42 protein-coding genes (2 of these 42 cut by a window edge) are annotated in these 57,671 nt (G+C 32.7%); 29 read left to right on the forward strand and 13 right to left on the reverse strand.

What is annotated here, in order from left to right; genetic code table 11:
- The 5 genes from NH26_RS01200 to NH26_RS01220 all read left to right on the forward strand — a co-directional run.
- Positions 1–17, forward strand: partial view of a SusC/RagA family TonB-linked outer membrane protein gene (locus NH26_RS01200; protein WP_052432190.1) — the final stretch only. It extends 2,980 nt beyond the left edge of the window; only the last 17 of its 2,997 coding nucleotides appear in the window; its start codon lies beyond the left edge, outside the window; it ends in the stop codon at positions 15–17.
- A 13-nt stretch (positions 18–30) separates the two neighbouring features.
- The gene (locus tag NH26_RS01205) at positions 31–1,662 is read left to right on the forward strand and encodes a RagB/SusD family nutrient uptake outer membrane protein (RefSeq protein ID WP_044226566.1); all 1,632 of its coding nucleotides are present in this window, start codon (positions 31–33) and stop codon (positions 1,660–1,662) included.
- Positions 1,663–1,689: 27 nt separating this feature from the next.
- A complete protein-coding gene (locus NH26_RS01210) occupies positions 1,690–2,850 on the forward strand; it encodes a SusE domain-containing protein (RefSeq protein WP_044226563.1) in 1,161 nt (386 codons plus the stop codon).
- Positions 2,851–3,048: 198 nt separating this feature from the next.
- A complete protein-coding gene (locus tag NH26_RS01215; RefSeq protein WP_052432180.1) occupies positions 3,049–6,495 on the forward strand; it encodes an alpha-amylase family glycosyl hydrolase in 3,447 nt (1,148 codons plus the stop codon).
- Positions 6,496–6,576: 81 nt separating this feature from the next.
- Entirely contained in the window at positions 6,577–8,385 is a 1,809-nt protein-coding gene (locus NH26_RS01220) for an alpha-amylase family glycosyl hydrolase (RefSeq protein ID WP_052432179.1), read from the forward strand.
- A gap of 36 nt (positions 8,386–8,421) precedes the next feature.
- Here the strand turns inward: NH26_RS01220 and rfaD are convergent, their stop codons facing one another.
- The gene (rfaD, locus tag NH26_RS01225) at positions 8,422–9,393 is read right to left on the reverse strand and encodes an ADP-glyceromanno-heptose 6-epimerase (RefSeq protein WP_044226558.1); all 972 of its coding nucleotides are present in this window, start codon (positions 9,391–9,393) and stop codon (positions 8,422–8,424) included.
- A gap of 182 nt (positions 9,394–9,575) precedes the next feature.
- Positions 9,576–11,555, reverse strand: a complete 1,980-nt coding sequence (locus tag NH26_RS01230) for an OmpA family protein (protein ID WP_044226555.1) — start codon at positions 11,553–11,555, stop codon at positions 9,576–9,578.
- Between the two features lie 257 nt (positions 11,556–11,812).
- Here NH26_RS01230 and NH26_RS25335 point away from each other — a divergent pair, with 257 nt between their 5' ends.
- Complete coding sequence (locus NH26_RS25335; RefSeq protein WP_158021858.1) at positions 11,813–11,962, forward strand: hypothetical protein; 150 nt, start codon at positions 11,813–11,815, stop codon at positions 11,960–11,962.
- Between the two features lie 121 nt (positions 11,963–12,083).
- Here the strand turns inward: NH26_RS25335 and NH26_RS01235 are convergent, their stop codons facing one another.
- Positions 12,084–19,994, reverse strand: coding sequence for a T9SS type A sorting domain-containing protein (locus NH26_RS01235; protein WP_044226552.1), 7,911 nt, complete (start codon positions 19,992–19,994; stop codon positions 12,084–12,086).
- A 204-nt stretch (positions 19,995–20,198) separates the two neighbouring features.
- On the opposite strand from NH26_RS01235, the gene NH26_RS01240 reads away from it, so the two are divergent.
- The 7 genes from NH26_RS01240 (at position 20,199) to NH26_RS01270 (ending at position 25,581) form a co-directional block, all read left to right on the forward strand.
- A complete protein-coding gene (locus tag NH26_RS01240) occupies positions 20,199–20,930 on the forward strand; it encodes a 5'-nucleotidase C-terminal domain-containing protein (RefSeq protein ID WP_071397049.1) in 732 nt (243 codons plus the stop codon).
- 4 nt (positions 20,931–20,934) lie between these two features.
- Positions 20,935–21,867 carry a bifunctional metallophosphatase/5'-nucleotidase gene (locus NH26_RS01245; protein ID WP_044226549.1) on the forward strand — a complete coding sequence of 311 codons (933 nt, stop codon included), beginning with the start codon at positions 20,935–20,937 and terminating at the stop codon, positions 21,865–21,867.
- Between the two features lie 47 nt (positions 21,868–21,914).
- Complete coding sequence (locus NH26_RS01250; protein WP_044226546.1) at positions 21,915–22,979, forward strand: ArsO family NAD(P)H-dependent flavin-containing monooxygenase; 1,065 nt, start codon at positions 21,915–21,917, stop codon at positions 22,977–22,979.
- Between the two features lie 117 nt (positions 22,980–23,096).
- Positions 23,097–23,921 carry a YHYH protein gene (locus NH26_RS01255; RefSeq protein ID WP_044226542.1) on the forward strand — a complete coding sequence of 275 codons (825 nt, stop codon included), beginning with the start codon at positions 23,097–23,099 and terminating at the stop codon, positions 23,919–23,921.
- Positions 23,922–23,931: 10 nt separating this feature from the next.
- Positions 23,932–24,489: a toxin-antitoxin system YwqK family antitoxin gene (locus tag NH26_RS01260; RefSeq protein ID WP_052432177.1), complete on the forward strand. Its 558-nt coding sequence runs from the start codon at positions 23,932–23,934 to the stop codon at positions 24,487–24,489.
- Positions 24,476–25,129: an SCO family protein gene (locus tag NH26_RS01265; RefSeq protein WP_242427289.1), complete on the forward strand. Its 654-nt coding sequence runs from the start codon at positions 24,476–24,478 to the stop codon at positions 25,127–25,129. Before NH26_RS01260 ends, NH26_RS01265 begins: the two co-directional genes overlap by 14 nt.
- 41 nt (positions 25,130–25,170) lie before the next feature.
- Complete coding sequence (locus NH26_RS01270; protein ID WP_044226537.1) at positions 25,171–25,581, forward strand: DUF1761 domain-containing protein; 411 nt, start codon at positions 25,171–25,173, stop codon at positions 25,579–25,581.
- Between the two features lie 45 nt (positions 25,582–25,626).
- On the opposite strand, the gene NH26_RS01275 is transcribed toward NH26_RS01270, so the two are convergent.
- Positions 25,627–26,031: a hypothetical protein gene (locus NH26_RS01275; RefSeq protein WP_139262783.1), complete on the reverse strand. Its 405-nt coding sequence runs from the start codon at positions 26,029–26,031 to the stop codon at positions 25,627–25,629.
- Positions 26,032–26,129: 98 nt separating this feature from the next.
- Here NH26_RS01275 and NH26_RS01280 point away from each other — a divergent pair, with 98 nt between their 5' ends.
- The 3 genes from NH26_RS01280 to NH26_RS01290 all read left to right on the forward strand — a co-directional run bounded on the left by NH26_RS01280 (position 26,130) and on the right by NH26_RS01290 (position 28,740).
- Positions 26,130–26,903 (forward strand): MOSC domain-containing protein, encoded by a 774-nt coding sequence (locus NH26_RS01280; protein WP_052432176.1) that lies wholly within the window; start codon positions 26,130–26,132, stop codon positions 26,901–26,903.
- A gap of 230 nt (positions 26,904–27,133) precedes the next feature.
- Complete coding sequence (locus NH26_RS01285; RefSeq protein WP_044226531.1) at positions 27,134–28,144, forward strand: 2-hydroxyacid dehydrogenase; 1,011 nt, start codon at positions 27,134–27,136, stop codon at positions 28,142–28,144.
- Between the two features lie 233 nt (positions 28,145–28,377).
- Positions 28,378–28,740: a hypothetical protein gene (locus NH26_RS01290; protein ID WP_044226528.1), complete on the forward strand. Its 363-nt coding sequence runs from the start codon at positions 28,378–28,380 to the stop codon at positions 28,738–28,740.
- Positions 28,741–28,810: 70 nt separating this feature from the next.
- On the opposite strand, the gene NH26_RS01295 is transcribed toward NH26_RS01290, so the two are convergent.
- Positions 28,811–29,425 carry a hypothetical protein gene (locus NH26_RS01295; protein WP_044226525.1) on the reverse strand — a complete coding sequence of 205 codons (615 nt, stop codon included), beginning with the start codon at positions 29,423–29,425 and terminating at the stop codon, positions 28,811–28,813.
- A gap of 284 nt (positions 29,426–29,709) precedes the next feature.
- Between NH26_RS01295 and NH26_RS01300 the strand changes: the two genes are divergently transcribed.
- Positions 29,710–32,019 (forward strand): outer membrane beta-barrel family protein, encoded by a 2,310-nt coding sequence (locus NH26_RS01300; protein ID WP_044226522.1) that lies wholly within the window; start codon positions 29,710–29,712, stop codon positions 32,017–32,019.
- Positions 32,020–32,143: 124 nt separating this feature from the next.
- On the opposite strand, the gene NH26_RS01305 is transcribed toward NH26_RS01300, so the two are convergent.
- The 3 genes from NH26_RS01305 to NH26_RS01315 all read right to left on the reverse strand — a co-directional run bounded on the left by NH26_RS01305 (position 32,144) and on the right by NH26_RS01315 (position 35,493).
- On the reverse strand, positions 32,144–33,898 hold the full coding sequence (locus NH26_RS01305) for an ABC transporter ATP-binding protein (protein WP_199880218.1): 1,755 nt from the start codon (positions 33,896–33,898) through the stop codon (positions 32,144–32,146).
- Positions 33,899–34,294: 396 nt separating this feature from the next.
- Positions 34,295–34,888 carry a DinB family protein gene (locus NH26_RS01310; protein WP_044226517.1) on the reverse strand — a complete coding sequence of 198 codons (594 nt, stop codon included), beginning with the start codon at positions 34,886–34,888 and terminating at the stop codon, positions 34,295–34,297.
- 74 nt (positions 34,889–34,962) lie between these two features.
- Entirely contained in the window at positions 34,963–35,493 is a 531-nt protein-coding gene (locus NH26_RS01315; RefSeq protein WP_052432175.1) for a Crp/Fnr family transcriptional regulator, read from the reverse strand.
- Positions 35,494–35,575: 82 nt separating this feature from the next.
- Here NH26_RS01315 and NH26_RS01320 point away from each other — a divergent pair, with 82 nt between their 5' ends.
- From NH26_RS01320 to NH26_RS01350, 7 genes are all read left to right on the forward strand, one after another.
- Positions 35,576–36,475 carry a hypothetical protein gene (locus NH26_RS01320; RefSeq protein WP_044226514.1) on the forward strand — a complete coding sequence of 300 codons (900 nt, stop codon included), beginning with the start codon at positions 35,576–35,578 and terminating at the stop codon, positions 36,473–36,475.
- 149 nt (positions 36,476–36,624) lie between these two features.
- The gene (locus NH26_RS01325; protein ID WP_044226511.1) at positions 36,625–36,951 is read left to right on the forward strand and encodes a hypothetical protein; all 327 of its coding nucleotides are present in this window, start codon (positions 36,625–36,627) and stop codon (positions 36,949–36,951) included.
- A 51-nt stretch (positions 36,952–37,002) separates the two neighbouring features.
- Positions 37,003–37,443, forward strand: coding sequence for a hypothetical protein (locus tag NH26_RS01330; protein WP_044226509.1), 441 nt, complete (start codon positions 37,003–37,005; stop codon positions 37,441–37,443).
- Between the two features lie 99 nt (positions 37,444–37,542).
- The gene (locus NH26_RS01335; protein ID WP_044226504.1) at positions 37,543–41,907 is read left to right on the forward strand and encodes a CusA/CzcA family heavy metal efflux RND transporter; all 4,365 of its coding nucleotides are present in this window, start codon (positions 37,543–37,545) and stop codon (positions 41,905–41,907) included.
- A 6-nt stretch (positions 41,908–41,913) separates the two neighbouring features.
- Positions 41,914–43,089 carry an efflux RND transporter periplasmic adaptor subunit gene (locus NH26_RS01340; RefSeq protein WP_044226502.1) on the forward strand — a complete coding sequence of 392 codons (1,176 nt, stop codon included), beginning with the start codon at positions 41,914–41,916 and terminating at the stop codon, positions 43,087–43,089.
- Positions 43,090–43,199: 110 nt separating this feature from the next.
- Positions 43,200–43,772 carry a sigma-70 family RNA polymerase sigma factor gene (locus NH26_RS01345; protein WP_044226499.1) on the forward strand — a complete coding sequence of 191 codons (573 nt, stop codon included), beginning with the start codon at positions 43,200–43,202 and terminating at the stop codon, positions 43,770–43,772.
- 7 nt (positions 43,773–43,779) lie between these two features.
- Positions 43,780–44,031 carry a hypothetical protein gene (locus tag NH26_RS01350; RefSeq protein ID WP_199880219.1) on the forward strand — a complete coding sequence of 84 codons (252 nt, stop codon included), beginning with the start codon at positions 43,780–43,782 and terminating at the stop codon, positions 44,029–44,031.
- Between the two features lie 374 nt (positions 44,032–44,405).
- Here the strand turns inward: NH26_RS01350 and tnpA are convergent, their stop codons facing one another.
- Both tnpA and NH26_RS01360 read right to left on the reverse strand, forming a co-directional pair.
- A complete protein-coding gene (gene tnpA, locus NH26_RS01355; RefSeq protein WP_052432174.1) occupies positions 44,406–44,828 on the reverse strand; it encodes an IS200/IS605 family transposase in 423 nt (140 codons plus the stop codon).
- A 741-nt stretch (positions 44,829–45,569) separates the two neighbouring features.
- Positions 45,570–46,364 (reverse strand): hypothetical protein, encoded by a 795-nt coding sequence (locus NH26_RS01360; RefSeq protein ID WP_044226495.1) that lies wholly within the window; start codon positions 46,362–46,364, stop codon positions 45,570–45,572.
- Between the two features lie 259 nt (positions 46,365–46,623).
- Here NH26_RS01360 and NH26_RS01365 point away from each other — a divergent pair, with 259 nt between their 5' ends.
- From NH26_RS01365 to NH26_RS01375, 3 genes are all read left to right on the forward strand, one after another.
- Complete coding sequence (locus NH26_RS01365; RefSeq protein WP_044226494.1) at positions 46,624–49,407, forward strand: TonB-dependent receptor; 2,784 nt, start codon at positions 46,624–46,626, stop codon at positions 49,405–49,407.
- Between the two features lie 93 nt (positions 49,408–49,500).
- Positions 49,501–50,868: a hypothetical protein gene (locus NH26_RS01370; RefSeq protein WP_044226492.1), complete on the forward strand. Its 1,368-nt coding sequence runs from the start codon at positions 49,501–49,503 to the stop codon at positions 50,866–50,868.
- Between the two features lie 75 nt (positions 50,869–50,943).
- On the forward strand, positions 50,944–52,053 hold the full coding sequence (locus NH26_RS01375) for a phospholipase D-like domain-containing protein (RefSeq protein ID WP_044226489.1): 1,110 nt from the start codon (positions 50,944–50,946) through the stop codon (positions 52,051–52,053).
- A gap of 113 nt (positions 52,054–52,166) precedes the next feature.
- On the opposite strand, the gene NH26_RS01380 is transcribed toward NH26_RS01375, so the two are convergent.
- Together NH26_RS01380 and NH26_RS01385 are read right to left on the reverse strand one after the other, a co-directional pair.
- Positions 52,167–52,508 carry a hypothetical protein gene (locus NH26_RS01380; RefSeq protein ID WP_044226487.1) on the reverse strand — a complete coding sequence of 114 codons (342 nt, stop codon included), beginning with the start codon at positions 52,506–52,508 and terminating at the stop codon, positions 52,167–52,169.
- A 7-nt stretch (positions 52,509–52,515) separates the two neighbouring features.
- Positions 52,516–53,133 (reverse strand): sulfatase-like hydrolase/transferase, encoded by a 618-nt coding sequence (locus tag NH26_RS01385; protein WP_084812029.1) that lies wholly within the window; start codon positions 53,131–53,133, stop codon positions 52,516–52,518.
- A gap of 311 nt (positions 53,134–53,444) precedes the next feature.
- On the opposite strand from NH26_RS01385, the gene NH26_RS01390 reads away from it, so the two are divergent.
- Positions 53,445–55,115 (forward strand): T9SS type A sorting domain-containing protein, encoded by a 1,671-nt coding sequence (locus NH26_RS01390; protein ID WP_052432173.1) that lies wholly within the window; start codon positions 53,445–53,447, stop codon positions 55,113–55,115.
- A 400-nt stretch (positions 55,116–55,515) separates the two neighbouring features.
- Entirely contained in the window at positions 55,516–57,189 is a 1,674-nt protein-coding gene (locus NH26_RS01395) for a T9SS type A sorting domain-containing protein (protein ID WP_052432172.1), read from the forward strand.
- A 236-nt stretch (positions 57,190–57,425) separates the two neighbouring features.
- Here the strand turns inward: NH26_RS01395 and NH26_RS01400 are convergent, their stop codons facing one another.
- Positions 57,426–57,671, reverse strand: partial view of a hypothetical protein gene (locus NH26_RS01400; RefSeq protein ID WP_139262786.1) — the 3' portion only. It continues 162 nt past the right edge of the window; 246 of the gene's 408 nt are visible here — the last part of the coding sequence; the start codon falls outside the window, past its right edge; the stop codon is at positions 57,426–57,428.

Here is a 57,671-nt window from a genome sequence, read left to right on the forward strand (position 1 = left end):
TTAATGTTGGATTCTAATTGAAGAAATAAAATGAAATTTAAAAATATATTTAGATTGAAATACATCGTTGCACTTGTTGCAGCAGTATCTTTCACATCTTGTGTGGGTGATTTAGATACCACACCTATTGACCCAAATACAATTTCTGGTGCTAATGTATTTGATGATCCTTCTAACTATACAAAAGCATTAGCTAAGTTATATGGTGGCTATGTTGTAACAGGTCAACAAGGTCCTGCAGGTCAAGGAGACATTGGAGGTATCGATGAAGGTGCATCTCAGTACATCAGACGTTATTGGGAGTTACAGCAATTACCAACTGATGAAACAATCAATGGTTGGGCTGATGGTAACTTACCTAAATTAAGTTACATGACTTGGGGATCTAATAACGAATTTATTTCTGCATTATATTCAAGAATTTTTTACCAGATCTCTATCTGTAATGAATTCATTAGAAATACAAATGGTGTGGATATCACTGTTGATGGAATTTCAACTCAAGAAATGAATCGTGAAGCGAGATTCTTGAGAGCTTATTCTTACTGGCATGCCTTAGATTTATTTGGTAATGGTATTCCTTTTACTACTGAAGCTGATGGTGTAGGTAAATTCTTACCTCAACCAGCAGGTACTTTAGGTGGATCAGAATTATTCAATTATATCTCTTCTGAGTTAAGAGCTATTGAAGGTGATTTAGTTGCTCCGGCTCCAGGTCAAGAATCAGGTAGAGCAAACAAAGCTGCTGCTTGGATGTTATTGTCTAGATTATATTTAAATGCTGAAGCTTATGGCTTATCAGCAAAATATGATTCTGCTTTGATTTATACTAATAAAGTACTTAATGAAGGTGGTTATTCTTTAGTGACTGATAATCAAGGTTCACAGTATACTGCTTACCAAACATTATTCTTAGCTGATAATCATACATCAGGTAGTGAAATTATTTGGTCTCATAATGAAAATGGTTTAAGATCTAAATCATTTGGTGGATGTACTTACTTAACTCACGCAGCTATTGGTGGTTCTATGAATGCCAGTGAATTTGGTGTGAATGGTGGATGGGGTGGTAACCGCTCTATGAAAACACTTACAGGAACTCTTCAGTTTAAAAGTGCTGATGATAGAAACTTAGTGTATACTGACGGTCAGCAAGAAGAAATTAATGACCCAACTCAGTTTACTGAAGGTTATGCTATTGCTAAGTTCAGAAACATGACTAGAGCAGGTGTTGCTGGTTCAGATCCTACTGGCGATGTTGTAGATATTGATTTTATTGTATTCCGTCTTGCTGAAGCTTACTTAAACTATGCAGAATTAGCTGCTAGACAAGTTCCTGGTGCTTCTGTATCTCAGTCTAGAATCTACATGGATGCGCTTTATGATAGAGCTAATGTTCCTGATGCTGATAAATTGTCTCCAACTGAATTAAACAGTGTTGAAAGTTTAATTAAGTACGAAAGATCGAGAGAGCTTTATTGGGAAGGTGTAAGAAGAACAGATTTAATTAGATTAGGTCAGTTTACTGGTGGACAATATGTTTGGCAATTTAAAGGTGGTGATAAAGACGGTGTGTCTACTCCATCAACTTATAATGTTTGTCCAATCCCATCTTCTGATTTAGGTGCAAACCCTAATCTTAAGCAAAACCCTGGTTACTAAAATCAGTTCTAATATAAAGATATAACAATGAAAAAATTTAATATATTACTTATTGGATTCACTCTGATTTTTGCAATGTTTGCATGCTCTGAGGATCCAAAAGAACCAAAATTAGGAGATTCGTCTTCTAATGTATCTGGAGAAATTTTACTGCCTGAAAATGGTAGTACAGTACAATTAGATACTGCTAATGGTGGTGCTGATTCTGTAGCAACTACATTTACATGGTCTGAGTCTAACTACAATGGTATTTCTTTAGCAAGAAACTATACAGTAGTAATCTCAGATACGGAAACTTTTGAAAATGTACAAGCTTTAGGGGATACTCCAAGTGGTGAGTTGCCTGTAAATACTAAAGCCTTAAACAATGCTTTAGTAGCTTTAGGTTTGTCTGTTGATACAGAACATACTGTTTACTCTAAAGTTATTACAATTGTAAATGCAAATGTTGATACGCTTTCTTCTGGAGAGCATACATTCAAAGTTACTCCTTACTTATCTGTAATTAATTACCCTAAGGTATTCTTACCAGGTGATTTTTCAGGTTGGAATAACAATGACGAAATGTATACTATAGCATCAGTTAATTTTGATAATAACTATGAGGGATATATGCCTCTTAAAACAAAATCTGATGGTACTGCTGCTTCTGGTCAATTTAAATTTGTAACAATTGGCGGAGATTGGGGATCACAATATGGTCTTCCTAATGGTACAGGTGTACCAGCTACAAGTCCAGCTTCGATTATTTCAAAATCTGGTAATGGTGGTAACGACCCAGACAACTGTGAAGTACCAACAGATGCAGGTGATGCTCCTCAATACAGAATCCAAGCAACATTTGGTGCTGATGACGGATCATACACAATTACTCCAACAGTTTGGAGAATCGTAGGTGATGCTACTCCAAATGGCTGGCCTGGTGATGCTCCAAATGATAAAAATGATACAGATATGACTTATGATCCTGCAACAAACGTATGGATGGTTACTGTAGATTTAACAGCTGGTGAACTGAAATTCAGAGCTAATTATGATTGGGGATTAAACTTTGGTCAAGGTGATAATGGAAGTAATTCATTAAGTTTAGGTGCAGGTAACATTCAAGTTGCTGAAGCTGGAAACTATACAGTGAAACTAGATCTTTCAGAAGCTCCTAACTGGAGATATGAATTGATTAAAAACTAGTTTTTAATATAATTGTATTTAAAGCAGCTCACTTCTTTATGAAGTGAGCTGCTTTTTTTATGAATATATTTCAACCGATTGCGCTACCGTTTGCGTTTAAATATCAGAAAATCAGTTAGTTAAAAAGTTGAAAAAAAGTAGTGTTATTCCTACCTTTATAGGGGAATATGAAAATACAAACTCTTTTTAGACTAAATTATGAAAAGACTTTTACTTAAGACTGCTTATTTATTTTTTGCTTTACTAATAACAAATGCAGTTCAGGCACAAGTAAGCACAACACCAGATAAAATAGATGTATTAACAGAAGAGGTAACAATTACTTTTGATGTCTCAGGTACTGATGTTGCTGGTGAATCTGATTTATATTTATGGGGATGGAGTACGGTAGGAGATTTTCTTACGAATGGTACTTGGGCAGCATCTTCAGAAGCAGCAAAATTAACAAAGAAAGAAGGTAACGTTTTTACGTTCACTTTTCCAATCACTAATGGTGATGCTACTTATAAAACTATTGCTGAAATTGTTGGGGCAGATAATCCAACTGCAATTAAGTCTGTAGGTGGTTTAGTCAAAACAAAAGATGGAGGAAAGAAAACAGGTGATTTGGTGATACCTATTGAAGAATTAGCTGTATCTGTAACTGTTGTTTCTCCTAAAGCTACAGATGTATTCTTAGAAGGTGATAAAATAGATATTCAAGCTACTTCTCCAACTACTTCAGAATTAACCATTAAAATTAATGGAAGTCAGGTGGCTACTGCAGAAGCAACAGAGATCTCTCATACAATCGCATCTGCAAGTGCAGGAGCTTTAAAAATTGAAATCTCAGCTAGTGCGGGTGGTTTAACTGATGTGAAAGTTCTAGAATTTGTTGTAGGTAACACTATTCAAAAAGAAAATAGACCTACTTATGCCACTTTATTGGGGCCCAACTATAATGGTAATGAAGTAACTCTAGTTCTTCAAGACCCTATTGGTAAAAAGGAATTTGTAAATGTTATAGGGAGTTTCAATAATTGGGAAGATAAGTCTGCTTATCCTATGAAACTGGAGGAAGATGGAGACACCAAATATTGGTGGTATACTTTCACAACTCTTGATCCTGATACAGAATATATATATCAATATTTGATTGACGGTACTCTTATTATCGCTGATCCATATACAGAGAAAGTATCCGATCCTGATGATAAATGGATTGATAATGAAAGATATCCAGGGTTAATTGCTTACCCAACAGATAAAACAACCTTTAGAGCATCTACCTTCAAAATTAATGAAGAAGATTACGTATGGAAAACAACTAATTTCACTCCAGTACCTTTAGAGGAAACCGTAGTTTATGAATTGTTATTTAGAGATTTTACGAAAGAGCAGACTTATGAAGCTGCTACTGCTAAATTAGATTACATCAAAGATTTAGGGGCAAATGTTATTCATGTAATGCCTGTAAATGAGTTTGAAGGTAATTCATCTTGGGGATACAACCCTAACTTTTATTTTGCTCCTGATAAATACTATGGACCTAAAAATAAATTTAAAGAATTTGTTGATGAGGCACACGCTCGTGGTATTGCTGTAATAATAGATTTAGTTTTAAACCATTCATTCCACTCTTCACCTATGGTAAGAATGTATAATGATGGAGATTATGGTGAACCAACCTCTGATAACCCTTGGTTTAATGAGAAATCTAACTTCACTAACCCTGGACTACAATGGGGAGCAGACTTTAATCATGAAAGTGAATTTACTCAAGCATTAGTGGATAGTGTTAATGCCCATTGGATGAAATACTATAAAGTTGATGGATATAGATTCGATTTCACAAAAGGTTTTAGTAATGAACTAAAAACAGGTGATGATGAGTGGGGTAGTAAATACGACCAGAAAAGGGTAGATATTCTGCAAAGAATGAATGCTGAAATCATCAAAAGAAATGGTGATGCGTATGTGATTTTTGAGCATTTAGCAGACCTTTCAGAGGAAAAAGTATTAGCAGAAGACGGAATCTCATTGTGGGGTAATATCAATCATGATTTTAGAGATATTGTAAAAGGCAATAATAAAGACATTAAATGGCAATCTCCAAAAGAAAGAGGAATGCCAACTCATGGAGTGATGTCTTATATGGAATCACACGATGAAGAACGCTTAATATATGATTCTGAAAATCATGGTTTAGTTTCTCAGACATATAATTTAAAAGAAATTGAAAATGGTATTGGAAGAGCAAAACTTGCTTCAGCTTTCTTTTTCATGGTTCCAGGACCTAAATTGATATGGCAATTCGGTGAAAGAGGTTACAATGTATCTATTAACCAAAAAGAATATCAAGGGGAAGTTAGTGATAGCCATAGAACCTCTGAAAAACCATTAATAGAAGACTTTGATACTCAAAATGATGATGTTCGTAATGAACTTTATAAAGTATACGCCGCTTTATTAAAACTAAGAAATGATTATAATCTTGGAGGCCTAGCAGATGATAAATTTGTGTATGACCTTACGAGTGATATGAAAACTATTTCTTTAAATGGAGCTGCTATTAAAGTAAAAGTAGTAGGTAACTTTAATCTAACTGAAAAAGATTATACCTATGACTTTAGCGGAGATGCTGATACGTGGTATAGTTATTTCAATAATGGTGAAGTTGTTCCTGCATCTGGTACTGTCACTTTAAACCCGTCTGAATTCCTTGTTCTTACCAATATACAAGTGACTACGCCTGAGGCTGGTTTAGTAAAAGGTTTTGAGAGAATTTTTGAAGTAAATCCATATGGTTTTACTGAAGATGATGAAGTGAAAGTTTATTTTAATGCTGAAGCAACTGGAAAAACTTTTGAAGGTGATGTTACTCTTGAAGCAGGCTTAGTGTTAGATGCTTATGGTTCTGGTAATATTTCAAATGAAAAAACAATCGTAATGTCTAAAGAAGGCAATAAATATGTTGCTTCTTTTACACCAAGAGAATTCTTTGAAATGAGCGATGAAGACTTTCCTTATCAAATGTCTTTAAAAGCTATTGCAGGAGATGTTTCTGAAAGCCCTCAATTTGTTTCTTTTGAGAACAATAATAAATCACTTTTTATTGTTGGAGATTTAATGAATGTTGCCTGGAACCCTTCAAACTCTATTGAGATGTCTCCTGATGGAGAGGGTGGTTTCGTAATTGAAGAAGTTACTGTTGTTAATGGGCAGGTATTTAAGTTGATTGACCAACAAGATTGGAATGGCGGTCAATGGGGATACGCCAGTGAAGGTAAGCTTAAAGAAGCTAAGGGTGAAGGTGGAGATATTCCATTTACGCGAAATGGTACTTGTACTATTAGAGCAAATATTAAGAATCTTACTTATGTGATTGATTATGATGTTACCAGCATTACAGATAAAATTTCTAATAGTGAAGTAGTTGCATCACCAAATCCTACTTCTTCTATTATTAACTTATCTAGTGTTCGCTTAAAAGGAAGCATAGAATGGATTGTTAGAGATCAAGCTGGAAGAGTAATTCAGTTAGGTACTCAACACCAAGTGAATGGACAATTTTCAACTGATTTATCAAAATTCTCTTCAGGTATTTATTTCATTGAACTATTTACATCAGAAGGAAGAATTGTGAAGAAAGTGATTAGAAGATAGTCTGTTTCTAAAAAATAAATTGAAGCCTACAGCATTTGTTGTAGGCTTTTTTTATTTTACAGATATATCAACTATTCTGAAATGATAAAAAAAGTAGAACCCCCATTTTGGTGGAATGCGTTTGCAAGGAAAGAATTACAAATTTTACTATATGGTACTAATATTAGTCGATATACTGTAAATATAGAGGATAATAATGTTGGTGTCGTTTTGAAAAACTGCATCAAAACGAATAACCCTAATTATCTTTTTTTAGAAATTCTATTGCCTAAGAATTGCCCTTCAGGTTCATTTTTTATTCATTTAAATGATGGAGCAAAATATGTTGAATATGAATATCATATTTATCAGAGTAAATTAAACCCCAAGTATCAAATAAAAGAAACAACAATTACCCAACAAGATGCTATTTATTTGATAATGCCTGATAGGTTTGCTAAAGGAGGTGATTTTACGTCAAAGAAACTATTTGAAAAAGAAAACAAGAAAGTGCCACATGCACGTCATGGAGGTGATCTTCAAGGTATCCTTAATAAGGTAGATTATATTAATAATTTAGGGTGTACAACGCTTTGGCTTACTCCAATAGAAGAAAATAATGCACAATCTTTTTCCTACCATGGATATGGTATTACTGATTTTTATTCTGTAGATGAACGTTTAGGAGATAACCACTTATATAAAAAGTTATCAGATAAAATACATAAAAAGGGAATGAAATTGATAAAAGATGTCGTTCTAAATCATATTGGAATTGAACATAATTGGCTCAAAGATCTTCCCGATACTTCTTGGTTAAATAATCAAACTTATATAGAAGGAGATAAAATGTCTTATCATGGAACGAACTACCATGTCAATACTGCTTTTGACCCTTATGTATCTGATGAAGATCTTAGAGCGACCCAAGAAGGATGGTTTACAGATCAAATGCCCGATTTAAATCAAGATCATCCATTATTGGCAACCTATTTAATTCAAAATACTTTATGGTGGATAGAATATGCTCAATTAGATGGTCTTAGAATTGATACTTTCGGTTATGTATTTCCTTCTTTTAATAATGACTGGGTAAAGGCTATAAAATTAGAATTTCCGGCACTATATATTGTTGCTGAGATTTTGGTAGGGGAGACTCCTTTTGCTGCTAAGTATGGGCATTATAACACTTACAATGTATCAGCAGTTACAGATCTACCGTTAGCATTTACAGCAGTGAAATCATTTCGTTCATCAGATCGATCGAATTTTTGGGAAAGTGAAATGCATCAATTGTATAATCAGTTATCTCAGGACTTTTTACATACGAATCCATACCTTTTGATGACTTGTTTGGATAATCATGATATAACCAGAGTTTTTTCAAAAATAAAATCCATAAAAAGATTAAAGTTGGCACTTGGGTTTCTTTTGACCACAAGAGGGATACCCCAACTTTATTATGGAACGGAGTTTTTATATGAAGGACTTGAGAATGATCATAGTTCTCTCAGGGAAGATGTAATGGGAGGTTGGAAAAAAGATAAGAAGAACTTATTTGAGAAAAAGGGGAGGACAAAAAAACAGAATAAAATATGGGATTATTTATCAAGGTTATTACAATGGAGGAAATCTTCAGATGCAATTGCCAAGGGGAAATTAGTACATTTTATACCTATTGATGAGGTCTATGTATATTTTAGAATAAGTGATTTGCAGACCATCGCTATTATCATCAATAATAATGATGATACAACACAGTTAATCAATTTTGAAAAATATAAGAGTGTTGTTGAAAATTTCCATGTGGGAATAAATATTCTGTCAGATAAGAAGGTTGATTTATCTATACCTTATACCATAAATCCACTAAAAATTCACATTTTAGAATTAAAAAAAAGAGGTAAATAGTGTTATTTACCTCTTTCCAATATGTTTTATTGATGATTAATATCTAGTAGAACTCATCAAATAATTTTTCACGTAATCTTCTACACCTTCCTCTAAAGAAGTAAAAGGTTTATCATAACCGATACTTCTCATTTTTTGCATTGTAGCTTCAGTGAAGTATTGGTATTTATCTCTAATATCTTCTGGAGTTGGAATATATGAAATATCCTCATCTTTACCCATCGCCTTAAATGTCGCTTTTGTTAAATCAAGAAATGTTCTTGCCTCTCCAGTGCCAACATTGTAAATACCTGAATCTTTAGATTGACGGTGATGCATTAAGAACATCATCATTTCTACCACATCTTTTACGTATACGAAATCACGTTGTTGTTCTCCGTCTTTATAATCAGGGTTATGCGATTGGAATAACTTCATCGCATCAGTTTTGCTAATTTGATTGAAAGCATGAAATATAACCGATGCCATTCTTTCTTTATGGTATTCATTAGGACCATAAACATTAAAGAATTTTAATCCAGCCCAAAACATTGGCTTTTTATCTTGAGATAAGGCCCATTTGTCAAACTCATTTTTTGATTCGCCATATGGATTTAAAGGCTTAAGATTAGGTATGATAGTTTCAGAATCTTCATAACCAAGTTCACCTAAACCATATGTTGCTGCAGAAGAGGCATAAACTAAAGGAATAGCATATTGAATTGTTGCATTCCACATTTTCTTCGTATACTCAGTATTTAAATGAGCTAAGATTTCTCTATTAAATTCTGCAGTACTTGTTCTTGCACCTAGATGGAAAATGAATTCTACTTCTAAATGATTTTTATCTAACCAATCAAAAAATTCCTCCCTTTCTACTTTCTCAAGAATGGTTTTCCCTTCTAAATTTTTGTTTTTTTCAGGAAAAGAGAAGTCATCAACAGCTATAATTTGATTAAAATTATCCTCATTTAATCTAGAAATCATGCAACTTCCTATAAAACCAGCTGCACCTGTAACTACGATCATAATTTCTTTCTTTTGATATTTGATTGGTAAAATTGCTAATTCTAATAATTAGCAGTGCGAAGATACAATAAAATGATCAAGAATTTTGCCTTGAATCTATTTGGCTATGAAATGTTATATAGATTTTTTCATCAACTTTAGTCAAATAGAGTTTCGAAACTTAAATCTACGAATGCTGTTATTTAATTGGTCTTGATGATTTTGAATTCAGTCCTTCTGTTTAGGGCTTTACCTTTCTCAGAGGTGTTATCAGCCACAGGTAGAGAAGAACCATAACCTTTTGATTGTAGTCTATATTCAGGAATTCCGCTTTGATTTAAATAGCGTAATATGGCATTAGCTCTCGTATTCGATAAATTGATATTGTAATCTTCATCCCCTACATTATCAGTATGCCCCTCAATAAGAATATTTACTTTGTCATTAATTAAAAGAAAATTAAGTAAGGCATTTAATTCTGACATGGAATTATCTTTTATTACACTTGAATTGTGGTCGAAAAAGACATTTTGAAGTGTTACTTTTTGGTCTACTGCTATAGGGTTAAGTTTAATAACAATAGAAGAGGTGTCATTTTTAATAGTGAAATTTCTAGAGTAAAACTCATAACCCTTTTTCAAAATATTGCCACCAAGTTCAACATTAGAAGGCAAATCAACTAAGACAATATCTCCATTCTGATCAGAGATTGTATTTCTTAATAAAATATTTTCTTCATTATTGTATAGTTGCAATCGTGTTCCTGGTATGGGTAATTTCGTTTCTGTATCTATGATGGTTAAAGCTACTTTTTTTACGTTAGTAGCAATAATTTCATCTAATACAGGGTCTTCTAATTGAGCAGTAATTAATTCTTTACTTATTTTATAGAGGTCATAATTTCCTACACCTCCAGGTCGATTAGATGCCACAAACAGTACATCACCATTAGTGTTAGAAGAATAAGAAATCTCATCGAATGGAGAGTTGACTACTGTTCCTAAATTTACCTTTTCAGACCATTTACTTCCATTTTTTATACTATAAAAAATATCATATCCTCCCATACTTGCTTTAGAATTTGAAGCATAAAATAATGTATCACCATTAGTAGAAAAATAGGGGTTTAAATGATTGGATTGATCATTAGGGAATATAGGTGATGCTTTCGTCCATTTTTTACCGCTTCTCTTTGCAACATAGATAGTGCTAAAGTCCTCTTTTTTTCGTTTGCCTGAAAAATAAAATTCCTTTCCATCTGGAGTAAAAGTACCACTACCTTGTTGATAGAAAAAACTATTAATTTGATTAGGTAATTTTGTTTTCCCTTTTGGTATTTTTTGATGATTGATCTCTTCAAATCGACTATAAGAAACCACTCCTTGTAATGCTCCCTGATACATCACCATAGTTTTTCCAGATTTGGATATACTTGTCACACTACTATTTCCTTCAGGGTTAATAATATGATCTCTAATGATCTCAACATGATTTGAATCAATATTGAAATTATAAATGTTGGTATAGTAATCTCCATTAATATCAGGAGAGACACTGTTTTCAGATTTTCTATCAGAACTGAAAAAAATCTGAGGTGAATTAGGATGTAAGTGTGCTTGGAAATCATTCGCTGCAGAATTGATTTCTTTTATGTTTTCAATGTGAAACTGATTGATAGTTGCTTTTTTTCCTGCATTCACCTGAGAGATTAAATCAGTGACTTTTGTTTTAGATGGTGAAGTCACACCATCATACAATTGATTATATTTTGTATATAATTCTAATGCTTTATCCCATTTTGATTGAAGGTGAGCAACCTTTCCAGCGAGGAAGAGAGTTTTTAAATTGTCTTTATCAATAGCCAAAGAATTACACAAACGAATATCGGCACTGTCTAATTCATCTTGTAAGTAAAAGGTAAGCCCAATTTTATACTGTAATAAAGCATTTTGATGATTAAACTTATCAACCTTATAATAATAGAGTAAAGCACTATCAAATTGATGGTAATTTTCTCTGAAATTATCTGCAATATTGAGATGTCTTAAAGCGACTTTTAATTCGTGTTTTTGATTGGGGAAATTCACTTTATCAAAAGCTTTATCACCTTGACTAAAAACGTTTTGTGATAATAAGCAAAGTATAAATGTGAGACACTGAATAATAGAAATGAATGGTTTCATTTTTAATGTACAAATGGAATAATATTAATTTACTCTAAGGTGAATAATCAAGATACCAATAAATTCTTTTAACCCCTTATATGCACCGTGATTTTATTTATAACTCTATCAATTATAAGAAATATGAATTTAAGAAAAACTGTTAATTGTATTATTTGATGAAAACTATTTCAATAATCAAATAAGATGTTAAAAAATGAAATATTTTGTGTCTAAGTCTCGTACATAAATGTATTGAATACAAACAATAACAATTTATGAAGACATTAATAAAAATATTTGCCTTATTATTCCTAATTGGATTATTTCTTATGATGAATAGAGTAAATCATACAGAAGAGGTAAATATTACTATTGATAAAACTTCACAAAGTATGAAGCCACAAGCAGCTTCTTTTGCTAGATAAGAATAAAAAATATTTTATATAAAAGAAAACCTCCAAGCGAATACTTGGAGGTTTTTTATTTTACATTAAAGTCTCAATCCCTTACACCAATTTTTTGTTTTGATATAAGCGGAATGGAATATTAATTTGAGATCATAATCTTTTGATGATACAATTGACCATCAGTTGTTTTAATATTAATGATGTATAAACCATTACTTAAATCAGATGTATTGATTCTCGTTTTATTCTGTTCTAAATTATATTGTAAAGAATGAAGTTGACCTGAAATATCATAAGCCCTTAATTCTTCAATAGGTTGAGATAAATTATCAATGAAAATATATTCATTAGCAGGTTGAGGATAAAGGTTCAGTTGAACTAAATCGTTCTCAACGCTAGTAACATCATCTTCTCCAACCGTATAATCAAACGATAAAGTAGAACAGCCATTTTCAGAAATTGCTTCTACAGAATAATTACCAAATGTAGAATAGAAAATTGAACTAAAGCCACTACTAATCAGTTCACCATCTAAATACCATGCATAGGTGTAAGAATCATATACATTAGAAACAAATAATGAATCACCATTTGCAATAATTTCAGGTGTTGAAATTACATCAGATTTTGTGACATGTATCGTATCTGACAATGCAATACAACCATTAGCATTTCTCACTCTTACAGAATAAGCTCCAACTTCATGTATAGTTAAAGAAGCTGAGTTTTGCAGTTGCATTGGAATTTCTCCATTGTACCAAGCATACGTAACGTCTTCTTCGTTTACAGTAGTTTTGATCGTAGCTAATACTTCTTCATTGAAACAAAAATCAGTAGCTGTTGTTGGCTCTACATCAACCGTTAGATTGTCTGAGCAATCGAAACCTACGCCAATTTCTGCAATTTTAATATTAAGATCAGACCAATAAGTATGTGAGATAAAACATGAGTAAATACCCACATCAAAAGCTGACATATTTTCTAGAGTGATACTGTTGTTTTTAAACGTTCCTTGAATGATACCATCTTTATACCATGTAAATACGTATTCTGGTTTTATTTCGATAGGAATACGTACAGAATAAGCACCTCCTTCTATAAGAGCTACATTTTCATAATAAATAGGGTAGTTCTGTGGTATGTATTTAGTAATTGTAGACTTGTCATACCCTTCGAAATCATCAAAGAATAAGTAGTTGTCTGCAATATCTAATTGTACATTGGTAGGTATCCCTTCAATAGTCTCTAAAAGGTTACTGTATAGTATAAGTTCTTCTAAAGATGATGGTAAAGCACTCGTCCACTCTGAAATCTTATTTCTAGAGAAATCAATTTTAGTCAAATTATTGAAAGATGAGAAATCAATATTAAGATCTTCTAGCTGATTACCTGCAAATGAAATGAAATTTAGGTTCACTAAACTAGACAAGCCGAAGTCTAAGTTACTAATGTCATTATCGTTGGCAATCAAATATAAAAGTTGAGAAAGATTTCCAAGATCAGGTAGGGTGTTGAAATTATTCTCGCTTAACCACAGTGTTCTTAGGTTAATTAAGTTACCTAGATTCGTAATATCTTCATCATCTAAATCATTATTTGATAAGTCAAGATAATTAAGATTAGGAAGGCTCCATAATTCACTTGGAAGACTAGAAATGTTACTTCCGTATAATTTTAATGATTCTAATTCATCAAAATGATTAATTAAGCTAGATAGTGTAGAAACACCTTCTAAATCATTCAAGTCTAATCCAATAATACTACCTGTTTCTGGATCAAAACTAAAATTAGGCCATTCAATAATTCTCTGTGTGTCATCAAAGTCTACATTCATTTCTGTAAATAATTGATGTAGAGCGATTGAATCCTGCTCTGAGATCAACGATTTGTAGATCAAATTAATAGTAGCAACTTGATATTCTAAACCAGCCCATTTAGGATCTGTTTCATTGACCATTAGAGTGTATTTACCTTCTTTATTTAAATTAAAGTTTTCAACACTTAGCTCAAAATCTCTAGCGTAAAACTCACCATTATAGTACCAATTGTAATCTAACTGACCATTATATTCTATATTGATCTGATCATAAGTGTAATTAGAATATTGAGTAACTTCTACTATTTCTACAGTTTCATTATAATTCTGAGGGATAAAATCAACGATATTAAGTAAAGTACCAAGGCTTTCTAAGTCATCATAGAATAAGATGTTATCCTTAAGATCAATAGAAATTAAATTAGTTAAATCAGATAAACCTGAAGGAGTTTCTGTCAAACCTAAACTAGATAGATCTAAATGTACTACATGTCCTGAAGAATCAATATCGGTATCATTTGATAGCCAGTTTCTGAATCCATCTGCAACTACATATTCAATATTATTATTATCTAGAATAGCTTGTAATTTAGTAATATCATTATCTCCTAGAAGGTGATTTACTGTTCCTTCATAAACTAAGAATTCAAACCCAGGATATACAGATGATGAATGGTAAAGCTTATAAATACCATCATGGTGTAATCTCATGTCAGCAATAGTAAATGTGTTACTATTAGACATTAAATCGTTATCATCTTTTTCCCATCTATAACTCAATACTTCATAAGATGTATTTGGCGAAAGTGTGATGCTTTTACCATGCTTTACATTAATAGTCTTTTTCTCAGTATCAAATTTTTGAGTTGTATTTGTAATCGAAGTTCCTTCTAAACTAGATAGATCGTCAAAATCATCAAAGTATAATTTGTTGTTATCAATATTTAGTTTTGATAATGAAATTTCATACATGAAGCTTGGAATATCTTCAATATTATTATTTGCCAATGATAGATCTTCTAAGTAGATCAGGTCTTGTACTTCAGAAGGAATTGAAGTTAATTCTAAATCATCTAAGTTTAAACTAACCACATATCCAAAGTCGTTAAAAAGAATATCATCTTTCCATTCTCTCATTGGTTTAGTATCATCGTAAACTACTCCAGCATTATCAAGAATAAGTTTTAAAATTTCCTTATCTGCATCACCAGGAGTTATATCTAAATTAAATTCGATATCTACAGTAAAACGGAAATCCGATTCTGCTTCTGTTAATTTAATAGTGTAATCACCTGCATGTATTAATGAATCAATTGCAAGGGTAGAATTATAGTTAGAAATATCCTTAAAAGTGCCATCTTCTTGTTTCTTTAACCAGGCATAATTACTAGCATAATAACCATTATCATTTAAGTTGTAAGTAACAAGACTAGTGATGACATAGCTTTTTTCAATTACATCAAACGGTGTGGCTGGATTATAATTGATTAAAGGAGATATACCAGGGATAAAATCGTAAAACTGATCAAAATACAGATAATTATTATCAGCATTGATTGTCACGTCTTGATACTCTCCAGGTAGTAACTCACCACCTTGTTCTAACTCAAGTGGACCAATAGGAAATTCTCCCTCACCTTCTCCTTCTCCTCGATCAAGGAATTCCAAGTTGCCATTTAATGTCATTAGGTCCCAAGCATCGATGTTTTTATCTTCAATATGAATAGCTTCTAATTCACCATATTCATTAAGATCTATAATATTCTCCATTCCTTCGAAATCAGCCATATCACCTGACCAAGAAGATAAATCTTCAGGAGACCAAGTTACTCCAAAATTGGATGTAAAATCTCCTGTTCTAAACTCAAGTGAAGATAAGAAATTGGTTAGAGGAGTAAGATCTTCTGAAACTATGAACCCTGTTGGTAAGTAATCATACACTGTTGTAACAGTTGGTGTAATAAGAGAAGTATACACTTCATGTTTAATATAGGTTTCAATAGTAAATCTTCCTGGTGTGCCTGAGATGACATCTGAGAATTCTGTCGTAGGGATTTTAACCAAAGTAAAATGAAGACTTGCCTCGGTTTGTGGATCTGTTATTGTCCTTTCTTCTATTTCAAAATTGGTAATTTCGGCTCCTAGGTATTTAACAACAGGTATTTCCTCTTTATCTAAATTTCTGAGATTACCAGTGATTGGATCAGTCACACTTAAAGATATTTCTACATACTCTGTGTCATCGTTAATTATATTTCTTTCAGTAATATAATTATCTATGTCAACTACAAGTTTAGCACTAGCATTATGGTCTTTAACAATGTGTTTAATTGCGCCACTGTTATTTCCTAAGTCATTACCATTAATTACATATAGTGTATCACCAATAGATGAAATAAGTCCGATGTCAGCACCAATTAAATATGGTCTTTTCTGAGTAGGGTTGTTTTTGATATTCAATTGAGAAGGGAACATCATTGGGCTAATCCCTAAAAATTCTCCTACTTCAAGTTCGAAAGGTCTCGCATCAGCTTTTACAGCACCGTCTAATTGTTCACCTAGAACTTCTAGAGTAACAAATTCTCCTAAGTAGATACCTGTGGTGTTTTTTGCAAATAGGCTATCTTTTATTGTTGCTGATGAAGCAAAAGTGAAATTTCCTGTCTCTTTAATTTTTAAACTAGTTAAATCATATGGAAATTCTCCACCAAAAGCCAATGTATAATCTCTTCGAAGACCATCAGATGTGTTGTCAAAGATTAAATTACCACCTTGTTGTATTGTACTTCCATTAGAAAGAGAGAAAGTGTTCGTAAAAGTGACTGTGTCTGAAGGATGTTCTACTTTAAAACTACCATTTGTAACTTTTACAGAAGGACTGATGATGACATTACGAGGTATATCGCCTTTAGCAATATTAAAACTAGAATAATCAATTGAAGCATTGACTTTATCATTTGTTGTAATGTGATCTCCTTTAAATGTTAGAACAGGTTCAGGCTGACCTACAGCCAAAGATTGAGTGTAATCACCTGACAAATTGTTATCAAGATGTAAATGATTATTGATAATTAGATTTACATAGTCAGTAACAAAGGTACTCGTTGAATTAGTAGTTAAACTATTTAATTCAAATACGGGTGGCGAAGCAGGGTAAGATTCTAGATTTGATGAAGTAATAAAGTTAGCAGCAGTTTCAATAGTCATTTCATTGAAAATATTATTACTAAAGTCATCGTGTGAAACATCATGTTTAACAAAAATAATGTCTTTTAAATTAGAAGGATGACCTGTAATATCCCAAATATTTTGTCCCAAATACCCGTCTTCTGTAGAGGTAAATACTTTACCGTAATTTGAAGTGATGACTTCTAAATCATAAGCTTCGGCAAGAACAGGCTCTAAAGCATTAAATGTTACATTGTCTAGTGTTCCTGAAGCATCTACTAAAAAATCTACTCCACCAATTATAGCTTTTGAATGTATTTTTAATTCATTACCATTAGAAAAATTAAAACCGGCTTTATCTGTGATTTTTGTACTGATTGAAGCACCGAAATCTTTTACATTTTCAGTTCCTTCAACAAACCAACTTTTACCAGGAATTCTTCCATAATCTGATCCTTCAATGTCTTTGATAGGTTCACTGTAAGCATCATAATTATTTAAATATAACACGATACCAGTTTCTCCTCCAGAGGAGTAGTTGATTTCATGGACATTTAATTTAAATGAGGCATCCACAAAAGGACCTGGGCCATCTTCCATAATTTGTCCTTCTATTGGATAATTAATACTAAATGGTGCAGCTACTTCAGTTTTTAGATCTACTTGAATATGTGAATCGTATCCTGCTACAATAGAAATAGGTTGGGAACCTCTGATAATATCTTCAGAACCTTGGTAAGCAAGTTTTAAATTAATGGCTTCAAGAGTTAATTTTTCGTAAAGTGTTAATTCATTAGTAATATTGATCACTGCCTCGTTATAATCTAAGTCTGTAATTGTAGTATTTGACTTAGTTAATAAATTATCAAAACTTAATTGACTGATATTACCTAAATTAATATAAGATTTTGCATCAGGTGCCCCATTACCCATAATTAAACTTGCATTAGAAGCATCTAGGACATTACCATACACTTTTAGTTCATTATTAATTTGGAGATTACCTATAAAGTAAACTATAGCAGAACTTTCGTTAACATCTTCTACTTCTACAAAAGATGAAATAGGACCAGAAACAGAGAAGTTTAAATTTTCATCAGGATAGATTTTAAAACCTTTGGTCTCATCTGGAAAATTAATATTTCCTTCACTATTAAAAGTATGGCTGATAATTATATCATCAAATGAATTGATAAATCCTTTATTATTCCCTCCAATCTCTAAATAAGTAGAAGAACTATTAATATTTAAATATCCAGTATTAATAATTGAGGGACAAATCAATGTTGTATTCGTACCGGTTATTGTTAAATTTTGTTTGTTGAGAATACTTTTTGAAATAATTGTGGTATTATCATAAAGGAAAATAAGACCTAAATTGTCTATTAAGTTTGATGTAATACCTCCGCTGCCTTCAATAGGTTCAACTAGATTTAATTGTCCATTTGCATCTATTGTTAATAGATCTAAGTTTACATTATAACCTAATTCAACAAGGTGGGAAATTAGTACTTCAGCATTTTCGTCTTCAAAAAGGGGAGGCATGCCATTCTTCCAAACGCTTGGGGTATCCCACTCTCCATTCTTTATTGTTGTATATGGAGCTCTAAATTGTTCAATAGTTTTAGTAGTTGGGTTAGAGAAGAGATAAGTCAGACCTTGAGAGTATACACCACTTCCCAAAGTAGTCCAATCACCAGTATGATTAATCTCTGTTTTACCATCAAGAGTAAATTCATAATTGTCGCCTAAACTAAAGAAGGAAACACTTTGGTCAGCTCTAGAAAAGATACTGTATTTTTCATTACCGATTTTGGCAATTTGTAATTGATTATTACCAGTATTGCCAAGGGTGTTTAATTGAAGAGTACCGCCTGTAACAAGCGAGAATGTTTGATGATCTAAAGATAAATATGTTTCGACAACCTCAACACCATTTTTTAGACCAGTAACGTAAATGTAAAATTCATCAAAATCTTCATAAATTTCTACATCAAAAATCTTATCATAATTTTCGGCTGTAATCAGTTTATTCTCAAAAATATCATCTCCAGCTTCAAAAGTGATTAAATATAAATTTTGCTTGCCTTCTGAATTAATTACATTTAAAGAAGAGGTAGAATTAAGGTTTTGATTGAAGAAATATGGATAAGTTGTTTCAGTGGTACTAATAAACGACTCTTTAGAACTATATCTAATATTTGTATCTGTGTAATCTTTTGTAGAGTAAATATAGTTATCGCCAAAAACTTGTAATGCCTTATTTGTTTGGTTATTAAAAAAAGAGAATTCTAAAAACTTACCAAAGTTGACAAAATAATTCAAATTTGAAGGAGTAATCGATTCGGTTTCTTTTTCTGTCCAAACTCCATTGTCAATTACATATTTAACTATACGACCTGTATGTGCGTCATATTGAGGGTCTCCTACATAAATTGTAAAATCATTTTCAAAAGTGATGTGTTGTCCGAATAAACTGATATCATCTTCTACCGCACTAGGGGTAAAAGAATGGTTTGTGTCATAGGGGTATCCTAATATAGTGCTAGAATCTAATAGCTTCTGATTTACCGTTATGATATCATTTTGAGATGAAACAGTAGCATAACTCCCATCAATTTGATTTACTTTGATGTAAACGAAAAATTGTCCACTTCCATTTTCTGCTACCCATATCTCGTCGACATTACTAGCTGTTTTTACAAAGTTAGTGTTGTTAGAGTCATTATTATTGATATCCACATAACCACTAACTGTAGAAGGGTAAAAGACATAATCATTGCCATCCACATTGATCGTTCTTTTAGTGTGCTTAATTTCTACATTTTTTTGATGTACAAGAGCATTGTCTTTGTACTCATAGAAATTTATTTCACCATTATCACCATGTGTAATGATTGTCTTTCCATCAGGCGAATAAGAAATCTTGTTCCCAAATACCCCAGCATTAGGAGATGAGAAATTAGTCAGTTGCTCAAAGTTTTGTCCATAAAGTATTGTACTTGAAAAAGCACAAAAAATACTAATAGTTAGAGCAGCAATAAACCTTTTGTATAGTTTATTCATGTTAGTTATTGAAGTTATAAATTAAAAATTAACTCAGTCCGTTTTTGTTAACGAATGTTATCGTACCAAAGTTGTGCAATTTAACTTTTATCTTGATAAAATACTATCAAAATTCATCTTGAATTAAAAAATCAAAAGAAATATCACATTCTGATTTAATTTTGATTAACTTTCTTGTGTTAATGCTAATACAATCAATCAAAAATGAAATTTATATATACGATTTGTCTATTTTTTGTTTGCTTATTTTTCAATTCATGTAAACAAGAAAGACTACCTCTCCAGAATATTTCTTATTCCCCTACATTAATCAATGAAAAAGTGAAGAGTAATAAGGAAATGGATCAACTTATTCAACCTTATAAGAAGCAATTAGATGCTGAAATGAATAAAGTGATCGCCTCAGTATCAGAAGATTTAGTGATAAGTAAACCAATTAATTTATTAGGAAACTTCTTATGTGATTTATCATTAGATCAAGCTAAGAAAAATGGTTTTGATGCAGATATAGTGTTAATGAATAATGGCGGTCTTAGAGCCTCAATATATGCTGGGGATATCACTCAAAGAAATGCATTTAAATTGATGCCTTTTGATAACATGTTGGTGGTCGTATCTATGAAAGGTGAGGCCATGAAAGAGATGTTTGATTATTTAGCCAAATTTGAAGAACCTACCAGTGGGTTAACAATGGGAATAAAGAATAAAAAACCTATTCAGCCAATGATCAATGGTAAAAAGTTTGATCCAAACAAAGTGTATACAGTTTTAACTTCGGATTATTTGTATCACGGCGGAGATCAAATGTTTTTCTTTCAAAAAGGTCTGAAAATGGAGAAAACGGGTTTATTAATGAGAGAAGCAATAATCCAATATTGTTTAGATAAAAAAGTCATTAATGTAGCTCATAATAAGAGGTTGTATCAAACAAAATAAATTTATGCAAAGTAGAAGACAATTTGTAAAAACATTATCGAAATCAACAGCTTTGGGTAGTTTAGGCTTGTTATTACCTTTGGAAGTACTTTCACTTCCCACCACTCCCACGAAGATCACAATTTTACATACAAACGATACCCACAGTCAAATCGACCCATTTCCTTCAAACCATAAAAAGTACCCAAACATGGCGGGGATCTCTAGAAGAATGGCTTTTGTAGACGAAATAAGAAAAACTGAAAAAAATGTTTTACTCTTAGATGCTGGAGATATTTTTCAAGGCACTCCCTACTTCAATTTCTTTAAGGGAGAAATAGAGTTCAAGTCTATGAGTACTTTGAAATATGATGCGGCAACCCTTGGTAATCATGATTTTGACAATAAAGTAGATGGCTTTTCTAAAGTATTACCACATGCTAATTTTGATTTTCTGATTACAAATTATAATTTCAAAAACACTTCCTTAGATGGTAAAACAAAGCCATATAAAATCTTTAACAAAGGAGATGTTAAGGTAGGTGTTTTTGGTATTGGTATAAAATTGGAAGGGTTAGTTTCAAAATCTTGTTATCAAGAGACTGAATGGGTGAGCGGAATTGAAATGGCTCAACAATATAGTCGTCAATTAAAACAGGAAGAAAAGTGCGACTTAGTTATCTGCCTCTCTCACTTAGGGTATAAAGCTTATAGAGAAGGTGACGAATCTGATTTAATGCTTGCTGAAAAAACAAAAGACATAGATGTGATTATCGGTGGACATTCTCATACTTTTTTAGATGAACCTAAGGTGAAAAAGAATGCGGAAGGAAAGGGTGTTTTGATTACACAAGTCGGCTATGCAGGGATTAAAGTTGGACGTTTAGATTTTTATTTTGATAAAGGTAAAAAGATTGCTTATTCGTCCGATAACTATGATAGTTATGCAGTTATATAAAAGGGAAACCTTTATATTTTGAATTTTATAGTGCAATTGTGAAAGAAATGAATAGGAGTTTTGATGTGATAATAATAGGAGGAGGACAATCTGGACTATCTGTTGCATATTATCTTCAGCTTTTAGGAATCGATTATTTGATTATCGATGAAAATGACAAAGCTGGAGGTTCTTGGAATAGAGGTTGGGACTCTTTGCTATTATTTTCTCCTGGTATTTATTCTTCTCTTTCCGGTTGGATGATTCCGCCTCCTAAAAATATTCAATACCCTAGTAAAGACGAATTCGTCGATTATTTAGAGGCGTATGAGAAAAGATATGATATGCCTATTGAAAGAGGTATTACTGTACAAAAAGTAGAGAACTATTCTAAAGGTTATCATGTTTTCACAGGAAGAGGAGTGATTAATGCCAAAGTAGTCGTTGCTTGTACAGGGGCAACGAGTACGCCTTATATGCCTCAATATGATGGGATAAGAGATTTTAAAGGTCAGATTTTTCATTCTTATTTCTATAAAAATCCCAGTCAAATAGAAGGGGAGAAAATATTAATAGTTGGAGGAGGAAACAGTGCTGCTCAAATAGTTGCAGAATTGTCTAAAACAAAAAAGGTACAATGGGCCACAAGAAGACCTCCAAAGTTTTTACCTAATGATGTTGATGGTCGTTATTTATTTGATCAGGCAAATAATACCTCTGAAAATGAGAAAATAGAACAAAAGAAATTACTTGGAGATATTGTCATGTTAGATGATGTGATAGAGGCTAAAAAGAATGGTTTTTTAAATGCTAAGCCCTCTAATTTCACATTTTACGAACAAGGTATAGTTTGGGAAAACAACGAAAAAGAAAATTTTGATGCTGTTATTTGGTGTACTGGATTTAAACCAAATTTTTCTTTTTTTAAATCCTTAAATATTGTTCAAGACCATAAAATTGAAACAGAAGGCACCAAAATAATTGGTTACGATGGTCTTTGGGCTGTTGGTTATGGTGATTGGACAGGATATGCCTCAGCAACAATTTATGGAGTTGGTAAAACAGCCAAAAAAACTGTTGAAGAAATATCAGAATACCTTTTAAACTTTGAAGATTTTGATATTAATTTTTAAAATAATTTTTATTTTTTGAGTACAATCTATTTTATAATCTCTTTACTGTATGAGTGAAGAATGCAATAAGACTACTTTTCACATTTTTATAACTCTAATTCTTATTTAACTTTTACTATGAAATTTATTAAAAATTTATTCTATTTACTTTTATCTATAAGTATTTTAACTAGCTGTGGCTCTTCTGAAAATGAAGATAATATGGATCCAACAACACTGCCATCTACTGATGATAATGATGATGATGATACGACCTCAGGAGATGGAGACGGTAGTGCAACAACTGTTATTCCTGATGTTTATAAAAAAATATATGGAGCTACAGATATGTATATTGATGGTGATATGATAGTGATTGAAATGGAAGGAATTCCAGATCACAATAGTCCATATTATGAAAATACTTCATGGGCATCTGAAAGGTATGAAGCTTACAATAGTCAGGATTTTAGAAAAAACCCTAATGTGATTGCTTCTGTTGATCGAACAGTTAGAATGCCTTTGAACCCTGAAGAAGCAAGTAATCATCAAGAAACTCAATTAGGAACAATGGGTATTGCGTTAAATGGCGTAGCTTTTTATAATCAATATGCAGGACCGAATAATCAGGCTTTAACAGATGAAATCTTCTCTTTTGATCAATACAATGGTCATCCTCAAAATGTTGGAGTTTACCATTACCATTTAGAACCGACTTATCTTACATCACAAGATACAGTAGGTAGAGATGGTTTATTAGGATTCTTACTAGATGGTTTCCCTGTTTACGGACCAATGGAAAATGGATCAGCTGTGAGTAATAATGATTTGGATGATTATCATGGACACTCACATGTTACGTCGGATTATCCTGACGGAATTTATCACTATCATATCACTTCAGAAGATCCTTACATAAATGGAAATGGATACTATGGTACGCCAGGTACAAGTACTGAGTAGTACGTTGCTGATGATATCTTTATTCACTTCTTGCTCTCCCCAGCAAGAAGTGAATGATAACAAGCAAGATTACAGTCAGATAATATTTAATGCTGAGGATATTGCTTTTAAGCAAAATCAAGGCATAGTATATGTTGATGGTGATGAATTTAATGGGTCTTTGTATTGGTTATACCCCAACTCATTAGATACGCTAAAGGTGAGAAGCTATTCTAAAGGATTAAAAAATGGGGAATGGAGGAAATACTACCCTACAGGAGTTCTAAAAGAAAAACGGTACTTCAAGATGGGGAAAAAGGAAGGAGAACATATCGGTTATTTCATGAACGGTGATACCCAATTTATTTATCATTTAAAAAATGACGTTTATGAAGGGAACAGTAAAGCATGGACTCAAAATGGCACTTTAATTAGAGATCAAAATTATAAAAATGGTTTTGAAGAAGGTGCTCAAAAAGTTTGGTATGATAACGGAAAAATAAAGGCCAATTATATCAAAAAAAATGGACGCAGATACGGATTATTAGGAACAAAAAATTGTGTAAACGTATATGATGAGACTATTTAAGGTTATTTTTATCATTGCTTTGATCACTTCTTGTCAACAGCAAAAGAATATTGAGCTACCCTTCTATAATACACCAGATTTTACCCCCATTTTTATAGATCAGGAAAAAGAAGTGAGTGAGATCGTTACCCATCAAATAGGGAGTTTTTCCATGTCAGACCAAAATAATCATAAGGTTACTGAAGCAGATATAAAGGGGAAAATTCATGTAGCAAATTTTATTTTTACTAGTTGTGGAAGTATTTGCCCTATCATGACAGAGAATATGAAAATTATTGATGCTGGTTTTAGTGGTGATCCACAGGTAGAAATATTATCATTTTCAGTAACTCCATGGATTGATAATGTGGAGGTATTAAAAGAATATACTTTGAAAAACAATATTAAATCTGACAATTGGCATTTCCTAACAGGTAAAAAGTCTGAAATTTATGATCTAGCAAGAAAATCTTATTTTGCAGAAGAAGATATAGGTTTTACTAAAGATTCTACAGAGTTTTTACACACAGAACATGTGATATTAGTGGATGCAACTCAAAGAATAAGAGGGATATACAACGGTACTTTGAAATTGGATATGAAACAATTATCCGAAGATATACAGACTTTGAAAGATGAAAGAGATAGTAATATTTTTTAGTATATTGATCTAATATTAAAAAACTAACCTCTATTCATTTTATGGAATTCGGAAATATAAACTATCTGGCAGTTCTAGTAGCTGCAGTGGCAGCTTTTATACTTGGAGCAATATGGTACTCAGCTATTTTTGGTAAAACATGGCAAAAAGAACTTGGGTTTACCGATGAGTATTTACAAAAGGCTAACATGGCTTTAATATTTGGAAGTAGCTTTGTTTTAATGTTTATCACTTCTTTAGGTTTAGCTATGTTTAATGCACATACCGGCCACTCTTTAAATGCCTCATCAGGAGCTTTTCACGGATTAATGGTAGGATTAATATTTATCGGATCTTCCATGGGTATTAATTATTTATATCAAAGAAGGTCTTTGAAACTATGGTTAATAGATGCAGGTTATCAAGTAACCTTCTTAACTATACAAGGAGCAATTATAGGAGCATGGCATTAAAAAAAAGAGAGGCGTTGACCTCTCTTTTTTAATTTAATATAGTTTTTATTGATATAAAAGCTGATTTTGTTTAGATATGGCTTCTAATAAGCTATATCTTAGCAGCATCAACTCTTGGGTTATAGTCTCAAGAAATTCATTCCAAGCAGCGCTTACTTCTTGGAGATGATGATCAGCAAATTCAATATCATTTAAAGTGTATTTAAACGTATAATTTGCTGCTTTTAAAATGTCGTCAATTGACATTTTTTTCTCAAAAATAGTGTTATCAAAAGTATCATCAGTTTGTTTTCGAAGAATTACATTTTTAATCACTTCATGAGATAACTCATTGATTGGAAAGTTCATATAAGATAACAAATCATTTAATGAAATAGGCATCTTAGAGACTTCCGGAACTATTAATGAAAAACCAAGGTGGATTTCCTTCTTAAGAATTAAATGCTTCATGGTTTATTGTTTTATGTGTTTATTTATAGATTTATACGTATTACGATAAGAAAAGATTCATTACTTTTGTTAAAATTATATATATATTATCCAATACAATGAAATTAGAAAAAATCAATATTTACCCCATTAAGTCATTAGACCCTATTACCGTAAATGAGGTTCAAATTACTGAAGGAAAAACGTTAGTAAATGATAGAAGGTGGGGGATATTTAGAACTAGTGATGGACGAACAGTCAATGGGAAAAAATACCCTAAAGTTCATCAGCTGAGAGCTAAGTTTGATTTAGATCAATTAAGTGTAGAATTAAGAGATCAAGCGAAAACTGATTTCTTTTCATTAGAGGATAGAAAGTTGCTAGAAGAGTATCTTTCTGATTATTTCGAAGAAAATGTAGAAGTAAGAGAGAATGATGCTACAGGATTTCCTGATCATACGAGTGGAAATGTAGGAGCATCTTTAATATCTACAAATACTATCGATTGGGTAGCTAAATTATATCATCTTTCTTCTGATGAAGTGGTTAGAAGAATGAGAATGAACCTTATTATTGAAGCTGATGAGGTATTTGAAGAAGATCAATGGATTGGTGTAGACAAAAGTAATCCTCATCAAATTAAAATAGGTGATGTGGTCTTGAATGCCTATAAACCTTGCGAAAGGTGTCCAGTACCAACAAGAGACTCTTTTACTTCTGAAGTAAATAAAGGTTTTCAGAAAACTTTCGTAAAAGAGAGATTAGCATTACAAAAAGATTTATTAGACCATCCATTGTATGCACATGCTTATATGTGTGGTATTGTTCTAAATGTACCACAGATATCAATGGGTAAAGTATTAAAGAAAAATGATGCGATTATTCGATTGTAAATGTTACTAAAATTAACGTTTTACATCTCATGATATTATTTTGATAAGTGCATAATAAACATTTTTATATGTTCTTGATATCCTACATTATGTACTATAAAACTATCAAAAAATATCTATAAATGTACTTTTTAAGTGTTTATTGTAAACTTATAAAAGGGTGATTGTCATGATGATAATTCGAATTATTCTTTTATTTTTACAAAGAAATCAAAATTAAATAATAGAATATGAAAGTTGCTGTATTTGGTACAAAATCATACGATAAAGAATTCTTTAAATTAGAAGGACTTAATACCAATCATGAATTAGTATTTTTTGAATCAAGATTAAGAGTAAAAACGGCTCCATTAGCGAAAGGTTTTGATGCTGTTTGTGTCTTTGTAAATGATGTTGTAGATACTGAAACTGTAAAATTACTTGCCGAATATAATATTAAAGTGATTGCTTTAAGATGTGCAGGATTTAATAACGTAGATTTGGTAGAAGCTGAGAAACACAACATTTCTGTTGTTAGAGTTCCTGCTTATTCTCCATACGCAGTAGCAGAACATACATTAGCTTTAATTCTTACTCTGAATAGAAAAACACACAAAGCTTATAACCGTGTTAGAGAAGGTAACTTCTCTTTAGATAGGTTGACAGGTTTTGATATTCATGGAAAAACAGTTGGCGTAATTGGTACGGGTAAAATCGGTCAAATTTTCGCTAACATTATGAAAGGTCTAGGTTGTAAAGTCCTAGGTTTTGACTTGTATCCTAATAAGAATTTAGAGAAAGACAAATTATTGAAATATGTGTCTTTAAATGAATTATTAGATCAGTCTGATATTATTTCTTTACACTGTCCATTAACTCCACAAACGCATCATATTATTAATGATCATACAATTTGGAGAATGAAGAAAGGGGCAATGTTGATTAATACATCAAGAGGACGATTAATTGATACAGAAGCAGCAATTAGAGCTTTATCAAAAGGTCATTTAGGTTACCTAGGAATTGATGTTTATGAACAAGAAGAAAAGTTATTCTTCAGAGATTTATCCGAAACATTGATTAGAGATGAGAAAATGTTGAATCTTATGTCATTCCCTAATGTTTTAGTTACTGGCCATCAAGCCTTCTTTACAGATACAGCTTTAACTCAAATTGCTAGAGTTACCTTAGGAAACTTAACAGCATTTGAAAAAGGAGAGGAGCTAGTAAATAAAGTAGGGTCTGAAGCAATTAAAAGCTAAACAGAAACGAAATCTCCAATAAGATATATTAACGCTTCAATTAATTGAAGCGTTTTTTTTTCTTCAAAACGCGTAAATAGCTCGATACTAAAGATTTAATTTAATTTTAAATATAATTATTGTTAAATAAGACCTGTGATATACAACTAATTACCCCAAAGTTGAAAACAATTACATCAATTCATCGTATCTTATTAAGAAGAATTTAAGAAACCAAAAGACTTATTATAGATATGAAAAAAAGACAAGCAACTACATTAGTTACTGCAATTGCTGCTGGTGCCGCTCTTACTACTGGTATTGTTATAAAAACTAGACAATACATGCAAAAAAGAAGATTGGATGAAAGCGATTATCTATATCCTTACCTAGACTATATCAAAGAGAAAGTTAAAGCAGGTAAAGAAACTATTATTATAACACCTGAAGATTCTCCTTTTAAGTTTATTACTTTATCTGTAAAAGGAGATGGTAAAAAGAAATTGATTATTGCAGATTATGAAGGGGTAGCTTTAAAAAGAGGACGAAAGGATCTTTTGAAGTTTAAAAATGGAAAGCTTACTTTCTTGAAGCCCATCAATGAATATGCAATGTAATATTAAAATATAAATTAAAAAGGCATCACTTTTACGAGTGATGCCTTTTTAATTTACACTAAATTGTGTTTTATAATAACAACCCTACTTTCAAACTTAAATACCTTAAATTTAGGTAATCTTCATCTGCAAATAAGTGATTATATTCAACGCCAGCATAGAAATTAATGGTTTTAAATGCTTTTGATCTTACTCCAAACTCAGGTACTAAACCATATTTCCAATACTTCATTTTCGTTGCAAAAGTGTTACTTCTAACTGATTGATCTAACAACAATGGAGAGATGTAAATCTCATGAGTCATATAATAGGTTGCGATATTTAATCCAAAGTATGGGGTTAAAAATCGTCCAGATTGAATACTATAATTAAATTTTAGCATCATAGGAACAAGATTAATGTTCTTAAGATTACTTGATATTATACCATTACCAATATGACCATTTTCTATGGATTTACCAGATGATAAGTACCCTGTTCCTAAGCCCGCAGAGAAATTAGAATTGCCTATTTGATGTAACCATGACAGTTCAACACCATTTAAGTCAATTGTAATATCATCACCTGCTGATTTTGAATTAGTATAACCCAATAGAAATTGATTCTTATTTTGTGCAGAAAGATGATCAGAAATCAAAAGAAGTAAGCTAAAGCCAAAGAGTACTTTGAATAGACTTTTATTCATAACTGGTTTTGTTTCATTTTTAATTAGTTAATACAAATATAATAAAGTGGTTAAATGGTTTAACTATTTTAATATTTTATCACACTTGTGTTAAGTATAATTTAGAACTATTTAGAGTTGTGGACGAATCTTTAGTATTAATTACACAAAAGTGGTTTTTTGTTTAATATGTCTTAATTTTGGTGATTTGAGGTAAATAATTTCTCAGAGTCACAAATTGTACGCTGAGATACCATACATTTGAGAAAACTAACCAAATTGAATAAATAATATTTACTACTAAAATGAGATTTTTATTACTTCTAGCAATTTGTGTGTGTGCACTAACTTCTAATGCTCAACATATCACTGGGATCGTTTTGGATAAAGAAAACGATGATCCATTACCTTATGTAAATGTAGCCTGTGTTAAAAATGATAGTATATACTCTATGACTATTACTGACTTTGATGGGAAATTCGACTTAGAAGTCATAGAAAAGTCAGATTATGACGTCAAATTCCTTTTCACAGGTTATAAACAATTTGTGAGGACAATATCTATTATTGATGATTTAAATGTTTCCTTAGGTAATGTCTACTTAGAATCGAATATTACCGAATTGGAAGGTGTAACTGTTACTGCTGAAAGAGAAAATGTGAACATGACGGCGAATGGTATGAGCTTTAATGTTGATGATGATGGTGGGACAGATATGGAGGATATTATTTCTGCAATGCCTTCTATATCAATGGATGAAAATGGTGAAATCTCGTCAAACGGAGAAACGGTGGTAATTTTAGTCAATGGTGAAGAATCAGATTTAGATAATCCATTGGAAGATATTCCTATGCAAATGATTGATAGGGTAGAACTTTTAAATAACCCTCCTGCAGAATTCACATCAGCTACATCGGCAATAAATATTGTTCTAAAAGAAAACGTGAAATTGGGAAACCATATGCGTATTCTTGCTGAGGGCGGAATGCCTACACAACATAAGGTTAATGCTAACTATTCGATCTCAAAAGATAGGTGGTCAACCTCCATTAATGCGGGGTATAGACATCAAGAAATGGGGTATTATTTGGAAAATGAGCGACTTAATTATGGAAATAATCAAAGAGCCTCCACACGAAATGATCTAAATAAAACCACAAATTATAATGTAAACTGGGTGAGTTCATATGCTATTTCTCCAAACGATAAACTGAAATTATTGTTGACTTATCATCAAAAAGAACAAGATAATGAAGGGAAGGAAGATGAATACCTATTTAATGTAACAGGAGATCCAAACTATAGAAATAACTATAGGACAATTATAAATAAAAGAAATACTAGTAAAGTAAGGGCTCAATTGAATTACGATAAAAACTTTTTACAAGAAGGTAGAAAGCTTAACATTAGGGCTAGATGGTCTATCGATGATTTTGAGCAATACAATGGCAATACAACCAATACTAATTATCTAGCAGATTCTTCTTGGCGATATAATGACGCTCGTATTACTGAAAGAAATAGACCAGCACAAAATTACTTTGTATCTGTAAAATATGTACATCCATTTAATGATAGGAGTACATTGGTTACCGGATTTAGAAATAATACAACAGTACAACAGACGGATGAGAAATTCTATAATTTAGCAACTGACGGATCTACTGTAGATAGAGGTAGAGGGACACAGTCTACAGATTATTTAAATCAGAGGTTTTCTGGGTATTCTTCATGGAATTATTCTTTCTACAATGACTTGACGTTTAAAGCAGGTATTTCTGTTGAAAACTCTAAGGTAACATCTGATATTATTGCTTCTGATACCACTCTCAACACCAATAATTCATTCTGGGTTGTCAATCCAAATTTAAGTTTGAGTAAGAAGTTTAATGAAAAGTGGATGGGTAACATCTTTTATACGTTTCGTATGAACACTCCATCAGAAAGACAAATGAACCCATTAGTAAATGATAATAACCCCTTATTTATTAGCTTTGGTAACCCTAATTTAGGTTTGCAGAAATTTCAGAAGTTTAATCTTACTGTAACTAATCAACAGGAAAAAGTATCTACAAGAGTTGGGCTGTTTTACAGAAACATCGCTGATGGTGTCGAAAGAGTGTATCAAACAAAAGGGGATACCATTATTGCTTCTTATGATAATATTGTCAACAAACATACTTTAGGTAGTAATATTTATGTGCATTGGCATTTATCAAAGAATCAATCTTTAATTCTATCTGCAGATGTTTATAACGATATTTATAACCAAAGAATTGATGAAGAATTACCTGCATCTGAGTGGATGTTTAATGGTAAATTGACGTATAAGGCTAAATTCTTTAAAAATTATCGTGTAAGATTGGTAGGGTATTATACTTCTGAAAGAATTGAATATAATGGTACTGTTCTTCCTGCAAGTGGTGTTGATGTTAGTATGTCAAGATATATCGCTAATAGACAAGGGAAGTTGTGGATAGTAGCTCAAGATATTTTTCAGACAAGAACGTATCATAGACATACTAGATCTCCACAATTTATAGCCAATAGTTTTACTGATCTTCCTTCTGTTGTTAGGGTTGGGTGCTCTTGGTCTTTTTATCCTAAGTCTTAATCAGAGCATAGGTTGAAATAAAATCAAACATAACCTATAAATAAGTAGAAGGTTGTGAATAAAAAATGTCCTGAAAAATCAATTTAGTTTTTCAGGACATTTCTTTTAATACTTCATTCGATATCTAAATTCTAGCTTGATATTTATAAAGTTGATGATATCTACCTTCTTTATTCAATAGCTCATCATGTGTACCTCTTTCAATAATATTTCCTTGATGTAATACCAATATCTGATCTGCTTTTTGAATTGTACTTAATCTATGAGCAATCACGATAGTAGTTCTTCCTTTCATCAATTGATCCAATGATTCTTGAATTAGTGCTTCACTTTCAGTATCTAAATTGGAAGTAGCCTCATCTAGAATAATGATTTTCGGGTTGGCAATAATGGCACGAGCAATAGCAACTCTCTGTCTTTGGCCTCCAGATAATTTCACTCCTCTTTCACCAATGACTGTTTGAAGTCCTTCATCGAATCTATCAGTAAACTCACTTACATATGCTGAATCAACAGCAGCCTTAAATTCTTGATCCATGGCAGTAGGGTTTGAAAATTTGATATTTTCTTCGATGGTACCTTCGAAAAGAAAATCATCTTGTAAGACCACCCCTAGATGTTGACGGTAACTTTGAAGATCAACATTTCTAATATCTTGACCATCCAATAAAACTTGCCCTGAAGTTGGATTTAAAAAACTAGCAATTAAACTGGCTATCGTTGTTTTTCCTGACCCAGATGAACCGACTAAAGCGGTAATGCTTCCAGATTTTGCTTCAAAATTTATATCATGTAAGACCCCTTTGTCTTCCTCATATTCAAATTGTACATCTTTAAGCTGAAGATCACCTTGAATATTTTGTGGAACGGCTTCTTTTCTCAATGGATCATCATTCTCGCCACTTAAATTCATTAATTCTTCTGTTCGGTCTAAACCGGCAAAAGCTTCAGTAAGTTGAGATCCAATGTTGCTCATTTGTACAATAGGGGCAATCATAAACCCTAAGTATAAAGTAAATGCTAAAAAATCGCCGACTGTTAATTCACCTTGAATAATTTTATAACCTCCAATACCCATAATACCTGTAGAAGCTACTCCTAATAAGAAAGTGGATGAACTTGTCATGATAGCGGTCGAAGTCAAACTCTTCTTTACATTTCTATATAATCGATCTACACCCGCTTCAAAAATCTTATTTTCTTGCTCCTCAGCATTAAAACCTTTGATGATACGAACACCATTTAAAGATTCGGTTAATCGACCTGTGACTTCTGCTTTAATCTTCCCTCGTTTTCTAAATATTGGGCGGATGAACTGAAATGCTTTAAGCGATATTACACCAAAAACTGAAATAGGAACCAAGACAAAGAAAGTCATGGAAACACTAATGTTAACCAATAATACGAAAGAAATAACAGCCGTAATTGTACCTCCAATTAATTGAACGAGACCTGTACCTACCAAATTTCGAACGCCTTCTACATCACTCATAATTCTTGATACAAGAACACCAGATTTAGTATTATCAAAATAACTGATAGGAAGTGAGATGACATGCTTTTGCACCTTTGCTCTTAGTTGAGCAATTAAATGTTGAGCTTCTACCGAAAGAAGTCTTGTTAAAAGAAAACTACTAATAGCTTGTACAAATATGGAAGAAATAACAACGATGACAATCGTTTTTAGCATTTCAAAGTCTTTGTTGACTACTACGTCATCCATCAAGTATTTACTTGCTCCAGGAAGCACTAATCCACAAAGTCGATTAATGATAATCAAAGTGAGACCAATCAATAGTAGTTTCCATCGTGGCCAAACAATTTCCTTAAAGACTTTAGTTATCGAAACCTTTTTATGGGGTGTATTATCTGTTTTCAAAGTGTATAGAATATTAATTGAAGACTATTAACCCGATTTCATTAAAAAATACTATTGTTATCTCAGGTTATTCAATCGTAATGTATAAAACCAATCAAAGATAAGATATTCGGTCTAAATCTATGATAAACATTACAGTGAGTGAAAAATATTTTTCTTAGCAATAAGAAGATTAAAGTTTAATCATTAGAAATTTCACCATAATAAAATAAAAAAACCTATCCTTAATGGATAGGTTTCAACACTTTACGTGTTTAAAAGTTAGTATTTGGGTTGTGCGTAATATTTTGATGTATTCGGGTTTCTTATGTATATCTAAATTTAAGATTTACTTAAACGGATGTAAAAAATGAATTGAATTTTCTTTATATAATTCAGTGTTTTCATTTTATTTTTCTATTCACTACTTAAGTTTTTCACATTTCTGATTTTTATCCCATTATTCTTGATAATATTTTGACACTGAAGGAAATGTCTTACTTCATGTGCAATTAGAAATCTAAAGGTATCTCCCGTTTTTAGTTTTATCCATTTACTGATAGTAATAGGGATTCTTACTTTTTCTAGATTTAACTCATTCGCTTGCAGTAATAACTGTTTTAATTTATCAATTTGTTGATGTCTAACATCCAACACAGAGGTGTCAAGGTTGCTTCCTATAGGATTTTTGTCAGATGGAGCTGGCATAGGGTTTTTAACGATATTTTCTTTTGGAGCCATCATATTGGAAAAATAATTTCCTAGCCATCCACTTTTATACACTTCGTGATTTCTTTTTTGCGATTTAAGAAGTGCTTTCTCAAGATGTGGAATATAATATTCGCCATATAAGTTTAAATGATGAATACATTCTAAAATTGACCAACTCTTTTCGTTAGATCGAAGGTTCAATTCTGTTACTAATAGGGATTGTAATACTTGAAGTTTTTCAAGATTTTGATCTAAATCATTATTTAGCGATTGAAGTAGACTTTGATAAGCAATTTTCATAATAGATGTAAGAGTTGAGAGAAATTATTTAACTGCAAGAAAGAAATTTATGAGTAAAGCTTTCTTGATCGAAATCAAGATTTCATAATTCGACTTAAAGTTTCTGGTGTCATTCTTAAATAGTGAGCAATGTATTTCAACGGGATTTCTTGAAATAATTTTGGACTTCGATCAAAAACTCTTTGAAAACGATCCTGAGGAGAAGTGATCATTAAATCTAATTCTCTTTCAGATTGTTGTCGAATTAAATCTTCTAATAATCTAATGTAATAATTTTTAAATTCAGGATGAGAAGAGACTAAAGTAGATAGGTCTTTTTTTTCAATAACAGCTACTGATGTCTTTCTTAATACTTCAATGTCAAAAAGCGAAGGAGTATCAGTAAAGAAAGCTGGGATGGAAGCAATTATGGAATTTTCATACCCTAATCTAACAGTAATAATATCTTTATCACCAAAGGTGACTCTTACCGCTCCTTTTTTTATCCAATATATTTTGGAAGCATTTTCTCCTGATTTTAATATAAAATCACCTCTTAAGTACTCCTTTATAATAAGTTCTTTCCCTAATTCCTGTTGTAATATTTCTGATAAATCATTTCTCATGAATTGAATGTAAATTTATTCTGTTAATTTGCGTCAGATTTTCAAACTCAACAAAAGTTGAGACATTCTAACAAATTAAATTATGACTATCCAACGAGTTATTTCTTTTTTTAGTATCCTTTTTATTTCTCTACCATCTTTTGCACAAGATTTTGTATTTGAAGGTTTGATCAATTCGGAACTAAAAGTAAGAGTAAGATATACATTAAGCGAAGATAATAAAGTAGAAGGGTATTGTATTTTTACTGAAACCACAGAAAAGCATTTGCTTACTGGTGAAAAGACAGCTTCTGGTGACCTAATCTTAAAACAAAAAAACGGGGAACAATTTAAAGGTAAAGTAATGGCTTCTTATATGTATAAAGGAAGCTACCTTAACAATGAAGGTGTAGAGCAAGGTTCTTTCTTGTTATCAAAAATTGATGCTACAAGAGATGATGATGAGCAACTTCTGACAAATAAAAAAGAAGCAGCAAATACAGAAGTCAACCAACTTAGTGAAACACAGAAAAACGAGATTTTTAATGCCTATTTGAAAGAATTTAAAGAGTGTAATCAAAAAGGTATTGATCCAATAAAGTGTAGACAATATACCGCCAAGGCATTTTCTGATATTTATGGTGTAGACGATTTTAAAGATCCATATGTAGGAGGGCAGTTTTTAACAATGACTGAAGCATATGATAAAATTGCTGCAGATAATTCTTGGGAAATGATTGGAGAAGGTAGTGCTACTGCTTTTCAAGAAGCACAAAAATTAGCCAATGCAGGTGATATAGTACTATTAGCTTATCCTTTCAAAGGTTATATTCAAATAGCAATGGTTAGAGTAGGTGAGCTAAAAATGTCTTCTAAGTGGGGAATGAAAGTACCTTCAGTAGGTTTATTCTTTGCGAATACTCCTGAGAAATCTTCTGCCTCAAAATCTATTAATTATATTTGGAGAGGACCTGACAATATTGAAATTTGGGTGAAAAAATAATTTTCATACACACCATATTAAAAGCACATTAACTACAATAGTTGATGTGCTTTTTTTGTATTATTCTAATGATTATCACCCTTTAATTAATTTTTTTGAAACTAATATGATTCATAGTTGTTTTATCTTAAAACCATAAATAGAACACTATGAAATCAAGGAAAGCAAAAATTTATCGTCTGTTGCTTCAAACTTTAGAACACGCAGGTGCATCGCAAGAAACAATCAACAAAAGAAAACAACGTTTGAAAAGCTTACTAAGGATTAAAGCCTTTAATGAAATATCTAAAGGAGTGATTTTCGAAACAGATAGTAGTATTTTTGTTGTTGGAGCGCATTTGCCTTTTCTTATGTTCAAAGGCAAACGTGTGATAGGTATGACGACAGATTCTCCTATGTATCGCCTTTTTAAGGGTAAGAAAGATGGTGACGTAATTGACTTTGGAACAGATAAAGAATCAATTTCTATTCTATAAATTTTTATATGCCTTATTGTTGCATTGGTATTTTATATATCTTTGCCGTAAATGAATGCAATCAAGAAACATATTATACTTTTAATGATCTTTGCCTATGGAATTTCCTTAGTGCATACAATCATTGGACATGTTCACGAAGATGGTGAACAGAATGAATATGTTTGTAAAAAAGATGTTGCATTAAATTCTGAGAATCAAAGTAATGACATCATTGACCATTGCGATGATAATCTATATGGTCTTTTGTCTTGCTTATTAGGACAGATTCATCATACTGATAATACACAAAATTTCACTAATAATGTTTCTAATCATTTGACGCAACCATGTCAGATGAATACATTAAAGAAACAGAGATTAATTGATTTTTATACTATTAGTCTACCGTTAGAAAAAGGATTTATTCCTCATTTTCTTTATCAAAAACTACAAACCCAGACCTCACAATCTTTACTTTTCCTTCGGGGTCCCCCAACAATCAATAGTTAATTTTTTGAACTACTTATAATTTTATAAAGTAGCCTTTTTTATTTCATCCTGTATACAATTATTGTACAGGGTAAAACTATCTATCAAACATTTTTATTAATGATTAATCAAATCATTTCCTTTTCAATAAAAAACAAATTATTGATTGGAGTGGTGATGTTATTTTGGCTGATCGGAGGTATTTGGAGTATTTCAAAAGTACCTGTTGATGCAGTTCCTGATATCACCAATAATCAAGTGCAAGTTATTACTCAAGCACCTAGTTTAGGAGCTGAAGAAGTAGAACAATTTATCACCTATCCGATTGAGTTGGCCATGTCCAACCTGCCAGATGTAATAGAGATAAGATCTGTGAGTCGATCAGGTTTATCTTTGGTCACAGTTGTTTTTAAAGATGAAGCCGGTACTTACTTGCCCCGTCAATTAGTAGCTGAAAAATTACCAGAGGTAAAAGAAAATATTCCTTCAGGTTTCGGAGACCCATTTATTGGACCTATTAGTACTGGTTTAGGGGAAATATATCAATATACTTTAGATGTAGATCCAAAATATAAAAAGGAATATACGTTATCTGACTTAAGAACTATTCAAGATTGGATAATCAGAAGGCAGATGGCTATGGTTCCTGGTGTGGTAGAAGTCAATGCTTTTGGGGGGTACATCAAAGAATATGAGGTGGCCATTCAACCTGACCGATTGAATGCAATGGGCATCACCATAGAAGAAGTTTTTTCTGCCTTAGAAACAAATAACCAAAATTCAGGAGCAGCATATATTGTCAAAAATCATAAAGCCAACTTTATTCGTGGAGAAGGTTTGGCAAGAAGCTTAGAAGACATAGAAAATATTGTGGTGGCGAATCAGGAAGGGATGCCTATTTTAATTAAAGATTTGGCAAAAGTTCAATTTGGTCACGCCGTGCGTTATGGTGCACTTACTAAAGAAGGAGAAGGAGAGGCAGTTGGCGGTATGATTCTTATGCTCAAAGGAGCCAATTCTAGAGAGGTGATACAATCGGTTCAAGATAGAGTAGCTCTTATTCAAAAGTCATTACCTGAAGGTGTTCAAATCAAGGAATTTATTGCTAGAAATAAATTGATTGATAAAACCACAAGTACCGTTTATACTAACCTTACAGAAGGAGCACTGATTGTGATTTTTGTATTGGTATTGTTACTCGGTAATTGGAGAGGAGGCTTGGTAGTAGCATCTACAATACCTCTTTCTTTATTGTTTGCTTTTATGATGATGTATCAATTTGACGTTTGGGCAAATTTAATGAGCCTAGGTGCTATTGATTTCGGAATAATCGTAGATGGAGCGGTAATTATTGTAGAAGCAACGGTCTTTTTGATGATGCAAAAGATGAAATCAAGCGGCATCTTGACTTCTGAAGGAAGAGATGAAGTAAGTCAGAAAGCTTCTTCAAAAATGATGAACTCTGCTTTCTTTGGACAATTAATTATCTTAATTGTTTTTGCTCCAATTCTTACTTTAGAAGGTGTAGAAGGAAAAATGTTTAAACCAATGGCACTCACTTTTATGTTTGCTATGGTGGGTGTAATGATATTGTGTCTTACTTATGTTCCTATGATTTCCTCTTTATTTATTCGAGTACCTAAAGAAGAAAAAATTGGATGGGGAAGTAAGTTAATTTTAAAATTAGAGCAAGTTTATGAACCTCTACTAAAAAGTGCCTTATCAAATGCTAAATGGATAGTGGGTAGTAGTCTCATAATTTTGATTAGTAGTCTTGGTCTATTCTCTACTTTAGGAGGCGAATTTATGACTCAATTAGACGAAGGTGACATCGCATATCATGTGATTTTAAAACCAGGTTCGTCTTTAGAAGAAAGCATTGCTGCAACTACTCAGGTAGAAAAAATCATGAAAGATAATTTCCCTGAGATTGAACAAGTAATGAGCCGTATTGGGGTAGCAGAAGTTCCTACAGATCCTATGCCTTTTGATGTAGCCGATTGTTTGGTGATTTTAAAGCCAAAATCGGAATGGGTATCTGCAGACTCAAAAGAGGAACTCATTCAGCTTATTAAGGAAAAGGTATCAGAATTACCAGGTATAAATTATGAATTCACTCAGCCGATAGAGATGAGGTTTAACGAATTAATATCTGGAGTAAGAGAAGACATCGCCATTAAATTGTTTGGAGAAGATTTAGATATTTTGGCCCGTAAAGCGGAAGAGATCTCCAAGCTAATTGGCTCGGTAGAAGGCATAGGGGATATGAGAGTAGAAGCCACGGATGGTTTACCTCAGATTTCTATAAAATATAATCGTCAGAAAATAGCGCAATACGGAGTAAACATTCAGCAATTAAATGATTTAATACAAACTGCTTTTGCAGGTAAATCGGCAGGGCTAATTTTCGAAGGAGAAAAACGATTTGATTTGGTCGTTAGGTTTGATAAAAATGAAAGAGCTTCTGTTGAACAACTCAATGAGATGTTTATTCATTTACCTAATGGAAAACAAATTCCTTTATACATCCTTGCGGATATTCAATATGAATTAGGACCTATGCAAATTAGTAGGGATAATACACAGAGAAGAACGTATGTTGGGGTAAATGTTAGAGGTAGAGATATTCAATCTGTAGTAAATGATATACAGCAAACCTTAGATGAAAAACTAGACTTACCACCTGGCTATTTTATTAGATATGGTGGGCAGTTTGAAAACCTCGAGAGGGCGAATCATAAATTGAAGGTTGTAGTGCCTATTGCTTTGATTTCCATCTTCCTTCTATTGTTTATTGCATTAAAATCATGGAAACAAGCCTTAATGATCAATATGGCCATTCCGTTTGCTACTATTGGAGGTATCTTCGGTTTATGGTTAAGAGGGTTACCTTTTAGTATTTCTGCTGGGGTTGGCTTTGTAGTTTTATTTGGTGTGGCTGTCTTAAATGGTTTAGTATTGTTAGAAGGTTGGAATGAATTAAAAAAAGCTAGTGATCTCTCTTTAAAGGAGAGAATAACACAGGGAGCTAAAAGAAGAATTCGTCCTATACTTTTAACTGCACTTACCGACATACTTGGATTTTTACCAATGGCAATTTCTACAACGGCAGGTGCTGAAGTACAAAAGCCTCTCGCAACGGTGGTAATTGGTGGGATGATAACCTCTACTATACTCACATTATTTGTGCTTCCTGTTTTATATCAAATGGTAGAAAATAAATCAAAAATTAAATTGACGCCAAATACATTCATGTTGATCATATTGGGTGGTTTAGGCCTTTCATTTTTTAATGAAGCTGCTGCTCAAGATGAACTGAAGTTAATTACGACTCAGGAACAAGCGATAGAAGTAGGTTTAATTCAAAATGGATATATCATTAATGCTTCAAAAGGAGTAGAAGTGATGGAAATTGAGAAGAAAAAATCATTTGATATTCAAAAATTGAATGTTGATGCTACCTATGGACAGTACAATAGTTATCATAATGATTTAGGGATTGAAGTTTCTCAAAAGTTTGCCTTTCCTACAGTGTATTCTAAGCAAAAATCACTGGCAAAAGAGAAAATAGAAGGAGCAAATCTCACTTTAGAGTTAACTAAAAGTGAAATTAAGAGAGAAATAAAAATAGCTTGGGAAACGCTTACCTATTTAAAAGATAGAGAGGTGTTGATGCAATATCAAGATAGTATTTACAAGGAGTTTCAAAGAGCTTCTGCTGTTCGTTATGAAACAGAAGCAAGTAATTATTTAGAATTAGCTTCTGCAGAAACACAGGTAATGAAGATAGAAAATGATCTCTATTTATTATCAGCTGATATTTTGATGCAGGAGAATAACCTAAGAGTACTTTTGCAAGACACAACAGAGATACAGTTCCAGACTAACTCTTTATTGAAAAAAACGTCGAATACTCTTTCATCCTCTGAAGAGGTATTGAATCATCCTAAACTGAATAAGATTAAACATGAAATCAGTATTTCTAATGCAGAGCAAAAGGTAGCCTCAGCAAAAATGTTACCTGATATTAAGTTAGGTTACTTTAATAACTCAATGACGGGAAGTATTCTTCAGGATGGTAGTGCTGCATCTTCTTCTACAAGGTTTCAAGGGGTAAGCCTTGGTGTAGGGATTCCGTTATTTTATGGGTCGGAAAAGGCTTCTATCAATCAAGCTAAATTAAAAGCACAGATGGCGGAAGTAACAGCCGATCAATTCACTATTCAACTAGAAGGGGAGTATTACAGGTTAATACAACAGAAAAATCAGTTGGAAGGATCGTTGGCTCATTATGAATCAAAAGCATTACCTCAAGCAGATAGAATTATTGATTTTGCTCAAAAAAGCTTTTCGCATGGTGCTATAGGCTATGTGGAGTATTTTCAAAATATCAATCAAAGCTTAGAGATCAAATACAATTATTTGAATACGCTTCATAATTTCAATCAAGTAGTCATTCAGTTAGAATACTTAACGAACAAATAGAACATCATGAAATACATATATATATTAATTTCAACTTTATTTTTAGTGAGTTGTGCTCAAGAGGAGTCACATCAGCATCACGACGAACATGAACATGGTCATCATGACGAACATGAGGATCACGGGGATGAAGTTCATATCACTCCACTTCAATTTAAAAATATGAATATGAAGTTAGGAGCATTCCAAACTTTAGATATTGGAGATTATGTGATGACCAATGGTACTTTAGAAGTGCCTCCACAAAACGAAGCGTCTGTTACTGCAATTATAGGGGCGAATATCAAAAAGATTAATGTTATTGAAGGAGAAAAGGTGAGAAAAGGACAAGCTTTAGCTTACCTTAACCATCCAGACCTAATTAAACTTCAAACCGATTATCAGGTCAAATCACATCAATTAAAATTTTTGGAAGAGGAGTACAATCGACAAAAAAGGTTGTATGATGAGAAAGTGGGTTCGGGTAAGGATTATCAAAAAGCAAGTTCGGATTATTTTAGTGCACAAGGCGATGTGAAAGGCTTAGCTTCTCAAATTAAAATGTTGGGGTTAAACACATCAAAAATAAAAGAAGGAAAAATTGTAGAGTTAGTACCTGTTTTTTCTCCTTTGTCGGGATATATCAAGAAAGTTATGGTGAAAACCGGACAATACGTATTACCTCAGACAGAGATGTTTCAGGTCATTAATCTAGATGATATTCATGTAGATTTAATGGTATATGAAAGAGATATCGCCAAAGTTAAAGAGGGACAAAAAGTTGTTTTTAGAACTGAAATGCACCCTGAGATTATTCGTACAGCAAGTATCTTTAATATTGGTCGTTCTTTTGAATCAGACCCTAAAGCAATTCATCTTCATGCGGATATTCATGATCTAAAAGAGGAACTACTTTCTGGTACTTATGTAAGAGGAAAAATCATGGTTAATTCTAAAGAGGCGAAGGCGCTTCCGGAGGCGGCAGTGGTACAAGAAGGTACGGAGCATTTTATTTTTACTGCAGAAAAAGAAGGTGATGAATGGTCTTTTAAGCCTAAAAAAGTAAAGATTGGATCTATCGATAATGGGATGGTAGAGATTAAACCTTTGGAAGAAATCAATGAGCAAGCAAAGTTGGCATTAAATAATGCATACTATTTGATGGCTGAGATGAAAAAATCTGAAGCGGAACACCATCATTAACAGCAAAAATTGAAGAGTAGAGGAGGTAGTATAATTATGAAATAGGAGAACCTATAGATAATAATATATTACCTCCTCTATTTTATTTAGTGATTTTGGCGTTAAAATTGATGTATTCCGAAATAAAAATTGCTCAAATTAAGGAGATTACAATGATCAATGATTGGGTAGAATCGTATGCAGATGACCTTTATAGATGGGTACTGAAACGAACTAATGATGTTCAACTTTCTGAAGATTTGGTACAAGAAACCTTCTTGGCCGCACATCAGTCTTTTGATAAATTTGAGGGCAAAAGTAGTCCGAAAACATGGTTGACTGCCATCCTTAAGTATAAATTGATGGATCATTTTAGAAAACAAGACAAGAAAAAAGAGAAAGTAACCTCGGATTTTTTCTTTGATGATAAAGAACATTGGAAGAAGGATAATAACCCAAACTTTTGGGGGGAAACAGAAGAACACCTTTTGGATAATGCCGATTTTCAAAAAGTATTAGCGGAGTGTCTTACTAATCTTTCTGACCGCTCTCGTATTGCTATTACGGCAAAATTTCTTGACGAAAAAAAAGCAGAAGATATTTGTCATGATTTAGAAATAACAACGTCTAATTATTGGCAATTGATTCATAGAGCAAAGCTAAGTTTAAGAAATTGTCTTCAATTAAAATGGTTTAAGAATTAATAGTATGATGATTACTTGTAAAAAAGCATCGGAATTAATCGATAAAGAAGCTGAGGTGGGGATTAGTATGGGCGAAAAGGTTCAGCTATCATTTCATACTTTTATCTGTAAAGCCTGTAAGCAATATCGAATAATGAGCGATCAATTAGGAAATACGTTACAAAAATTTATCACCAAAAATCACGAAAATGCTTCTTTATCTGAGGAAAAAAAAGCAGATATTATTAAAAATATCAATAAAAGTGATGAGAACTTGTAAGGGTAATAGTTTACCTACGACTAATCTGCAATTGATACCGACGGACTTGCGGTAAAGTTGTGGATTAAGTTAGTGAGTTCGAAGGTTTTTAAAGAGGGGTTTTGCCCCTCTTTTTTTGTTTGAGGGGTGGAGTCCTTTGTACGAGGGGTTGAAACCCCTCGTTGTGGACGTTGCCTTTTGATTGTTTTTTTGTTTTGGTTGTGGTTTTTGTATGAGGGGTTGAAACCCCTCGTTGGGGACGTTGCCTTTTGATTGTTTTTTGTTTTGGTTGTGTTTTTTGTATGAGGGGTTGAAACCCCTCGTTGGGGACATCACCTTTTCATTGTTTTTTGTTCGAGGGATGAAGTCCTTGTTGTGGACAATTTTGTTTGATATTAGAAATCTTCGAATGCGAAGTATTTGAGCTCATCCTTTAGTTTTTGGTTGCTATGTTTTGTCCATTGATTCAGAATGTAATTTTCGACTTTTTTTACTCGATCTGGACTAACGGAACAAGAATAATAGCCATTTTGCCAATTGAAATGGTTTATACCTAATTCTTCATTAATCATTTTACTTGATTTTCCTTTTAGATATTTAACTATAGCAGCAATATTTTGAGTTCCTCTTAATCTTATTAATGCGTGTACATGGTTAGTGTAACCGTTTACAACATATAATTGAATCTTGTATTCATCTGATATCTCAAAGAAGAGTTTATTCAGATAATTTTTCCATAGTGATTGATTGAAGTACTCTCTAGAATATTTGGTGTTCCATACCACATGAACCCATAGGTTATTGTTTGACTTTGTCATAGTTAGAATTTAGTAATGAATCGTTCAGTATATTGAAGTTACACAAAGAATTTATAATAAGAATAATAGATATCAATCATTATTCATAAAATGATGTGAAACATCATACATATAAACATGAGTATCTTTAATCTATAACTCAAAAAAACGAAAGAATCCATTTGCAAAGCTGTCCCCACCGAGGGGATTTATCCCCTCGTTTATCCCGGCAGGTCTTACTTTTACAAGTTTACCTCCTCTCAACATATATATAAGTATGAGTTTTCCTTAATACAAAACTCAAAAAAAACAAAAGCATCCAATAGCAAAGCTGTCCCCACCGAGGGGATTTATCCCCTCGTTTATCCCGGCAGGTCTTACTTTCACAAGTTTACCTCCTCTCAACATATATATAAGTATGAGTTTTCCTTAATACAAAACTCAAAAAAAACAAAAGCATCCAATAGCAAAGCTGTCCCCACCGAGGGGATTTATCCCCTCGTTTATCCCGGCAGGTCTTACTTTCACAAGTTTACCTCCTCTCAACATATATATAAGTATGAGTTTTCCATAATACAAAACTCAAAAAAAACAAAAGAATCCAATAGCAAAGCTGTCTACATCGAGGGGTTTCATCCCCTCGCACGCTACAAGTTTTTACTTCCTCGCATGCTCCTCCTTTTCCAGGCTTTCCCCTCGCACACTCCTTCTTTTACACGCTCCCCAAAAGTCATACTTAACAAGTTCCACCACCTTCACAGTTTACAACACCAAACCAATCCCCAACATAGGGCCACTTAACCTAATATCATTTACTTTTAGCTCATTGTATCCTCCCTGAAAGTAAAATCTATTGATATATAGTTTCATCGCCACAGTACCTTCAACCATAGATACATCATCATCTAAGAAAGAAAAATACCATTCTGTGTATAGGCTGATAGGTTTGAAAAGGTAGATTTCAGTACCAAGATTAATGTTCCAACCCGAAAAATCATCTGCAACAAAGAGATGAGAATAACCTACACCTGCCCAGCCATCAAAACCAGTATAGGCAAATAGGTGATAAGAAGCATTGGCATGTAGAGTACCTAAATAATCTGGAGAATAATTCTCAATTTGTTCTTTATAAAAGTTACCTTTTACAGACGCACTAAACTTTGGAGAGAAATTTAACCTCGCCTTAATATTACCTCCTTGTAAATTATTGGACTCCCAAATGTAATTTGCTTCAAATTCACTAGTGAAATAAGTGCGGCCTTCCATATTTCTAGAAGTTTTTCCAGCCCCTTTAGAATAGTAGGGATATTTCTGTAGTCGCATAGGTGCTCCATGCATTTGTGTTAGTTCACTTTCTGAAGGAACCATATTAATTACAGTAAGAAGTACATCACCAAGGACAGAATAATTATTGGAGTTATTATTATCTGATGAAGAAGTGTAGTAGCTTTTTTGTTCACTTTTGCTCTTTGTGCTTTTTTTTATGCTATCAATTTTTCCTTGACCTATTAAGGATAAAGGAATAGCGAGAAATAGAAAGAATGTAATAGTTTTCATGTTATTATATTAAAAAGTGAGCTATTCTAATGACAATTTGTAAATGATATATGACAAATGTACGTTGTTATTGTGAATGAATTGGTAGTTTGTATTGATTAAAAATGAACGAGTAAAATCACCTTAATATGTAGTTAAAAAGAAGAAGTGTTTGTTCATTAGTAGTTCATCAATATTAAAAATTTGATAATATAAAATGTAGCTGATAAAATTAATGAGTCTTACATATTTGCTCCCGAAATTAATTAAAGACAAGCAAATGTATAAGACTTTACTACTAAGTATAGTACTCTTTTTTTCTTATATCCTAGTATCAGCACAATCGATAAAAGGAACAATTATCGATGAAAATGGTGAAGCATTAATAGGTGCTTCTGTAGTCATAGAAGGAACAACTAATGGAGCTATTGTAGGACTAAATGGATCATATGGTATTAAGGGAGTTGAAAATGGAGCAACAGTTACACTGAAAGCTTCATTTATCGGTTTCCTTACACAGACAAAGGAAGTTTCCATTAATAAAGAAACTATCGTTCATTTTACGTTATTACCCAATCATAAAGAATTAGATGAAGTTGTTGTGATGGCAGCAAGAGAATTAGATACCGATGCAAGTGCACGTGCTACAGAACAACACGCTGCAATGGTATTGAATGTAGTTTCTGCTAATACAATAGAATTATCACCAGATCTAAATGTTGCAGATGTAATGCAAAGGATCTCTGGTGTATCATTAGAACAGAGTAATGCAGGGGTAGGTAGTTATGCTATTGTTAGAGGGATGCCGAAAAGGTACAGTTATACTTTGGTGAACGGAGTGAAGATTCCGTCTCCAGATAATAAAAATAGATTTGTACCTCTAGATATGTTTCCTTCTGAGTTATTGGATAGAATAGAGGTAACCAAAGCATTAACCCCTAGTATGGAAGGAGATGCAGTTGGAGGAGCAATGAATTTGATCATGAAAAATGCCAATGATGACTTCAGCTTCAAGATCAACGCTTCTACAGGTATGTCTACTTTATTTATGGAAGGAAGCGGACAAGATTTTCTTACCTATGATCAATCACAAACCAATAGAGTTGCACCACATCATAGAGCAGTGCCTGGATATGAGGCCTCTTTTCGTGATTTCACCACTGATAATTTAGTAATCTCTAAGAAAACTAATCCTATTGATTTTAATATTGGCACTTCAATAAGTAATCGCTTTTTTGATGGGAAATTAGGAGTAGTAGTGGCAGGGAATTTACAGAAATTACATAGAGGTTCGGATACTCATTTTTATAACATAGGCTTTGCAGATATAGTTAATAATGTGATGTCTTTGAATACCTATCAGCATAGACAATATTCATCAGAAATGACAAGGGGCGGTGTCCATAATAAAATTGATTATTTCTTTAACCCCAAAAACAGTATCAGTTTATACAATGCTTTGATCTTTGAAAGAGAGGATCAGGTGAGAGAAACAGAAAGATTTAGATTATGGGATGGAGAGTATAATCCTGAAACAAATAGCGGTACAGCATCTTTAATAACCCGAATAAGAACCACAGAGCAGCAAATCTATAATTCCACCCTACAGGGTAAACATGATTTATTACCCTTTTGGAATTTAGATTGGTCTGCTGTGTATTCTATTGCATCCAGAAAACGTCCTGACCAAATGGTATTTACTAGAAATGCCTCTTATGTAAATGGAGTACCAAAACAAGTAAGGGTAGAAGATTTTGGCGGACAGTACAGACAATGGGAAGAAAATGACGATAGAGATTATACCGCTTATTTAAATAACACATTTGATCTTCAGCGTTTTGGAGCCTTGAAATTAGGTGGCTTGTATAGAGATAAAGCAAGAACAAATTCATATATCAGGTATAACTTTAAGCCACAGAACGACGAGACAAAAGTGGATGAAGATTGGCGATATGATGAAGTGACTTGGACATTAACTAACCCGAAAGGGGGACAAACTAACCCTTTGAATTATGATGCTCATGAAAAAATATTAGCCTATTATGGTGAATATAAACTGACTCCTAGTAAACGTACTGAATTGGTCGGTGGAGTAAGAGTGGAACATACAGATCAGGGATATGAACTGAGAAACCCACGTTATGGTGAAGAGCCCTCTGCCAATCAAACTTATGTGGATTACTTACCGTCGTTACATTTTCGTTATATGATAAATGAAAAGTCAAATCTAAGAGCATCTTACTTTAGATCTGTTATTCGACCTGGCTTCTTTGAGATTATTCCATATGAAATCGGTGCAGAAATTTCTGATAGTGAATTTACAGAAAGAGGTAATCCAGATTTGGAAAGAACGATTACAGATAACTTTGATTTACGATATGAAGTATTCGCAGGAGTTAGAGATAACCTGTTTATTGGTGCATTCTATAAAAACATCATGGATCCTATCGAAAATGGTATTATGGTAGATGACAGAGGAAATACTTTTGTACAACCTGGGAATTACGGATCTGCTATTAATTATGGTTTAGAAGTGGATGCTACCAAATATTTTAGAAACTTCGGAGTAAAGGCCAACTATACCTATACACATTCGAGTATCACTACTTCTAAGATTATGTATCAAAGAGAAGACCCTGAGGATAGTTCTTCTGATATTGTACCTCTTCAAGTAGATCAAACGAGACCATTACAAGGTCAAGCTAAACATATAGGTAATGTATCGTTACTTTATAAGGATCAGAAAAATGGATTTGATATCCAATTAGCCAATGTTTTTACCGGTAAAAGAATAGAGCAATTGATGGTCTATTACGAAAAAGACTATTGGCAAAAAGCAATGTGGCAGATGGATTTTTCAGTCGAAAAACATTTCGATATGGGTCTGACGATCTTTGTTAAAGCAAGAAATATTCTAGATACACATAGAATCTTATTTATTGAAGAAGCATCCACAGAAAATCAATCTAAATATCCTGCTCAAGGTAATGTAGGCGATAATTTGGTGGTACGTGACGATCGTTACGGACGTAATTTCCAGATTGGACTGAAATATAAATTGTAAAACTATTATAACTTTTCTTTCATATTTTTCTAGATCAAGATCTTAACAAATCAACTGATATAGGTTTAGAGCAAAACTTAATTAATCAAAAAAATGAAAAACTTAAACAATTTCTTGGTGAAAGGAACTATCATCCTTTCAACACTCTTCTTTGTGTCTTCATGTACAAACGATAACGATGAAATTTTAGATAATGACGATATCGAAAATCCAGACGAGGAAGAACCAGCAGAAGATATCAATATTACTTCCACTTACGTGATTTCAGAAGATGAAACTTGGGAAGAAGGAATTACAGTAAACTGGGGTGGACACGTTGTGATCGAAGAAGGCGTGACTTTAACTATTGAGCCAGGTGTGAAAATTCTTGCCAATAAAAATGCAGCACCAGAGTTTTATATTAAAGGTTCATTTCATGCATTGGGAACAGAGGAAGCACCAATTTATGTAACTGTTCCTGAAGCTGACAGAACTGAAGATGCTATTTTAAATTTGGCCGCTTGGGGTGGTTTTATCTGTACTGCATCTGCAGAATCTTTTGTACTTGATCATGCCGTAGTAGAATTTGGTAATGCTGTTCTTACAGACGATCATATTTCTATTCAAGAAGGATTAGTAAAATTAGAAGTAGGAGAACCTTCGTATGGTTTCTATTCTGAAAACCCTAATACTAAAGTGGTAGTACATAACTCAATTATTGCTTATATGTCAGACGATGCATTCCGTCCTGAAGGTGGTCAGATTTCATTCTATAACAATGTATTTGCTTATATAGGGTCTACAGGTGGTGAAGCTTTGAACATCAAAAAAGGAACTACTGGCGATGTAGCTTACAACTTATTCTATCACATTGCTACAAATGGTCCTAAATGGTCAAATAAAAATGGGGTAGATGTTCAGTCGAACATCAACGCTTACAATAACACAATTGTTTCTGGTGGATGGAGAAGAAACAAATCAGGTCGTGGTGGTTCTGTAAACATCGAAGAAAGCGCTAGAGGTAAAGTCGTAAATAATATGATTGTCAATTGTCGTTATGGTGTTCGTATTGTGGGTGATGAAGAAGGTACGAATGTCGATATGGAGAACACTACAGTAGACTACCAATATTATTACGGTAATCATGATAGAATGACTTCAGAATTTGCACCTAGCAATGGTTACTTAAAAGCAATTTCAGAAAACTCTATTGCTGGAGGAGATCCAATGTTCGAAAACTATAATGTACAAACGGCATTTACGATTACTGAATCAACACCTGGCGATGAGTTTCCTACACCTAACGAAGGAAGAAAATTTGAGGAGTGGAACAATTATGATTTCCACCTTAAATCGAACTCAGAGGCATTGACTTCAGGAACTGTAAACGTATCACCAATGTACGGTTCAATTACTGTAGCAGGAAAAACCTACAGTGTTCCAAGATCATCAGATTACATCGGTGCATTCGGAACGAAATAAAGCAATTATTTGAAATGATTAAAAAGGACCACTTCTATCAAAGGGTGGTCTTTTTTTATAAATAAAATCCTAATCATGAAAACCATCAAAATACCTTTTCTTTTCTTGTTATTTTCTCTCCTTGTTTATTCATGCGAGACTTCTAACGACGAAATTGTCTACCTTCCTGAAGGTCCTGTTTTTGATGAGGAATTTCCCATCACTGTACTTCCATCAGCAGCAGATTTAAGAACAAGTAACACAGTATTTATCGAGCCGATTCAGAAAATAATTGATGCTACCCCTTCGGGAGAGGATTTATATATCAATATCTTTAAATTTTCTCAAGGTACATTGAGGGAGAATATCCTAAATGCTCAGAGAAGAGGGGTAAACGTTCATATGATTTTGGATAGTGATGAAGTGAATAATTATACAGCAAAAGTATTTCAAGACTCCATTACTACATTTGTGAGATACAATAATTATTTGGATAGTAAAGCCATCAATCATAATAAATATGTATTAAGTTCTGCTATCAGTACATCCGATTCTTTAAGAAGAAATGTAGTTCTATCTACCAGTTATAATTTTACCGCAGGCGATAATTCGAAATATCAAGATATGGTCATTTTATCGAATGAAGCCTTGTATCAGTCTTTTCTTTATAATTTTAATCAAATGATTGAGGTAGAGGAAGAGCAGACCCTACAAAACTGGAAATTCACTTGGTCGGAAACAGCCGATTATAAAGTAGGTTTCCTTCCGAAGCAATCAGGAGATGATATACTTATGGATGTATTTGATGAAACCTCTTCCTCTGCAAAAGTGGTCATCATGAATTCTAAATGGGAAGATGATAGGCCACAACTTGTCACTACTTTAAAAAGGTTATTAGATCAAGGTACAACCCTTACAATTATTGCTCCTCCATCAAGAACAGATAACCTTGATATAGCTTGGGAAAACCGTTTGATAGAATGGAGAGAGACGTATGTAAATTTCACTTTACAGTGGATATCTTCACCAAGTTTGCATAATAAAACCATTTATATAGAAGATGGAGCCAAAAGTGCCGTTTGGACCGGAGCACATAATCTTCGAGCTAGATCATTGAGGTTTAATAATGAGGTGATGTTGAAAGTGACTGATGTGAAAGTGCTAGAGGCTTACAAGGAATGGCTTGATGGTGTGATGAGTGAATAATTACTTTTCATTCAGTCAAAAACTAAGGAAGTAAAGCTTTTGATGAAAAAAATACATCTCTCTTCCTCCATGCTACATTGAAAAATGCAGGTGGGAGGAAGAGAGATGTTCTATTATTTGGCCTCTGCAGTAGCCCCTTTAAAGGCACTCCATTCATCATCTACCTCAATAATATTATGCTCATTTGCATAATTTTTATAGATGAAAAGCATATCAGAAAATAAACTTGGCATTTTGTCTTCAAGAGGAGTACTTTCAGAAGGGTCGTTCACTACATCATATAGATGCCATAGACCATCTCCAAACATACCCGGTCTTACTTTCATCAACTTATAATTACCTTTCATGACATAGGCATTACCGAATAGCTCAAAAGCATACCAGTCCATATCTGTTCTAACGTAATCTCTTTTACCTTCTAAGAAAGGACGAGCACTTATGCCAGAAGGCTCCACTATCTTCCTATTTTTGTAGGTTGTACCAGGATGATGAATTCCTGCATAATCTAAGATAGTTATACAATTCTCCAGAATAAACACCTTCAGGGCGGTCATAATGTTCTCCATTTAAGGTCCAATGTTCTTTGTATTTTTTATGTATAAAACCTTCATCAGAGAAGATTGGGGTCATACGCTCGTCGTTCCAATGGTTAGAGCCCCCCATAAGAATCCCAAACTCTTTTGTAAAACCCCATTCTATAGGCTTTTTCCCACCAGCAGCTTCACCTCCAAGGTGCCACTTACCAGATTTTAAAACCTCATAGCCTGCATCATTAAATAATTCAGACATTGTAACGGCATTATCATTTAAATATCCTTCGTAGCCAGGCTTACCTTTTGATGCTGGGTAGAAAGAATAATCAAAAGAGCCTAAACCAACTTCAATATTATTACACCCTGTCATTAACATAGATCGAGTCACCGAACATACCGGAGATGCATGGAAATTGGTAAAACGAACCCCTGCCTGAGCTAACCAATTAAAATTAGGTGTTTCTATTTCTGATCCATAAATGCCTAAATCCCCAAAGGCGATATCATCACCGATAATGAGTAAAACATTTGGTTGTATATTTTTTATTGTGAGTACAACTAAATAATAGCAGACTACTAAGCAGTATTAATAATATCTTTTTCATCACACTTTAATTTTTATAAGAAATAGTTTTTTTTGTAACTCTTGATAAGCTACTCTACAATAATACGGCGATGAAAATTGAAATTCATTGATCTATGATAAGATAAAATCATCCAAATTACATAGATTTTTATCCAAAGACACAAAAAATGAACCCATATTCACATTGTTATAGTGTAATTTATAATTAATATATTTACATTTGTTAATATATTCGACGTATGATTATTAACTACTATTTTTAATTTCTACCTATGAAAAAAATTATACCCATAGCTTTGTTATGGTGTGTGACCTCTATTTCTTTTGCTCAAGATTATAGTAAAGACGTGACTTTTACAGAGGACAAAATAATCAACACCACACAAACAACAAATGCAGCTACTTCAGACATCACTTATTTAGGAAGTGGAGCAAGTTATGATTTAGAGGTAAAAGATAATTCTACATTTACTATAGACCTTCAAAGTACTTATACTTTGTCAACTAGAGGTACAGGAGACACCAATCCAGGGGTGAATGCAGTTGAGTTAGTAATAAGAGAAGGTTCTATGCTAATTATTGATGGTAACCTCGATATTGGAACACATACCGATATCACCTTGCAAGGGAATATGATTATTACCGGAGATTTATTGAATTCTGATCGTTTAAATAATGGTGGATTTGGTGATATAGATATTAAAGGTGATGGACTTTTGTACATTGGAGGTTCTGCTAATCTAGACTTTGTTGATCCAGCGAATGCAAAGAACATTTTTATAGAAGAAAGTTATGAAACACCTAACGATCTTACCCGAATTGATGATGCCGAACGTGCATTATTAGATAGAAACTTGGGTTCGAATCCATTTTCTACAATTGACGGGTTAGATGTAGATGAGCATAATTACGATATTGATTTATGGGCAGCAGATCAGATAATTCCTGATGATCAAATAAACGATGAATTGACAAACACTCCTTTCCCAGATATTAAGGTAGTTACAGCTTCAGGCTGGTACAATCAGTACATAAAAATTAGAGGTGAAGGATTCGACGATGGAGAATTATCTTCTACTTCGTTATACTTTAATTCTCCCATTACTAGTTTGGATGACTTGGAAGATATCCTACAAAATATCAAATGGTCTGTAAAGAATACTGTAGTAAATGATAATGTTCTATTGCACCATGATGGAGATGAAAAAAATGATTTTTCTAATGAAATAAAAACAGAAATCACCGATTACTTTGCTGATTCTAGAAAGATTATTATTTCTTTTGTTGATGCTGCTCCGGAAATTGAATACATCGCTTCTTCTGGTAAAATGATGGCGGTAACTGTAGAAGAAATTAATATTAATACTTCCGATGGAGATTTACCTGTAGAGTTAATTTATTTTACGGGTGTGAAAAAGGCTGATAACATTGTGGACTTAAAATGGGCAACAGCCACAGAAGTAAATAACGATAGATTTGAAATACACAAATCGTTGGATAAAAAGAATTGGTCAAAAATAGGAGAGGTAGCCGCCCAAGGTGGGAATAGCAATTATAGAATTGATTACTCTTTTGTAGATGAAGATGTAAATAGCCAACAATACTATAAATTAGTACAAGTAGATTATAATGGAGACACGGAAACATTTGGTCCAATTCGTATTTCTGCAGAAGAAGAAGGAGACTTGTTAGTGAGTGTTTTTCCTAACCCTTTAGAATATCAAGAAGAAGGACAGCTATACATTAAAGGAATATCGCTTACTGCTAATGTACAGGTAGGTATTTATACAAAGTACGGTAAATTGATACAGCAATTTGATATTAATGAACTTGAGCAAAATTCTATAATCACACCATTAAGGTTCAAATTAGCAAGCGGAATGTACTTTATAAAAGTAATTAATGGGTCTCAAGTAGTAACAACGAAATTACTTATTAAGTAATCACTTGTATTCATTTTAATAGAAATACATCAAATTAAAGTAATGCCTTTATAGGTAAGAAAAATGAGTTGGAGTATTTCGGATAAAACGTCTTTTAAATTCTCTTTAGTGTTATGAATAATAATAAATAAAGAGGGATTAAAAGACGTTTTTTTAATCACAAAAACGACAGTCTTATAACAATGTGTAGACCCCAAAAAGATTGTTCTGAAAAATGGAGTTTCGGTAATCGAAATAACCATCGATAATTCTTTAGATTATTGGTCAATAAAGTCTTAATATATCTTAATTGACAAATGTTTGTTCATTATTTATGAGTCACTTATAATAAAATAAAATTAATTTTGCCATACTAATTAAAATGTAGACAAACTACTTATAAACCTAATTCACTTCATAAATGAAACCACTATATTTCATTACAATTTTATGTTGTCTAAATGTTGCTTCATTTGGACAAGATTTTAGTAAAGATGTTGACTTTACTAGCCACAAAGTAATTACAACTACCACCACTACAAATGCTGCTACCACCGATATTACTTATACTGGAGTTGGTAATAGTTACAATTTGGAGGTGAAAAACAATTCTACTTTTACCATTGATCTGCAAGGAACTCACACTTTATTTACAAGAGGAGATGGACCTACGGCTAAACCAGGAAAGAGTGCCGTTGAGTTGGTCATAGAAGAAGGCTCTATGCTAATTATCGATGGTAATCTTGATGTGGGTTCACATACCGACATTACCTTACAAGGTAATATGATTATTACAGGGAATTTATTGAATTCAGATCGTTTTACTAATGGAGGATATGGTGACATAGATATTAAAGGAAATGGACTTTTGTATATAGGAGGTACTGCTAATCTAGATTATATTGATCTAGAGAATGCCGAGAACATTTTCATAGAAGAAAGTTATGAAGCACCCCACGATAGGAGTCGTATTTCTGATGAAGAATTTGCATTATTAGAGAGAAACAAGGGTTCGAATCCGTTTTCGACAATTGACGGCTTAGATGTAGATGAGCATAATTACAATATTGATTTATGGAATATAGATCATATTAACTCTGAGGATCAATCAAATGATGAGCTGACAAACAACCCTTTCCCAGAGATTAAGGTAGTAACGGCTTCAGGCTGGTACAATCAGTACATAAAAATTAGAGGTGAAGGATTTGTTGATGGAGAATTATCTTCTTCTTCTGAATTCTATAAATTGCCAATTACTAGTTTGAATACCCTAGAAGATATCATTAAAAAAATCAAATGGTCTGTAAAGAATTCTATGGTAAATGATAATGTCTTATTACACCATGAAGGGAATGATAAAGATGATTTTCCTAGTGATGTAAAAAGAGAAATCACCGATTATTTCAATACCTCAAGAAAGATTATTGTTTCTTTTGTTGATGATGCACCAGAAATTGAATACGTCGCTTCTTCTGGTAGAATGAAGTCGGTATCTGTAGAAGAAATCAATATTTTTACTTCTGATGGAGATTTACCTGTAGAGTTAATTTATTTTACGGGTGTGAAAAATGTTGATAACACTGTGAACTTAAAATGGGCAACAGCTACAGAAGTAAACAACGATAGGTTTGAAATATATAAATCTTTGGATAAAAGAAGTTGGAATAAGATAGGTGAGGTAGCCGCACAAGGGGGCAATAGCAATTACCGAATTGATTATTCTTTTGTAGATGAAGACGTAAATAATCAACAGCTCTATAAATTAGTACAAGTGGATTATAACGGCGATACAGAAACATTTGGACCTATAAGTATCTCTGCCGAAGAAGAAGGAGCATTGGAAGTGAATGTTTTTCCTAATCCATCAGATACTCAAGACGATGTACAATTATATATTAAAGGGATTTCTCTTTCAGCTGAATTGCAAGTTGGTGTTTATACAAAGTACGGTAAGCTGATAAAAACTATTGAGATCAATCAAATAGATCAATCGAGTATGATAATGCCATTAGACCTAGGCTTATCGAGTGGTATGTATTTAATTAAAGTACAAAACGGAGTAGAAGTAGCTAATTCCAAGCTACTGATTCAATAATTCATAAAAATGATTTCCCCTTCATTGTGGAGCATCAGAGAAGTAGTTTGTAAAGTCGGATTTGAATAATATAATAAATACCATAAATGTAGCATCCCGTAAGGAACTCTATGTTTATGGTATTTCATTTTTAAAGTAGTATTTGATATACAAACGATGCTGAGGTGTTCAAAAAGAAATAAAAAAAACTCACCCTTAACATAAAGGCGAGTTAATTGTTGTAGTGAATTAATTGTCTAATTTCTTTCTTCCTCGAAAACAAACGATCCAATGACTTCCCCATTGGGATTAAATTGTCGCATTGTAATTTGATCTCTATCAAATAGACCTTTTTTATAGGTGATCATCACCATAACATGTCCATCATGATTGTTTTCTGTATATATCTTTTCTCTATTGATTTTCTCTCTATAAGTATAAGTATTGATATAAGGTGTTTTATCGTTCTGACCTGTTACAAAACTTAATTCAATATTATCTTT

The sequence above is a fragment of the Flammeovirga pacifica genome (assembly GCF_000807855.2).
GTDB classification, from domain to species: Bacteria; Bacteroidota; Bacteroidia; order Cytophagales; family Flammeovirgaceae; genus Flammeovirga; species Flammeovirga pacifica.

What these genes read in the sequence shown, in the direction of transcription:
- NH26_RS01250 (WP_044226546.1), top strand. Translation starts at nt 21,915, where the DNA reads ATGAATAGGAGTTTTGATGTGATAATAATAGGAGGAGGACAATCTGGA.
- NH26_RS25335 (WP_158021858.1), top strand. Translation starts at nt 11,813, where the DNA reads ATGAAGACATTAATAAAAATATTTGCCTTATTATTCCTAATTGGATTA.
- NH26_RS01240 (WP_071397049.1), top strand. Translation starts at nt 20,199, where the DNA reads ATGAAATTTATATATACGATTTGTCTATTTTTTGTTTGCTTATTTTTC.
- NH26_RS01275 (WP_139262783.1), bottom strand. Translation starts at nt 26,031, where the DNA reads ATGAAGCATTTAATTCTTAAGAAGGAAATCCACCTTGGTTTTTCATTA.
- NH26_RS01265 (WP_242427289.1), top strand. Translation starts at nt 24,476, where the DNA reads ATGAGACTATTTAAGGTTATTTTTATCATTGCTTTGATCACTTCTTGT.
- NH26_RS01340 (WP_044226502.1), top strand. Translation starts at nt 41,914, where the DNA reads ATGAAATACATATATATATTAATTTCAACTTTATTTTTAGTGAGTTGT.
- NH26_RS01245 (WP_044226549.1), top strand. Translation starts at nt 20,935, where the DNA reads ATGCAAAGTAGAAGACAATTTGTAAAAACATTATCGAAATCAACAGCT.
- NH26_RS01360 (WP_044226495.1), bottom strand. Translation starts at nt 46,364, where the DNA reads ATGAAAACTATTACATTCTTTCTATTTCTCGCTATTCCTTTATCCTTA.
- NH26_RS01210 (WP_044226563.1), top strand. Translation starts at nt 1,690, where the DNA reads ATGAAAAAATTTAATATATTACTTATTGGATTCACTCTGATTTTTGCA.
- NH26_RS01260 (WP_052432177.1), top strand. Translation starts at nt 23,932, where the DNA reads ATGATATCTTTATTCACTTCTTGCTCTCCCCAGCAAGAAGTGAATGAT.
- NH26_RS01390 (WP_052432173.1), top strand. Translation starts at nt 53,445, where the DNA reads ATGAAAAAAATTATACCCATAGCTTTGTTATGGTGTGTGACCTCTATT.
- NH26_RS01300 (WP_044226522.1), top strand. Translation starts at nt 29,710, where the DNA reads ATGAGATTTTTATTACTTCTAGCAATTTGTGTGTGTGCACTAACTTCT.
- NH26_RS01395 (WP_052432172.1), top strand. Translation starts at nt 55,516, where the DNA reads ATGAAACCACTATATTTCATTACAATTTTATGTTGTCTAAATGTTGCT.
- NH26_RS01205 (WP_044226566.1), top strand. Translation starts at nt 31, where the DNA reads ATGAAATTTAAAAATATATTTAGATTGAAATACATCGTTGCACTTGTT.
- NH26_RS01280 (WP_052432176.1), top strand. Translation starts at nt 26,130, where the DNA reads ATGAAATTAGAAAAAATCAATATTTACCCCATTAAGTCATTAGACCCT.
- NH26_RS01350 (WP_199880219.1), top strand. Translation starts at nt 43,780, where the DNA reads ATGATTACTTGTAAAAAAGCATCGGAATTAATCGATAAAGAAGCTGAG.
- NH26_RS01295 (WP_044226525.1), bottom strand. Translation starts at nt 29,425, where the DNA reads ATGAATAAAAGTCTATTCAAAGTACTCTTTGGCTTTAGCTTACTTCTT.
- NH26_RS01290 (WP_044226528.1), top strand. Translation starts at nt 28,378, where the DNA reads ATGAAAAAAAGACAAGCAACTACATTAGTTACTGCAATTGCTGCTGGT.
- NH26_RS01335 (WP_044226504.1), top strand. Translation starts at nt 37,543, where the DNA reads ATGATTAATCAAATCATTTCCTTTTCAATAAAAAACAAATTATTGATT.
- NH26_RS01365 (WP_044226494.1), top strand. Translation starts at nt 46,624, where the DNA reads ATGTATAAGACTTTACTACTAAGTATAGTACTCTTTTTTTCTTATATC.
- NH26_RS01255 (WP_044226542.1), top strand. Translation starts at nt 23,097, where the DNA reads ATGAAATTTATTAAAAATTTATTCTATTTACTTTTATCTATAAGTATT.
- NH26_RS01270 (WP_044226537.1), top strand. Translation starts at nt 25,171, where the DNA reads ATGGAATTCGGAAATATAAACTATCTGGCAGTTCTAGTAGCTGCAGTG.
- NH26_RS01320 (WP_044226514.1), top strand. Translation starts at nt 35,576, where the DNA reads ATGACTATCCAACGAGTTATTTCTTTTTTTAGTATCCTTTTTATTTCT.
- rfaD (WP_044226558.1), bottom strand. Translation starts at nt 9,393, where the DNA reads ATGATCGTAGTTACAGGTGCAGCTGGTTTTATAGGAAGTTGCATGATT.
- NH26_RS01345 (WP_044226499.1), top strand. Translation starts at nt 43,200, where the DNA reads ATGTATTCCGAAATAAAAATTGCTCAAATTAAGGAGATTACAATGATC.
- NH26_RS01370 (WP_044226492.1), top strand. Translation starts at nt 49,501, where the DNA reads ATGAAAAACTTAAACAATTTCTTGGTGAAAGGAACTATCATCCTTTCA.
- NH26_RS01330 (WP_044226509.1), top strand. Translation starts at nt 37,003, where the DNA reads ATGAATGCAATCAAGAAACATATTATACTTTTAATGATCTTTGCCTAT.
- NH26_RS01375 (WP_044226489.1), top strand. Translation starts at nt 50,944, where the DNA reads ATGAAAACCATCAAAATACCTTTTCTTTTCTTGTTATTTTCTCTCCTT.
- NH26_RS01220 (WP_052432179.1), top strand. Translation starts at nt 6,577, where the DNA reads ATGATAAAAAAAGTAGAACCCCCATTTTGGTGGAATGCGTTTGCAAGG.
- NH26_RS01325 (WP_044226511.1), top strand. Translation starts at nt 36,625, where the DNA reads ATGAAATCAAGGAAAGCAAAAATTTATCGTCTGTTGCTTCAAACTTTA.
- NH26_RS01285 (WP_044226531.1), top strand. Translation starts at nt 27,134, where the DNA reads ATGAAAGTTGCTGTATTTGGTACAAAATCATACGATAAAGAATTCTTT.
- tnpA (WP_052432174.1), bottom strand. Translation starts at nt 44,828, where the DNA reads ATGACAAAGTCAAACAATAACCTATGGGTTCATGTGGTATGGAACACC.
- NH26_RS01310 (WP_044226517.1), bottom strand. Translation starts at nt 34,888, where the DNA reads ATGAAAATTGCTTATCAAAGTCTACTTCAATCGCTAAATAATGATTTA.
- NH26_RS01215 (WP_052432180.1), top strand. Translation starts at nt 3,049, where the DNA reads ATGAAAAGACTTTTACTTAAGACTGCTTATTTATTTTTTGCTTTACTA.
- NH26_RS01315 (WP_052432175.1), bottom strand. Translation starts at nt 35,493, where the DNA reads ATGAGAAATGATTTATCAGAAATATTACAACAGGAATTAGGGAAAGAA.
- NH26_RS01230 (WP_044226555.1), bottom strand. Translation starts at nt 11,555, where the DNA reads ATGAAACCATTCATTTCTATTATTCAGTGTCTCACATTTATACTTTGC.
- NH26_RS01235 (WP_044226552.1), bottom strand. Translation starts at nt 19,994, where the DNA reads ATGAATAAACTATACAAAAGGTTTATTGCTGCTCTAACTATTAGTATT.